A 56,960-nucleotide genomic window follows, 5' to 3' on the forward strand; every position below is an offset into this window, starting at 1 on the left:
AATAGTCGGTTACGAGAAATTTTGTCCGAACATTTCATGAGAACATAGCTATGACCATCCAAACAAAAAATGATCAGTCCGATCCAGGGTCAAATTTCAAGAAAGAAATGCAAACCCGCCACATTGTTATGTTGGCGTTGGGCGGTGTAATCGGTACGGGATTATTCCTTACCTCCGGCTACACCGTTAATCAGGCAGGGCCGCTCGGCGCAGTGATTGCCTACATCATCGGTGCGGTGATGGTGTATTTGGTAATGGTCTGTCTCGGTGAGTTGGCAGTACAGATGCCAGAAACCGGATCTTTCAGTACTTATGCAACTCGATACTTGGGCCCAGGTACGGGTTATACGGTTGCCTGGCTGTACTGGCTCACTTGGGCAGTAGCTATTGGATCTGAATTTACGGCTGCGGGCATCCTGATGGTTCGGTGGTTCCCTGATACACCGGTCTGGATTTGGAGCGCGTTTTTTGCCATTGCGGTCTTTTTAAGCAACGTTGTATCTGTTCGTCTGTTTGCGGAGACTGAATTCTGGCTTTCGCTCATTAAAGTTCTGACCGTTATCACTTTTATCGTAATTGGTGGTGGGGCTATTTGCGGTCTCTTCCAAGTACAGCATTTGCAGGGCGCTGGACTCTCCAACTTTACCCGTGAAGGGCTTTTCCCTACAGGTTTCTTACCCATTGCGATGACACTTCTAGCTGTCTCCTTCGCATTTTCTGGGACTGAGCTTATCGGGATTGCTGCAGGTGAAGCGCAGGATCCTCAGACAAGCGTTCCCAAGGCGATCCGCACGACGGTAGTACGTTTGGCGCTGTTCTTCGTGGGTACGATTTTTGTCCTTGCGACCTTGCTGCCCCGCGAGCAGGCCGGCGTCATCGAAAGTCCATTCGTGATGGTGTTCGAGCTGATTGGTATCCCGTACTCAGCTGACATCATGAACTTTGTCATTCTTACCGCGCTGGTTTCTGCGGCTAACTCAGGGTTGTATGCGGCTTCGCGCATGCTTTGGACATTGAGTGATCAAGGTCACATGCCTAAACGCTACGCAAGGCTTTCGCGCCGGGGCACACCGGTTAACGCGATCGTTTTGAGTATGGCGGGTGCGATAGCGTCGCTGCTCAGCAGTGTGTTTGCCCCTGATACAGTCTACTTGGCCCTAGTGTCGATTTCGGGTCTCGCGGTCGTGATCGTGTGGATGAGCATCGCTGCGAGCCAAATCGCATTCCGACGCCAATACGTCGCCAATGGCGGGCGAGTTGAGGATCTGCATTTCCGTGTGCGCGGCTACCCTTGGGTTCCTATTGGTGCTCTGTTGTGTTGCTTGCTCGCCTGCGTCGGCATTGCTTTTGATCCTGAACAGCGAGTGGCTCTTTATTTCGGTCTTCCATTTATCGCATGGTGCTACTTCGTTTATTGGATCACTCGCAAGAAGCGAGAAGAGCGGTTGGCATTGGCGGCGGCTGTACATCATTCCGCTGGCGCAGCGTGAATAGCTCAGGCGATGATTGAGCAGAGATAAGTCCCAATGAGGTTGCGCCGATGAGTCAAAAATCACTACCACCCTTGAATTGGCTGAGAGCATTCGAAGTGTCGGCGCGGTATTTGAATTTCACCCATGCAGCGGAGGAGTTGCACCTGACTCAAGGTGCAGTAAGTCAGCAGATCCGTCAGTTAGAGGGGCATCTCGGAGTGGCGCTGTTCAAGCGCCTACCCCGAGGGCTTGGCTTGACTGAAGAAGGGCAGTCGTACCTGCCGGTAGTACAAGACGCGATCAGCCGTCTTGCAGTGGGTACAAACGAGATTTTTGGCCAGCACAATCGAAGGCATGTGAAGGTGCGTGGCAGTCTTTCCTTCCTTCACTATTGGTTGGCCCCTCGGCTCGCAGATTTTTGTCGAGAGTTTCCCCAAATCGACATCCGATATATCAGCAACATTTGGGTGAAAGAACCGGATGGAGAGGATGACCTGGAGATTCGCTGGGGATGCGGGGAGTGGTCGGGATTGCACTCTCAACGATTAACTTGGGACATCCTCCAGCCCGTTTGCTCGCCAGAGCTAATGGCCAGCTCACCGATACGTGAGCCTCGCGATTTGATGAACCACTCTTTGCTGCATGTGTTGGGGTACGAGGAAGGTTGGGGTTACTGGTTGAAGCGGGTTGGAGCAGACGATGTCGACTATTCCCGTGGCCTTCAGTTCGACACGCTGATTTCCACAATCCGCATGGCAGAACTAGGTCAGGGCGTTGCCTTAGCGCGGTCTTCCGTAGTGGAAGATTTGCTCAAGAGTGGGCACCTGATTGCTCCATTCAGTCACCGAATCGAGGCCAGCGAGTCTTTTTATCTAGTACGTGAGCAGGCCGAAGAGCTCTCGCCTGATGCCGCAACTTTTTCTACTTGGTTGGTGGCTCAAGCCCACCGCCTTTTGTAATTCTGATCTGGAGTCATCATGCATTACGTAAGCACACGCGGCGGTGACGTGCGGGCGGACTTTCGCAGTGTGGTTCTGTCGGGGCTCGCTCAAGATGGTGGTCTCTATGTCCCAGCAAGTTTGCCTGTCTTCACTGAGAAGCAGATTACCAGCTGGTCGTGGCTACCATTCGATGAGTTGGTCTGGCGAGTGGTCTCACCCTACGTTGGCTCTTCCATGGACGAAAGCACTCTGCGTGCTTTGCTGAGCGACAGCTATCGAAACTTTAACCACCGCGCTATTACGCCGCTTGAGCAGATTGGCCATAACGAGTGGATACTCCAGCTGTTTCATGGCCCGACCCATTCTTCCAAAGATTTCGCTGCGCAACTGCAATCGCGCTTGGTGGAGCATTTCTTGGGTGAGGTCGGTGGAGAGGCGCTGATCGTCGGTGCGACCAATGGCGATACTGGGCTGGCTGCGCTTGAGGCGTTTGCTAACTGCCCGGGCACTCGGATGGCGATACTGTATCCGCGCAATGGGCTACCGGCTGAGCAACTCTCTGCCCTGCAGGCGGCAGACCCAGAGCGGGTTCAGCTTTTTCCAGTAGACGGTAATTTCGACGACTGCCAGACGTTGGTCTCTCAGCTCTTCCGGGACTGGCCGTTAGATGGGGTAATACCGATCTGTTTCAACTCCACCAACTGGGTCGGCGTCCTCGCACAGATCGTTTTTTATTTCCACGCTACGTTGCAACTGGGGGGCGGGACACGTCCTGTAGGCTTCAGCGTTCCAGCAGCCAGCTCTGCTGAGATCTACGCCGGCTACATTGCTCAGAAAATGGGATTACCCATCAATCAGGTGATCATTTCTACTAACAGTAATGATGCACTTCACCAGTTCATTCATCGCAATCGCTACTCGACCCGAGTGAGCAACCGAACGTTGTCTCCTGCGATGGATTTCTCCCTGTTCTCCAATTTGGAACGGTTCATTTGGGAACTGTATGGGCACGATGGGAGCTCAACGAAGGCGCTAATGGAGCATTTTGAGGACTGCGGCGAGTTAAGCATCGGCAACCAGCAGTGGCTCCGGGCCCGAGTTCTGTTCGATTCCTATGCAGTAGACGAATCACAGGTTCGCGACGAAGTCGTCAAGTTGTTCCGTGAGACTGGGTCTGCAATTGATCCACATACCGCTGTAGGTGTGCTGGCTGGCCGAATTCATCGACGCAGTCTGGGGGCTCCAATGGTGACCTTTGGGCAAATTGCTCCGGCCAAGTCTGCGGCCCTATTGTCCGAGTTAGGAGTCTGGCAGCGAGAGGTGCCAACAACTCCTGACATTTTTGCTCAGCCACCGTACTTGGCTAAAGGAGATCTGGACGGTCTATGCCAGGCCCTCTTGTTGGCGCAGCAGAGGCACGTATGAAGCGCATTCTGGATCCGCTGGATGAGCGCATACTTGCCGAACTCACAGCGAATGCTCGAATCGCCCATGTTGAGCTGGGCGCCAAGGTCAACTTGTCTCGCAATGCTGTGCGGCAGCGCATTGAGCGTCTTGAGCGAGACGGCGCCATCCAGGGTTATACGGTACGTCTCGGTGATTCCCGACGGCCTTCTTCGCTGATCAGTGCAGTGATCTTTGTCTACCGCTACGACCGCATGCGTGGAGAAGAGGTACTTGCCGCGCTGCGCTCGCTCCCCGAAGTGGTTCAGTGTGAAGTCTTGAGTGGTGAGTTTGATTTGATGCTTCGAGTTAATGCAGCCTCTCCCGAACGTGTCCACCTCGTTTGGAAGGAAATCTCTGCGATGCCTGGGGTGGAAAACACCGTCACCTCATTCGTCCTTTCTGCAGTGTTTTGAGCACAAAAAAACCAGGGGCGTTTCTGTCCCTGTACGCACCTCTTTAACCCGCCTTGCGCAGTCAGCTAGACGAAAAGCAACCAAGCCGTTGATGGGTTTTCCGGAGTCACCGGCTTGGAGTAGAGGCCGACGATTTGTAGCTAGGCACCTGATAGTTTCTGAAGCGGTGCCTCTGTATTCATGGAGGCCGGTTAGACCAGGGCTTACTACTCTCGGATTGCGATACTTGGTGACGCTCGGTTTTGTCTTCGCCGCGTGAATTTCTCTCATTCACCTCAATAGCTCAAAGCCACAACACAACTCTTCATTTGGGTTCTGTCCATCGAGCAGTCTTTCTGTATGGGCAAAACGGCCAACAAATACAGCACTCTGCCATATTCAACTGCCAGAGCTCGGCTCTTAGGATGTTCCTATCGAACAACACCAATAAAGGAACAGCTTTTATGACTGAGTACAAAATTGCCTTGGTAGGGTTTGGTGGCGTGAACCGTGGCTTCGCCCAATTGGTCGCCGATCGTAATGCCGAGTGGAAAGAGTCTTTGGGCTTCACTATCAAAATTGTCGGTGTCACCGATCTGTTCCTCGGCTCTATCGTTGCTAAAAACGGTCTGGATGCAAAGCAGTTGGTCGCGCTGCCCGTTGAAAAAGGTGCATTCGCTCAACTGCCTGGCGGCAATGCTGAGGCCTTCAACGAAACCGTAATCAAGCATTCTGGTGCTGACATGATTGCTGAAGCCACCTTCACCAACCCTGTCGATGGTGAGCCCGCTACTACGTTCTGCCGCTGGGCACTGGAAAGCGGCATCCATGTTGTGACCACCAACAAGGGGCCAATTGCGTTACACGGCGCTGAGCTTAAGGATTTGGCTCGTCGTAATGGTGCTGCCTTCGAGTACGAAGGTTCGGTTATGAGCGGTACGCCAGTGATTCGCCTGGCAAGACAGGCTATGGCTGGTGCAGAGGTTCAAGGCTTTGAAGGCATCCTGAACGGGACTTCCAATTACGTGCTGACCCGCATGAAGGACGGCCTGACTTTTAACGACGCAGTCGCTCAGGCCCAACAGCTCGGCTATGCAGAGGCCGACCCAACTGCCGATGTGGAGGGGTTTGACGTCCGTCTCAAGGTAGTGATCCTCGCCAACGAACTGCTCAATGCTCGATTGAGCGTCAGCGATGTGGCTTGCTCAGGGATTAGCAGCATCAGTCCTGAAGACATCGCTCAGGCAAGTGCCAACGGTGCAAGTTGGAAGCTGATCGGTTCTGCAAATCGCGAAGTTGATGGCTCGGTTCGAGCGAGTGTGGAAGCTCGACTGCTGCCGAATTCGCATCCTCTTGCAGGAATTTCCGGCGCCACGAACGCGGTGTCGTTCAACACTGCGCTGCTGGGTGCCGTCACTGTATCCGGCCCTGGAGCAGGACGTATCGAGACTGCCTTTGCTTTGCTGTCAGACATCATCGCCATCCATACCACCCACGGCAAGTAATAGGAGAGTAGTCATGAGCGTATCCAGCATGGCCAGCATCCAGCTTGTTGATGCCAAACAGATTGATGTGTTCAGTCCATTCGATGGTCGCCTGGTGGGAAGCGTACCTTGCCTCGATGCAACCGCTGTTCCTGGCTTGCTGGAGCGTGCGCGAATTGGCGTGCGTGAGAGTGCGGCAATGCCTCGTCACCTTCGTGCACGTATCCTTGAGGAAACAGCCCGGCGTGTAGAGCTCGAGGCTGAAGCGTTTGCCAAACTCATTGTTGCAGAGGCGGGAAAGACGCTGCGACAAGCAGAGAAGGAAGTGAAGCGTTGTGTGAACACGCTGAAGCTATCGGCGGAAGAGGCTCGTCGTAACGCCGGGGAAGTGATTCCATTCGAGGCATATGAAGGCTCCGAATCGCGCCAAGGCTGGTTCACTCGCGAACCGTTGGGGCTTATTGTCGCGATCACCCCATACAACGATCCGCTGAACTTGGTCGCCCATAAACTGGGCCCGGCTATCGCCGGTGGCAATGCTGTGATCCTGAAACCCTCAGAGCTAGCACCGTTGTCCGCTCTCAAGCTGGTTGAGTGCCTGGTGGAAGCGGGTCTGCCTCCGTGTGTGGTAACTCCGGCCACCGGGGGCGTCGATCTGGGTAAAGCATTGGTGGAGCTGCGAGAAGTGCGGATGATTTCCTTCACGGGTGGTTTTGCCACTGGAGAGTCCATTGCTCGAAGTGCAGGCTTGAAGAAGCTGGCCATGGATCTGGGGGGGAATGCACCGGTTCTAGTGCTTGATGACTGTGATCTTGAACCGACCGTAGAGTCTTGTGTATCTGGTGCCTTCTGGGCAGCAGGACAGAACTGCATCGGCACGCAGCGCATCCTCGTACATAGTTCGATCTACGAGGATTTCCGTGAGCGTTTTGTCAGCCAAGCGCGTGCATTGGTACTTGGCGATCCTGATCAGCGAGCAACGGATGTTGGCCCGATGATTACGGAGCAGGCGGCTCGTCGTACCGAACAATTGGTGAATGAAGCGCTGGCCGAGGGGGCTCTTCTCCTGTGCGGACACCATCGCCAAGTGGGAAGCTATTCGCCGACCGTGCTGGAGCGTGTAAGCCATAACAGTCGGATATGGCAGCAGGAAGTCTTCGCGCCGGTGGTCATCCTGGAGCCTTTTGACCACCTGGATGATGCTGTTGCTCTGGCCAACGCCCCAGAGTACAGCTTGCATGCGGGACTGTTCACACGTGATCTTTCCAAGGCCTTGAAATTGGCGCGGCAAATTGAAGCCGGTGGGGTGATGATCAATGACTCTTCCGATTATCGTTTTGATGCCATGCCTTTCGGTGGCTTCAAGTACGGAAGTCTGGGACGAGAAGGTGTTCGGTTTGCTTATGAGGACATGACGCAACCCAAAGTGGTCTGCATCAACGAAATGGGTTGAGCCTTCATAACTAATTACCGTCAACCTTTACATCGGGTGAAGTCGATCGTCTCGTGATACCCGATGCTTTTTTTCTCGACACTGACTGACCTGCTCGCTGTACCTGGTGAGCGTGGGCTGGTACGGAGTTCGACGAGGACGATCTTGCCTAGCTCACATGCCTGGCATGAGTCGATGATGGGGGCTCTTGCGTAGCCGGCCTGCATTCCTCGCAATACTCACAGTATTCCAAGGTGTCGCAGTCGTTGAAAAACGTGAGATGCCAGCCATCAATCTCGACAGGCATGAGGCCGTGATAGTTCTCATTCCATGACTGGATGCTGGCTCTGTTCATAGAGCGTGTGCCAGCGCGACGTCCTTCAGTAGATGGTAGACCTCGCGGGCAGAGTGAAGGGAGATTGTGTTCAGAATATTCCTTCCTAATGAGGCCCCAGCGCTTCAACAGTTGATCGCCTTAAGTGCTCATGTCTATCAATTCAACGATTCACTTCCGTCGCTATACGTGCGCGCCAGTTCCCCATTGGCAGACTGCGTAGAATTGGGCTTGTGCAATGGGAGTAGAATTCACCCTACTGAGTAATGGCGGATTGCCCTAGAATCAACTTGTTCTGTTGTCGCAAGCGAAGCCCGCAACGTTGAAAGCGTTATCACTCGAAAGGCTGAGATTTTAGACCGAGCGCAATAAATGGTTAGATCAGGCACGCAAGCCGCATGAAAGTACGACAAGGACGAGACGCGATGGGGAGTAAGGATTCGAGAGGGGCTGTCCAAGACACCGTGCACGCTCTACGTGTTGGTCAACCAGGATGATATTCACTAAAAGACGCAGTTCTTTAGTGGGGTTCATTATTCTGGCTGTCGCCCTGGTTGGTTTTTCGGCCATGTTGCTGTTGAAGTCTGAGACCCAACGGCGAGAAACGCGTTTCTCTGAATACGTGCAGAATATTTCCGGCATCGTGCGCAATCAGCTTGATACCAATGAAGCTGTGTTGTCGGGTTTCTCAGCATTTCTCCAGGCCGTCGATCAGAGCGATACGGAAGCTGCGGCCCGTTATGCGGCAGCCGTTTTATCCGCGTACCCTCATATTTACATGCTCGAGGCGGCGAGGGCAGTGCCCATCGCTGAGCAGGCTGCCTTTGAAGATCTGTTGCGCCGCACTTGGCGGCCAGACTTTGAACTCAAGGATTTCCCGAGCCTCACTCAGCAACCAGCCCAACATCAGGTCTATCTCAGCGAGACTTGGCCTGTGTTGTTCATGTACCCGTTACTCCCGGAATCCAGTGCGATCTATGGCGTCAGGCTAGAAACCGTCGCCTATCTCTCTTATGCATTGGCTCGTACCCACAATAATCAGAAGCCCGTTGTATCACCTGTTTTCTCAATGTATGAGGGCGGCAATGCTTACATTCTGATGCAGTCAGTCAGTAGGCCTGAACAGCTGCGAGAGAACACCCGCCCCAATTTTTTTGGTAGCACTATGGTGTCTTTGCTATTGATCAAAACGGGATCGTTACTGGACGCTGTAAATTATGCGAACGTAGATCATCTGGTTCATATCAGTGCTGTCCTGAAAACGGTAGCAGGGTCTGAAAGCAACGTATTTTCTACAGAGATCGAGCAAGCCGGTTTCCTGGATCGCCTTTTCCTGCCGCTTCTGGCTGATCGGGTCGAGATCAGGAGTGTTTCACAACCGATGACCTTGTTGTTTGAGCGTCAGTTGCGTTTAGGGGATGTTTTGACTGCGGAAACATTGATAATCCTTGCGGTTCTGGCAGGGGTACTTGTGCTGATGTCAGTGGTATTGATTCGGCATTTCAAGGCGATTGAAAGAGCAGAGGTCGAACACGAACGCTCGGCCTATCTCGCAACTCATGACGTGCTCACTCAACTGCCTAATCGCTACCTTTTCGCAGATCGTTTTGATCAGGCCTTCGACGATTGGAAAGTAAAAGGAGTGAAGTTTGCCGTGATGCTGATCGACTTGGATCACTTCAAGGAAATTAACGATAAGTACGGCCATGAGATCGGCGACGAAGTCCTGCGAACGGTCGCAAATCGCATGCTTCAGTCCACTCGCTTATGTGACACCGTTGCACGGTATGGCGGAGATGAATTCGTGATTCTAATTACCGATCTTGCTAACCCAGATAGCGCTGAACTGAAGGCGGCGAGGGTGCTCGAAACCATCGCGCAGACAGTCGTGACCAGCGCAGGAGAGCTTTCAATATCGTGCAGTATTGGAGTCTCGCTGTGTCCTATCCATGGCCAGAGTCTCGATACATTGCTTAAGGCGGCGGATCAGGCCATGTATGGCGTCAAGCAACTGGGGCGAAAGGGCGTCGCTTTGACTGAAATTCGTGCGGTCTGAGTTCTCTGGTTTCCTTGACACTTCCACGCAGCCGTCAGTGAACCGTTCACGTTCAGATAAGGTAGATTTCCTCGCTCCAATCTCAAGTCCACGCGTGCAAGTGCTCGTACCTCCAGCTGATTCCTCCGTGGAAGAGGTTAGCGTAGCAGCAGTAAAATTTTCAGGAATAGATGCTTTTCAAGCAAGTAGATGTGCCGGGGTAAGGCAGATCCCGAAACTTTTTACGATGCTTCCAATCGACTCATGTCGCTCGTGCTTTTCATCGGAAACTGACTGCGGTCGCTTGCGATGATGGCTCATAGCCGCTAATCGTGAGGAGGTGCTTGGAGAGGTCGTGAAGATGATGTCGAGATTTGTTGTTGTCCCTGCAATCCCAACGGAAACGGGATCAATGCGTAACGGATCGCGCTTCTACTGTCAGACTGCACCTATAGGCTTCAACCTCTATGACAATGAGGAGAAGCTGCGGCTGAAGACTACCTATCAGACCCGAGAAGAAGCCGAGGGAGAGTGTCAGCGGCTTAACCTTGAGCGGCTTCAAAGCGTCCTTTCGGAACGGGAATCCGTGACTGCGCTATAGGCATTCACTCCTGCATAGTCATCAGGCGCCCGGTTTTCGAAACGAGTGGACCAAGAGCTCGCGGAAGCACGACCTACACCACACTGACGTGGATGCTCGGCATTCAGGAGCGAGACAATTTATGACAGCGCATCGTGCCTCTCTTTTCCCCGACCGCTGACGGCTAGCTGCAATGAGGCGTTTTGCTAAATGGTCATCAACCCCGTCTCAGAGTCGTTTGTAAATCCTCATTCTGGTTGCGCCGATTCCATTGCTATGACGTTGTATCGCCAGGCCATCCCTCTAGCCCAGCCCTTCCGTCAATCGCCGTCGTAAAACTGAAACATTACGGTCATAGAATTGACACGACTTCTTACACCTTTTTTCAATCGGCCTTTGGCCTTTTTCATGGATGAGCAAGCCCCATGCGTCGTGTTGTATTCAATCAGAAAGGGGGCGTTGGAAAATCCAGCATTGCCTGCAATCTTGCCGCAGCGAGTGCTGCCGAAGGCTACCGAACGCTGCTGGTTGATCTCGATCCTCAGGCAAATTCGACACACTATCTCACGGGCCTGATCAACGAGAGCATCCCTTCGGGCATCGCCGATTTTTTCAAACAAACACTATCCGGCAGCTTCGAAGGTAGAAGGAATCGCGTGGTCATAACTGAGACCTCTTACGACAACCTTCACTTGGTGACTGCCAGCCCTGACCTGTCAGACCTCCAGTCAAAACTCGAGTCCAAATACAAGATCAATAAGCTGCGCAAGCTACTGGTTGAACTGTCCGAGGATTATGAGCGCATCTATATCGATACACCTCCGTCACTCAACTTCTACACATTCAGTGCCCTGGTGGCTGCGGACAGTTTGCTGATCCCATTCGATTGCGACAGCTTTTCTCGCCAGGCGCTGTATCGCGTGATCGCGCAGGTAGAGGAGCTACGTCTTGATCACAATGAATTACTGAGAGTGGAAGGGGTGGTGGTCAATCAGTTCACCGGGCGTACCGGCTTGCACCAAAATCTCGTTGATGAGCTGTTGGCAGAAGGTTTGCCTGTGCTACCGGTATACCTGAGCAGCTCCGTCAAGATGCGCGAATCTCACGAAGTTTCAGTACCCATCATCCATTTGGCCCCTCGGCATAAGCTTTCTCGGGAGTTTTTTGGTTTGCTGGATGCTCTGGAGCGAGCCGCTTAGCTTTATCAATGACGGGTTGCTACGAGCGTAATCGACCCCTCAGGTTGTCCCTCCAGCTAGCGTCAAATGAGCCGGAGCCGGTGATTCAAGCCAGTTCGTGCAGCTGAAATACTGATGAAACATTCTGGCCATATGATTCGCGTCACTGAAATCCAGGGAGTTGGAGATGAATCGACCATCAAGAAGCATGCGCAAACTGCTCGACTCCGTCGCCACTAACAATGAGGTAGCGGCGCTCGATATGATGCGCGCAGCAGAGCAACTCCAAGACGAAGTGCTACGCCAGCGGTTGCTCAATATGATTCACCGGCTCAATCAGGACGCTAATGACTTACGAGCGGCGCGTGACGATATCCAGGGCGGAGCCATAAAGCTCGCGTGATCGGTCTCGGTGACGTCTCTTAGTCTGTATGCCGCACTGGTCTCTTGGGTCAAGGGCGTGTTGACCCATCCCGAGCTATCCCGGTGGGTCAGCCGGGTATTTTCCATCCCAGTTGCACTCAGAAGTTATCAGGCTCGCTGGCCTTTTCTACGAGTGGTCGCAGTTTGAATCGACAGACATTGCCGCCGCGCACCATGCACTCCGTGTGATCGACCTCACCACCGCCTAACGCTCCGATCAAGGCCAGGTCCAGTTCGCAGACCACCGGGTGGGCCGCGGCCAGGCGGTGGAAGACGCAGTTATGCGCGACGATTTCCTTATCGTCGGACGAGCGAAAAAACACCTCTGCTTCGTATCCGGCCTGGTTCATGTGCTGCACGATCCTGGTTTCGTCAACCACCTGAGGTTCGCGGTCCAGGGCCAGTTTCCTGCCCATGCTGCGCATCAGCGAAGCCAGGGCATCGTGGCCGATGATGTCGGCCACTTCCTCGATCAGCACACTGGCCAGCATCTGATATTGGCGAGGGAACTGCTCGCGTGCATGGTCGGTGAGCCGATACAGCTGCTCCGGACGCCGGCCCGTCGGCCGGGTTTCACCGCGCAGCACCAAGGCGTCACGCTCCAGCGCCGCCAGATGCTGGCGAACGGCGGTGCGTGTCACCGAAAGATGGTCAGCCAACTCGTCAATGCTCATGCCGCCCGCATGGTGCAGCAGCGCATTGAGCAGGTCCTGCTGTGTTCGGCCCAGTCCTTCCAGCATGGTTTGCCCTCGCGCGGTATCAGAACTTGTCCGGGAATTGCTTGACCAGTGCGGCCGTCAGCGTGTCAGCCAGCGACACGATATGGGTGCGCATCATCTGCCAGGTGCGTGCTTCGCCTGCATAGTCGTGCGCGGCGAGTTCATCGACCTGGGCGACGTGGTGGCCGCCATGGGCTGACAACATCGCAACCAGCGTGTTTTCAGGCAGGTTGGGATTGGCTTTGGCCAGAAACGCCGCAATCGCCTTGGCATTGCTGGTCAAGTCCGTGACAGCTGCCTGCTTGCCTTTCGTGTCTTTGGCGACCGTGGCGTCGCTGTAGTGTTTCACCGCGCCCCAGTGACCGGCAAGCAGCTTGAGCAACTGATCGGCAGCGGGCTGACCGTAGAGCGGAGCGATGCTGTTGGCGATTTTGGTCGCGTTGTCGACGACCTGGTCAGCGGCGACTTTGGCTTGCTGTTTGTCCGCTGCCTGGTTGGCGATCGCGTAATTTCTGATCCAGAAAATATGCTCGACCCACAGGTCGCGCAAGGCCAGGCGTGTGGTCAGCGCGGCGCTGTCGGCGGAGGCTGGAGCGGCGGGGGGATTCTGACTCCAGGCCGGTTGAGCACAGAACGCCAACAGCATTAAAGCCAGGACTTTGATATTCATGACGGCACCCTCTGGTGATGGGATTGTTCGACAATATCAATTTAAGCATACGAATATGTTTTTATTGGGCCCAGGCCAAACTCGCGGATCAACGGTAGGTAAAGGGGAGAGTAGGGACACCGCAGCCTGGCTAACGGGTGCCCCCTTCGTTACGCAAAAATCAGAACTTGAACGCTTGTCGGCCTACCAGCAACCAGTGGCCTTTCTGTTTTTGCCAAATCTGGAAGTTCTCGATTTCGGTTGGTACCACTTCGGTCCCCTTCAGCGCTTGAGCCGAGAAGTGATGGCGGACCAACGCCACATCACCCGACACGGTGATGGTCTGGTTCTGCATCTCCAGGGTTTTAAATGCGCTTTTGCCGGTTTCGATATCGGCGATAAATTCCTTCTTGTCCTGAATCTTGCCACTGGAATGCCCATAGGTCAGGTTCTCGGCGGTCAGCGCTTTCAGTTCGGCAATGTTCTTGTTCAACATGGCTTGTGTCAGATGGTCGACGGCTTGCGCAACATCCTTGTCCGCGGAAGCAGGGGCGGCGGCTACATAGCCACTGAAGAGGCACAAGAATCCAATCAGCAGTTTCACTTTTTTCATGGGTGTTTCCTTGTTGTTGTGGGGGCGTCGGAGCGAGAGTGAAAATATCACTTATCGGTCATCGTACAACCTAGCATGTCGCCGAGAAAAAAACGAACGTGCGTTGAGGGCTTGTCCCCAGGTTTAAGCTCGGAACGGTGTTCCAGAAAATTCGATAACACCGCCAGCGGTTTTGCACATTGCTGGGTGTGGTCAGCGCGACTCGCCACTACAATGCGATCTGTAGTAACTCATCATTTATAGGGATATTGGCTAGTGGATGACAACAGAAGGCCCATCAAGACGCGCTCTGCGGGCTGGGCAAGACGCATCACCGACATTCTGGTGAAAAGAGACATTTCCCCCAATCAGATATCCGTCGCCAGCATCGCCTTCGCGTTTGCCGGCGTCGTGGCGCTCAATATTGATAGCGGTGTCATTGGATCGATCTGCTGCGCGATCGGCATTCAGTTGCGCCTGCTGTGCAACCTCTTCGATGGGATGGTGGCGATAGAGGGCGGCAAGAAGTCCGACATCGGCAGTCTCTACAACGAATTTCCCGACCGGATAGCCGACAGTCTGTTGATCGTAGGGTTGGGGTATGCCGTTGGGCAATCCGACCTCGGATGGTTTGCTGCCCTCGCGGCGGCACTGACTGCTTATGTCAGGGTGTTCGGCGGCTCGCTTGGTCTCAAGCAGACTTTCATGGGCCCTATGGCCAAGCAGCATCGAATGGCCGTAATGATCGCAGGACTGCTGCTGAATGCCGTCGAAACCAGCGTTTATGGCACTCACTACGTCCTGTTGATCGCGCTGGCTGTCATCGCCATTGGTTCAGTCGTAACCTGCGTCACACGAACGCTGGCGATCGCCAGGCAGCTGAAGGGGGCCGACCATGTGGATCAGTAATGCGCTGATTTCTGTTCTTCGACTGGTTATTGGCGTCACGGCCAGATGGGAGAGTCCACCGGATCTCTCGCGTCAGCGAATCTATTTCGCCAACCACACCAGTCACATGGACACCTTGGCCATCATTGCGGCCCTGCCGCCCGAGGCCAGGTTAAATGTGAAGCCGATCGCCGCTGCCGATTACTGGGGAAAGAACCGGTTTCTGTCGTACATCTCCCAGAAAGGCCTGAATGCCGTGTTGATTGACCGTAAACCGGCGCCCGGTAAAAACGCGCTGGAGCCCATTTTCGATGTGGTGCAGGCGGGTCATTCGATCATCTTTTTTCCGGAAGGCACTCGCTCATCCGAGGCACTGCCCGGGGAATTCAAATCAGGTCTTTACCGGTTGAGCGAAACTTTCCCCGATGTCGACCTGGTGCCGATCTACCTGGAAAACCTTCATCGCTCCATGCCCAAAGGCAAACACGTCCCTCTGCCGATCATCTGCACGATCCGTATCGGCAATCCGATGGAAAGGATTGCTGGCGAGGATAAACAGGTGTTTCTGGAACGCGCGCGTAACGCCATTGTGGGGCTGTCGAAATGAGTCTTGAAGCCAAGTTTTTGTGGTTCTTTTTTGGATTGGCCTGCTTGCTGGCGATTGCTTCGCTGGCCGGTCGATTGCTGGCCCGGCGGGCCAAAACGGAAGGTGCTGTCTCGACCATCGAAAACCTCAATCAGCGCGTGAATGCCTGGTGGGGGATGGTCATCATCTTCTTCGTGTCCTACCTGCTGGGCGGCAATGCAACGGTTGTCCTGTTCGGATTCATCTCACTGTTCGCGCTCAGGGAATTCATCACCCTGACACCGACCAGGCGAGGTGACCATAACGCCCTGTTTTCGGCGTTTTTCATCCTGATCCCGCTGCAATACATTCTGATCGGTACTCACTGGTATTCGATGTTTACGCTGCTGATTCCGGTGTATTCATTCCTGCTGCTACCGGCGATTGCGGTGCTGAGCCAGGACACTGACGGCTTCCTGGAAAGGACGGCAAAGATCCAGTGGGGCGTGATGATCTGCATTTATTGCATCAGCCATGCGCCCGCGCTTTTGCTCCTGGATCTGCAAGGATTCGCGGGCCAAAACGCGCTGCTGCTGTTCTATCTGGTGTTTGTCGTTCAGTTGAGTGACGTGTTGCAGTACGTGTTCGGCAAACTCTTCGGCAAGCACAAAGTTGCGCCGCTGGTGAGTCCATCAAAAACGGTGGAAGGACTGGTCGGTGGCGGCCTGTCTGCAACGCTGATTGGCGGCTGCATGTTCTGGATGACCCCCTTCAGCTTCTGGCAGTCACTGATGATGTCGTTCGTCATCGTGGTGATGGGCTTCCTCGGTGGGCTGGTCATGTCGGCGATCAAACGCAGTCTGAGCGCCAAGGACTGGGGCACCATGATCAAAGGTCACGGCGGCATGCTCGACCGGATGGACTCGATTTGCTTCGCAGCGCCGATTTTCTTCCACCTGACGCGCTACTTCTTCTCCGCTGCCTGATTCGGGCGCCATCAAAACCGAAAAAACATACCGCATGTCGTAAAGACATGCGCGTATGGGTACTTCGCTTCATTAACCACTCGTGCCGGTCGATAACCTTTTCAGCAAACCAATCCGCAGTTGGCTTTACGCCACTGACAAACGTGCTGAGAGAGGATCCACAGAGTGTCCATAAAATTACGTTTGATTCTGCTGATTGGCACCGGGCTGATTACCGCGTTGATCATGAGCCTGGTCAGTTACCTGGGAAACACCCAGATGGCTGCTGCGGTGAATGACAACGAGGTCAGTATGGCCGTGCTGCGCAATCACCTCGAAGCCGACATGATGCACGACGCGTTACGCGCCGACGTGCTGTCCGCGATGTTGGTCGGGTTGGGTAAAAGCACCAGCAGCAAAGCCGAGGTGCGCAGTTCCATCGAGGAACATGCGGCGCATTTTCGTGAAATGCTCGGTGAAAACCTTAAGCTGCCGGTCAACGACACCATTAAGGGGGCCCTGAACAAGATCAAGCCCAGCCTCGATACCTACATCAGCGCAGCCGAAGGCATCGTCGGGCTGGCGCTGGAAAATCCGGAGGCCGCGCAGCAACAACTGGGCAGTTTCAGTAGCGTATTCAGCCAGCTGGAAAATCAGTTGGCCGCCCTCAGCGAACTGATCGAGACCAACACCCAACAGACCCGTGCCGGTACTCAAAAAGTCATCAGCAACGCCAATTTCACCCTCGGTGGTGTCCTCATTGCCAGCCTGTTATTGCTGCTCGCCCAAGGGCGCTCGGTGATGCTGAGCATCATGGGGCCGTTGCAGACCGCCAGCCGCATCGCCGACAGCATCGCCCATGGCAACCTGAGCGAACCGATTGTCGAGCCCACCCACAACGACGAAGCCAGCGCACTGATTCGCAGCCTCGCGACCATGCAGCGCGACCTGCGCGGCATGATCGAAGTTGTGCGCAGCAACGCCCACGGCGTGAGTGGCATGAGTGAACAATTGAGCAGCGGCTGCCACGAAGTGGCCGGTAGCAGCCAGCAGCAAAGCGTAGCCGCCAGCACCATGGCGGCGGCTGCCAGCACCATGGCGGCGGCTGCCAGCGAAATGACCGCGAGCATCGAGGAGATCACCCGGCATGCCGAGCGCGCACTGAACATGGCCAACCAGGCCGAGGCACTGGCCAAGGATGGCGGTCGCGTGATCCATCAGGTGGTGAACGACATGGACGGCATTGCGCGTTCGGCGCAGCAATCGGCCCAGGTGATCCGCACGCTGGACAAGGAGTCCGAAGGGATTTTCAGCATCATTCAGGTGATCAAGGGCATCGCCGACCAAACCAACCTGCTGGCGCTCAACGCCGCGATCGAAGCCGCTCGTGCCGGTGAGCAAGGGCGTGGGTTTGCCGTGGTGGCCGACGAAGTGCGCAGCCTGGCGGGACGCACCAGCGCCTCCACCCAGGAAATTGCCACGATGGTCTCACGCATCCAGCAAAGCACCCGCGAGGCGGTGACCAGCATGGAGGCGGGCGTGGCGCAGGTCGACAAAGGCATGGCCGTGACCGCCGACGTCGAGCGCGCCATCCGCGAAATCCTCGAAGCCACGCTGAACACCACGCAACTGGTCAATGACATCACCCGCACCATCGGTGAGCAGAGCCTGGCCAGCAACGAAATCGCCCATCAGGTCGAAATGATTGCCGGTATGTCCGAAGGCAATAGCAAGGTCATTGGCCGAACCGCCTCGACCACCGATGAGTTGTCCACCCTGGCAGGCAAGCTGTCGCAATCGGTCGACCGGTTTCGGCTTTGAGGCGGGACTAAAAGATCGCAGCCTTCGGCAACTCCTACGGGATTTGCGTACATCCGGGACGTACGCAATCGATGTAGGAGCTGGCGCAGCCTGCGATCTTTTGATCTAGAGGTACTTATCCGTAACCGCGCCTTCCGAGGCACTGGACACGGTCTTCGCGTACTTGGCCAACACACCGCGTTTGTACTTGGATTCCGGGCGCACCCAGCGGGTCTTGCGCTCGGCCAGTTCGGCGTCGGAGACATCGACCGTAATCTGCCGTGTTTCGGCGTCGATGGTGATCTTGTCGCCGTCTTCAATCAGCGCGATCGGCCCGCCATCAAAGGCTTCGGGCGTGATATGGCCCACCACAAATCCATGTGAACCGCCGGAGAAGCGGCCATCGGTGATAAGCGCAACGTCCTTGCCCAACCCTTTGCCCATGACCGCCGAAGTCGGCGAGAGCATTTCGCGCATGCCCGGGCCGCCCTTGGGGCCTTCGTAGCGAATCACGATCACATCGCCGGCTTTGACTTCGCCATTGAGGATGCCGGCCAGCGCGCCTTCCTCGCCGTGATACACACGAGCCGTGCCTTCAAAGCGCAAGCCTTCCTTGCCGGTGATCTTGGCCACAGCGCCGGTGGGCGAAAGGTTGCCGCGCAGCACCACTAAATGGGAGTCCTTTTTGATCGGTTGGTCGAAAGGCAGGATCACGTCCTGGCCTTCGGGGTAGTCGGGCACGTTTTCCAGGTTTTCGGCCAGGGTTTTGCCGGTGACCGTCAGCGCATCGCCATGCAGCATGCCGGCGGCGAGCATGCGCTTCATCAGCGGCTGGATGCCGCCGATGGCCACCAGTTCGCTCATCATGTATTGGCCGCTGGGGCGCAGGTCGGCCACCACCGGGGACACCTTGCCCAACTCGACGAAATCATCCAGCGTCAGCTCGACATCCACGGCATGCGCCATGGCCAGAAGGTGCAGCACGGCATTGGTCGAGCCGGCGAGGGCGATCACCACCCGAATCGCATTTTCAAAGGCCTTGCGGGTCATGATGTCGCGCGGTTTGATGTCTCGTTTGAGCAGCTCCATGACCTGCTGGCCGGCGCGGAAACTGTCCGAAGCCTTGTCGCTGCCGACGGCCTCCTGAGAGCTGGAACCGGGCAGGCTCATGCCCAACGCCTCAATGGCGGAAGCCATGGTGTTGGCCGTGTACATGCCGCCGCAGGAGCCGGGGCCTGGAATCGCCACTTCCTCGATTTGCTTGACTTGAATCTCGCTGATGTCACCCCGTGCGTGCTGACCCACGGCCTCGAATACGGAGATGATATCGGTGTGGCCGGCGCCCGGCCGGATGGTGCCGCCATAGACGAAGATGGAAGGGCGATTCAGTCGCGCCATGCCGATCAGGCAGCCCGGCATGTTCTTGTCACAACCGCCCACAGTCACCAGACCGTCAAAGCCTTCGCAGCCGGCCACCACTTCAATCGAATCGGCGATCACTTCCCGTGATACCAGCGAATACTTCATGCCTTCGGTGCCGTTGGCGATGCCGTCGGAAATGGTGATCGTGTTGAAAATGACACCCTTGGCACCGGCGGCATTCGCGCCTTTTTCGGCTTCAATGGCCAGCTTGTCGATGTGCATGTTGCAGGGCGTGACCATCGCCCACGTGGAGGCGATACCGATCTGCGGTTTTTTGAAGTCTTCGTCCGTAAAACCCACGGCCCGCAGCATCGCGCGGCCGGGCGTGCGCTCCACGCCGTCGACCACTTGGGAGGAATATTTGCGCAAATCGTCTTTGTCGCTCATGACTGCTCCTCACAGGTTCATCTAGAAAATCACGATGAGTATAGTGGGCTCAGCACCCGTGCCCGGACTATCAAGTCGGGAACAGACGCGCGGGTTTGCCGTGTCGTGATATTCTTCGCCCCAACTTGCTTTGACCTATTCAGTTTGCGCGTTCTCGAGACGCGCCAACAGAATCACTGTCGCTCAAGTAGCTGAAGCCAATAAAGATAAAAAGTCAGTTCAGTAGGGACATATAAACTGAGGTCGATGGAGACACGTCGGCCTTGTGTGCCCACCCTCCAATCCTGATCAGTGCGCAACCCACAGCATGCTGCCTGCATGCCGTGAACCAGGGGGCCTCATGCATGAGGATGGAAGGGCGGATGGCGTTTTATCAAAGGTGCTACAGATGTTTAAGAAAATGAACACGGCCCTGCTGGGGCTGGCTTTGTCGATGGGGATCACGTCCGTTCACGCGGAAGAGGCAAAGAAAGTCGATGTGCTGCTCATTGGCGGCGGCATCATGAGCGCGACCCTCGGTGTTTGGCTCAATGAGCTGGAACCTGGCACTTCGATGGAAATGATCGAGCGCCTCGATGGCGTCGCCCTGGAAAGCTCCAATGGCTGGAACAACGCCGGTACCGGTCACTCCGCCCTGGCCGAGTTGAACTACACCCCGGAAGACGATAAAGGCAACGTTCAGATCCCGAAAGCCGTTGAAATCAACGAAGCCTTCCAGATCTCCCGTCAATTCTGGGCCTGGCAGGTTCAGCAAGGCGTGCTGAAGAACCCGCGTTCGTTCATCAACTCCACGCCGCACATGAGCTTTGTGTGGGGCGATGACAACATCAAGTTCCTGAAAAAGCGCTACGAAGCCCTGCAAGCGAGCCCGCTGTTCGCCGGCATGCAGTACTCCGAAGACCCGGCTGTGATCAAGAAGTGGGTTCCGCTGATGATGGAAGGGCGTGACCCGAACCAGAAAGTCGCGGCCACCTGGACCCCGATTGGCACCGACGTCAACTTTGGCGAGATCACCCGCCAGTTCGTCGCGCACCTGCAAACCACGCCGAAGTTCGACCTGAAACTGTCTAGCGAAGTGCAAGACATCACCAAGAACGAAGACGGCAGCTGGCGCGTCAGCTACAAAAACCTGAAAGACGGCACCAAAACCGAAACCGACGCCAAGTTTGTGTTCATCGGCGCGGGCGGCGGTGCACTGCACCTGCTGCAGAAGTCCGGCATTCCTGAAGCCAAGGAATACGCAGGCTTCCCGGTAGGCGGCTCGTTCCTCGTGACCGAAAACCCGACCATCGCCGAGCAACACCTGGCCAAGGCCTACGGCAAAGCCTCCGTTGGCGCACCGCCAATGTCGGTTCCGCACCTGGACACCCGCGTTCTGGACGGCAAGCGCGTCATCCTGTTTGGCCCATTCGCGACCTTCAGCACCAAGTTCCTGAAAGAAGGCTCGTACCTGGATCTGTTGACCACTACTACCACGCACAACGTGTGGCCAATGACCAAAGTCGGCATCAAGGAATACCCGCTGGTCGAGTACCTTGCTGGCCAACTGATGCTGTCTGACGAAGACCGCCTCAACGCCCTGAAAGAATACTTCCCGAACGCCAAAGCCGAAGACTGGCGCCTGTGGCAAGCCGGCCAACGCGTGCAAATCATCAAGCGTGATGAAGCCGCGGGTGGCGTGCTGAAGTTGGGTACCGAGATTGTTGCCTCGCAAGACGGCACCATCGCTGGTCTGCTGGGCGCATCGCCGGGCGCTTCGACGGCGGCACCGATCATGCTGACCGTGCTGCAGAAGGTGTTCAAGGACAAGGTTGCTTCCCCAGCCTGGCAGGAAAAGCTGCACCAGATCGTGCCGAGCTATGGCACTCAGTTGAATGGCAGCCCTGAGAAAGTGGCTGAAGAGTGGGCTTACACCGCCAAGGTGTTGCAGCTGACTCCGCCGCCGGCGATTGGTCAGGTGGTGGCTCCGGCTGCTGCTCCGGCTGCGCCGGCCAAGGCTCCGAAGGCTAATGCTGCGACTGATATGGCTCTGTAACTAGAGGCCAAATCAAAAGCCCACTGAACCGGTGACGGTCAGTGGGCTTTTTTGTGTCTGGGATTCAGTTCCTGCAGGTTACTCAACACTAAGGCGGAAGCGGGCGGACCGCTCACTCATTACTGCGTAGGTTTTTTCTCAACGTCCTTCGAACCGCTAGAGGTGGCCGCATCTTTGTCCGTCTCTTCCGACTCCGCACCAGAGTTTGAACCCGCAGCTTCCTCGCCTTTTTTGTCGGCCTTGTCCTCCTTGGATTCAGAGCTCTGAGCCTGATTGATTCCGGGAAGCGCGGCAGGTGGCACAGCAGATTCTCCAGTCGCCTTTTCGGCAGCCAGTGCGAAAAGCGAGCAGGCGAACAGGCCCGCGATCGTGAGAGCAGCAATTGTCCTGTTCATCATTTAGGCCTGCCATGTGAGGGGGTGTACAGCGTTGGAGAAACCGGGAAGGGGAAGGTGCCGGGAAGCTGACAAACGGCAGGGGAGCGAGGTTACGGCTGCTGATGAAATGTCTTTGTAAGTAAGCGTAATCGCAAAGCCCACTGAACCGGTGACGGTCCGTTGGCTTTTTTGTGTCTGGAATTCGATCTTGCAGATTACGAATTGCTAAGACTGACGAGTTTTTTGTGGCGAGGGGGCTTGCCCTAGAAAGGTGAACGATCATTCAATGTCGTACATCAATTCCAAGCTTTTTATCCATTCATTCGGCGCATTGTATCTTGCGTAATAAATCTCCCTTTCTGCTCCGCTTAAATCAGTAAAAAACGGCGAGAAGTAGCTGTCGTTATAGTAGCCCTGAGCGCCTTGCATATTTCCTCCCCACCACAAAGGGTTGTACCCCTCAAACGCTATCCAGGGTGGCGGAACGGCCAATTTCTCAAGCTGAATGATGTTTAGAAATTCGGCGCTGTTCGTAACCATCCGCATCGTTGTGGCGTTAAATTCTCCGTCGGATCTGAAATAGATCAGGTGGTTGTATTCTCGGATGTCTGAATAACGCTTTACGGGAAGGTCGTTGAATAGTTTTTCAGTCTTGAACCTGAAATTCGATTCGACAAGTGCCGAAAACTTATGAACGTCTTCATTGCCGATTAAGAAAGCAGAGTAATAGGCCGAGATACCGATATCGTCCAAAGATACCACTTGCGGATAGTCGGTCAGAGACCGAGGGAGACGTGATAGAGGCTCAGCAAAAACCGACTTCAACTCTGGTATGGAGTAGCCGGCAACTTGCTCCTCCTGGCCACGTCTTACGAAAGATTTTATCCGACTGAAAATACTCATTCCCTATCCTCGATCCATTTTCAAGCGTTGACAGATAGGCGTGCTGCTCGACTATCCAAGCATCCGGGTAGGGTTCCGAGTCCTCTGGACCGCCTCTGTTTATCACGATATAGCAGCTATAAAGCTTGCAATAAACTATCCGTGATCATTCCCGAAAAAGTCGTCTCTACCGGTCCAATGAGAAAGACCGGTCCCACGCCATCCCATTGAACCGTTACGGTTCCGCCATCACATTCAACCTCAACGGAGTTGTCTAACAAACCACGACGAATTCCGTTAACAGCGGCGCCACAAGAGCAGGAACCTGAACCGAGCGGAATACCACCCCAGCGCTCCCAGATGCGCAACCGAATGCGCTTTCGGTTAATGATCTGGACGAAATGCACGTTGGTCCTGAGGGGAAACAGGGAGTTGTTTTCAATTGTCGGTCCAATTGCCGCTATATCAATGGCTGTTAGATCATCCACAAAATAGGTGCAGTGCGGATTTCCCATGCTGCAAGCTGTTGGGTCTCCAGCAAGTGGCAAATCAGCAGTGTCCAGTTCCAGCGACAGAGGAATTTCCGACCAACCGAAAAGCGGCTCCCCCATGTTGACGGAAATTGCGCCGGTTGAAGTTCGTTCGCAAGTGAGTAGACCACGCTTGGTTCGGAGCGCTATCGAAGAAGTATTTGATTCGAGCATCAACATATCCGCGGCACCCCGCGTTGCACTGCCACACACATCCAGCGTGGAGCCATCTGCGTTCCAAAACATCAAACGCGCATCTGCATCATCGCAATCGAGCACTACCGCGAGTTGATTGAATCCGATTCCTCGGGTCCGATCACCCATTCGCCGAGCCAGGGTACTTGTCATTGGATTGACCGCGTTTCGCGAGTCCACAATAACGAAGTCATCGCCATTGGCGTGCATTTTATGAAAACTCAGCGGCATAAATAGACCCTGGCGGAATTGATATTTAAAGGCGATCCAGCCCCAATTTGGCATTCTGATCCGTATTTTTCTGCGCCATCTGCATCTGTAACGCACACAGCCGCCGGCTCACAATAACGGCACGCTCCGCAGTCGCGGAAACCGCTGCACCGCAAACTCATAATGTAGGAGGCCCAATGGGCAAGATGGCGATTTTCCTGGGTGGATTTCTGGTGTTGACCATTTTGATTGGTGCCCTGGCCACGATCTCTCCCACTTAATCCTTCCTGCGATCAGACATCCTCCCGCCATCGCCGCGCCTGAACGACCAACGCCGGCGCAAAGTGCAGCACGACCATTCGCACCAGGTGATGGGTCAGGATGAACACCACGTTCAGCCCGCCACTGAAGGCGACGAGGGCGATGGTTTCGATGGCGCCAGGCATGTACGCCAGCCACAACGACAAGGGGTCGCTGCCCAGAACCCGTCCGGCCACGCCGGCAAACGCCGCTGCGATCAGTAACATCAGGGCGACGGCCATCAGTCCGGCCCGTCCGTGGCGGATAAGGTCTGCGAGGCTGATGTCTTTGAACTTCGAGCCAATCAGCACGCCGAGGAGGACCACGGCGGTGTTGACAGTCCATGACGGCAGGTGGAAGGCCTGGAGATAGCCCAGCTTGAGGTAGACGCCGGTGACGACGATCGCGGTGAGCATGAACGGTGCTGGAACGCCGACACGCAACAGCAAGCGGCCGAGCAGCAGGCACAAGGCGATCAGCAACAGCAGGGTCAGCGCGGTACTCGTAAGCAGCGGGCTGCTCTCGGCAAGTGCCACGTCGGTCTGTCCGGGAATGCAAAAACTCACCAGCACGGTGATCGATAACAGTCGCACCAAGTGCACGACGATCACCTTGCTGGAAGCGCGCTCGGACTCGAGCAAATCGAACACGGCGGCGAGTGCGCCCGGATACACGGCTAACAGGGAGTCCTTCGGGTTCCATCCCGAGACTCTGAGCAGCCACAAACCGGCCACGGCGCTCTGGACCGTCAGGCCCAGCAGCATGAAGCCCAGGCTCGGCAACATGGCGGCCGCCGTTTGGCTATTCCACGACGTGAACATCAGACCGGTCGCGATCCCCAATACGATTTGCACGTAGCCAAGGCTGAAGGGCAGCGTGGGGGAAAAACGCAAGTTGCTGGCGATCAACGCGGTGGCGAGTATCGAGCCGAGCAACAGGCCATGGGGGATACCAGCGTATTGCAGCGCGGTGCCGACGCCGGTGGCGATCAGCAAACACAGTAGGGTTTTCATGGTTTGATGAGTCTTCCTTGATTCATGTTGAACCCAACGCTTGCATCCGGGCCACGCACGTTTTCCCATCTAACGGCGTGAAGCGTCAAGTGACAAAAAGCACAACGCCTCCACAGTGGGAGGCGTTGCAGTTTCAGCAATACCGCTCGTGTTACTTGAGATCGAAGCGATCCAGGTCCATCACTTTGGCCCAGGCGGCTACGAAGTCTTTAACGAACTTCTCCTGCGCATCAGCGGTTGCATAGACTTCAGCCAACGCTCGCAACTGCGCATTCGAGCCGAAGACGAGGTCGACACGGGTGCCGGTCCACTTCACTTCGCCGGTTTTGCGATCGCGCCCTTCAAACTCCTCATTAGCCTCCGACACCGGTTTCCATTCCACGCCCATATCCAGCAGGTTTTTGAAGAAGTCGTTAGTTAGCGCTTCCGGCTGCTTGGTGAATACACCGTGCTTGGTTTGCCCGACGTTGGTGTTCAGCACGCGCATGCCGCCAATGAGCGCGGTCATTTCTGGTGCGGTGAGTGTCAGCAGTTGCGCCTTGTCGATCAACAGCTGCTCGGCCGGGACGCGGTACCTGCCTTTGAGGTAGTTGCGGAAGCCATCAGCGAAGGGTTCGAGGAAGCCGAAAGACTCGACGTCCGTTTGCTCTTGGGAGGCGTCCATCCGTCCTGGCGAGAAAGGCACCGTCACAGTTTGACCGGCATTTTTCGCCGCCTGTTCGACGCCCGCGTTACCGGCCAGCACAATCAAGTCTGCCAGCGAGATCTTCTTGCCGCTGTTGTTGAACTCGCTCTGGATACCCTCGAGTTTCGCCAGCACGTTCGCCAGTTGGTCAGGCTGGTTGGCCTGCCAGAACTTCTGTGGGGCCAGACGCAAACGCCCACCGTTGGCACCGCCGCGTTTGTCGGAGCCTCGGAAGGTCGAAGCCGCCGCCCAAGCCGTTGATACAAGCTGCGAGACGGTCAGCCCCGAGGCCAGCAGTTTGCTCTTGAGTGCGGCGACATCGCTGTCGGTGACCAAAGGATGGTCGACCTCTGGAATCGGATCTTGCCAAATCAGCTCTTCGCTCGGCATTTCCGGGCCGAGGTAGCGGGAGAGGGGACCCATGTCGCGGTGGATCAGCTTGAACCAGGCCCGGGCGAACGCGTCGGCCAACTGGTCTGGATTGGCCAGGAAACGCCGCGAAATTGGCTCGTAGATCGGGTCGAATCGCAGCGACAGGTCGGTGGTCAGCATGGTCGGATTGCGACGTTTGGACGGGTCGTGAGCATCCGGAATGATGCCGGCGCCGGCGTTGTTCTTCGGTATCCACTGGTTCGCACCGGTCGGGCTTTTGCTCAGCTCCCACTCGAAGCCGAACAGGTTTTCCAGATAGTTGTTGCTCCATTTCGTGGGTGTGGTGGTCCAGGTGACTTCCAGGCCGCTGGTGATGGTGTCCGGTCCTTTGCCGGTGCCGAAGCTGTTCTTCCAGCCAAAGCCCTGTGCTTCGAGGCCAGCGGCTTCGGGCTCGGCGCCGACATTGTCGGCAGGTCCGGCGCCGTGGGTCTTGCCAAAGGCGTGGCCGCCGGCGATCAGTGCCACGGTTTCTTCGTCATTCATCGCCATGCGCGCGAAGGTTTCACGGATGTCCTTCCCGGCCGCGACCGGGTCGGGGTTGCCTTCCGGGCCTTCCGGGTTGACGTAGATCAGGCCCATTTGCACGGCGGCGAGCGGGTTCTCCAGGAAGCGCCCCTGGTCGGTGCGGCTCTCCTCATTTTCCCCCGGCTCAGCCACGAGTGGGCCTTCGCCGGGCTCTTGCATGGGCTCGTTTTTTTTGCCGTAGCGGGTGTCGCCGCCCAGCCACTTGTTTTCGGAGCCCCAGTAGACGTCCTCATCCGGTTCCCAAACGTCCGGACGACCGCCAGAAAAGCCAAAGGTCTTGAAGCCCATGGATTCCAGCGCGACGTTGCCGGTGAGGACGATCAGATCTGCCCAGGAAATGTTGCGGCCATATTTTTGCTTGATCGGCCAGAGCAGCCGGCGTGCCTTGTCGAGGCTGACGTTGTCCGGCCAACTGTTGAGCGGCGCGAAGCGTTGCTGACCGGAACCGGCGCCACCACGACCGTCACCGGTGCGGTACGTACCGGCGGAGTGCCAGGCCATGCGAATGAAGAGTGGCCCGTAGTGACCGAAGTCCGCCGGCCACCAGTCCTGGGAATCGGTCATCAACGCAGTCAGGTCTCTTTTGACCGCTTCAAAGTCCAGGCTTTTGAATGCTTCGGCGTAGTTGAAGCCCTCGTCCATGGGATCGGACAGGGACGAGTGCTGATGTAGGATCTTCAGATTCAGTTGGTTCGGCCACCAGTCGCGGTTTGTCGTGCCACCGCCAGCGGCGCTAAGGAACGGGCATTTCGATTCGTTTGCCATGTGTGAGCTACCTTTTGGTCGTATTCATCCGGCTATCCGGCCCAACGTGGGCGTTAAACAGCAACGGGCGAAACCAATGACACAGGCTGCAGGGCCAGCAGTTTGATCAACTGATTGTTTTGATCACAGGGGAATTCTGAACAGCGGCAATCGAGTTGCCTGCACGGTGGCCTACGGCAGGTTTAGTCAGGCTTCTGACCCATTCCTATCTCCTTATCAGCTCTTGACCGGCCGGCTTATGGTGCCGGCGCTCGGATAAGGTTAGACCCCAGTTGGGAAGTCAGCTAATAGGGGGAGTATTGGGTCGTGATAGGCAGAGTCTTTTACGGGTATCAGGGGAAGGCCCCGCGTCTATTTGAAGCATAGACGCGGGAAAGCCGTTACTTTCGAACGTTCTGGTACAGCATCAACCTTGAGGTTTCGTGCATGGCGCGGGTCAGTTGCGACAGGCGTTTGAACTCTTCAGGGTTTTGCTCGGCGACGTTGTCCAGCGGCGTCGGTGAGGCCAGGTCATGGAGACTTGGCGAGCTGCCGTCGTGCTCCATCTGCACCATGTAGTGTTGAGTCACGCCGGCAATCAGCGGGAATGTTCCCTCACGCAGTACCAGGGGGACCACGCGTTCACCCTCGGGCGCGGGCTGCTGAATGTCACGGCCCATGCCGCTGTTGCGAAACTCAAGGCCGGCCATGCCCGCCACGGTGGGCAGCAAGTCCACCAGGCCGACCGCTTCCTTGACCTTACGCGTCCCCAGCAAACCCGGCGCGTGGATGATCATCGGCACCGCGTTGCTTTCCAGACCCAGTTGCTCGTAGGCCGGTGCCAGGAACGGGATTTGCGCGATACGGGTGTTGTGGTCACCAAACAGCACGAAAATGGTGTTGTCGTACCAGCCGCCTGCCTTGGCGATTTCCATCAAGCGACCGATGTTGAAGTCCAGCAAACGCACGGCGTTGTACTGCTCGACGCTGCGCGACCCTGCGGCCTGTACTTCGGCCAGGGTAGGCTGCTTGACCTCGAATCCATCGTTGCTTTTGGGAATCGTGAAGGGACGATGGTTACCAGCCGTCTGCACATAGGCGAAGAACGGTTTGTCCTTGGGCAGGGTTTGCAGGATCTGGTCGGTTTCCTTGAACAGATCCAGGTCTGAAATCCCCCAGACATCCACCACCGGGGATTTCCAGTCCCGCTCTTCGAACAAGCGAACGCCGTCGATGCTTTGCCGGATCAAGGCATTCATGTTGGCCCAGCCGGAGTTGCCGCCGATGGTGTAGATCTTCTCGTAACCGGTGAAGGCGTTGATCAGTGTGTTTTGTTTGGTGATCAACGGATTACGCGTCGCGGTTTCCTGACGGGTGACGTCGGGCACGCCGCTAATGCTGGCCCAGACGGTTTTTGCGGTTCCCGTCACCGGCACATAGAAGTGCTCGAAGAACCAGCTCTGGGTGGCCAGGCGATCGATATTGGGCGTCGGATTGATCGGGTTGCCGTAGGCCCCGACGGCGCTGGTGCCCAGCGATTCCAGCATGACGAACACCACGTTCGGCGGCCGGGAGCCCGGTACTTTGTAGGGTTGTGGCGCCTGGTGACGGACGAAATCAAGGGTTTGCGGGTCGGGTTTGTCCACGCCCAGGTAGTTGGCCATCACCGCGTAGTGTTCGCGCACCTGCGCTTCGTCATAGCGCGACTGGCCGACTTTGACCGTGTCGTAGAGGAACAGCACCGGGTTTAGACCCAACGCAGCGATCTGGTTATTGCCCGAGAAGAACGCATCGCTCCAGCGCAACGGGACCGGGTTCTCAAGGTTCATGTTTTCGACACGACCTAAAATGCCCAGCAGCACCACCACGACCATCAACGCGCCACCCAATGTCGCGGAGAGCCGGCGAATGGCTTTGCGAGGGCGGTCCAGCGTCACGCGTTCCAGACGCACCAGGGCCAGTGTCACTAACGCGACCGTTGCCAGCCAACCCAGTGAAATCCAGATCACCGGGTAGGTCTGCCAGACCATGTCACGGGATATTTGCGCATCCTCGATGAAGCGCAGCACGGTGGCGTTGATCCTCACGCCCAGGTAGGCGTAATGACCAAAATCGATGATGTAAATCAGCAGCAGGACGCTCAGGGTCGCGACCAGATACACGCGGGCGATCCGGCGAAGCAGGCGACTGCCGATCAGGTTCCAGCGAGGAATCCAGGCCAGTAACGCCAACGGCAACATCGCCAGGATGGCCAGGCGCAGATCGAAACGAAAGCCGATCCCCAGGGTTTCCATGACGGCATGTTGGTCGATCAGCGCTCGGGCGTCGAAACCCGAATAGCCGAAAAAGAACAGCACCCGAAGCGCAGAAAACAGCGCGAATGTAATCGCTGTCGCGCCCAACCAGTAATGTAAACGTCTCGAGTGCAGCCAACCCATCCCTGTTCCCCTGTTAATAAAGTCGTTAAATCTCAAACGGAACTGGACACATCGCCCACTGCAACGCGGCGCTTGCTTGCCTGGCGATACGTCCAGCGCACGGCAAGCATCAGCAGGGCCATGCAGCAATACAGACCCAGCAGTGGATCGACCAGGTAATCCCAATAGTTTTGCGAAGGTTTGATCCCGGCAATGAAGGCCAGGGTTGCGCTGGCCAGCATCACGACGGCCAGGCCGTTGCGCAGGTAAAACAGGCCCAGTGTCAGCGCGGCGAGGGCAATCAGCATGGGGCGCGGGCTGTAGCCAAACCGATAGGGGTCCAGATCACTCATGCCCAGGGTTGCCGGGTACAGCACCAGGGCCATCGCGGCGAAGAGGATCAATACGCCGGTTTGACCCCGCGCAGGTGGCAGGATGTCCAGCCGACGCAAGCAGCCCCACGCCATGAACACCATGGAGGTGATCGCCAGGTCATCAATGTAGCTGCGCAAATAGGCGGCCAACGATAAGCCGTCCAGCGGTATGAAGCTGACTGCCAGCAATGCGGCCAACAGTGCGATCCGCCAGGTCCTGGGCAAGCCGAAAGAAGGCAGCGCCAGGAAGATGATCATTGCGAAGCTGGCATGGGCTTGCCACAGGCTGATCATTTGCGACGCTCGTTGAGCCAGGCATCGTTGAAGGTGACGTGCTTGATGAAGGTGTTGTTCCAGGAATAAACCAAGTGATACATACCGTCGGGGCTGCGGATGAAGTACGGGTATTCATATTCAAATTCACACCCTTGGCTTTTACAGACGCGGTTGTCGAGGTTGTCCAGGAACTGCGCCTCCAGCGGTTGACGAAGCGCGCCGCTGGAACCGCGAAACTCTTTACCGATGATTTCCTTGTAGGCCTCGGGAGAAAACGGAGCGCCTTCGGGATCAGGTGACTTGTCCAGGTCCCGCAACGAGCGCCAATCGTCCATTTTTGCGTCGGTCCCATACAGACTCAGCTTGAAGCGCCCCTCCTGCAGGTCGTTGAGCGCCACCAGCAACCCATGTTCGGGCGTCGCGACGGCGGCCAACGATGAGTTCGGGTTCGAGGGATCGAGCGGATAAGGTTCGCTCCAGGTTTGACCGGCGTCTTCGGTGCGGGTCGCCAGCACACGGTGGTGGGTATCGCCGGCATAGCGCAGCAAGGCGATGCCGCGCCGGCCGTCCAGCGGAACCACTGCAGGTTGCAATGAATTATTGCCGTGGCTGATGCGGTATTTGTCGATCACATCGCCGTCTGCGCTCAAGTAGAGGTACTCGGCAAACTTGCCCAGAAACTCGTGGTAGACCGGCAAGCCGATGGAGCCATCGGCATGAAACACCGGTGCCGACCGAACCAGCGTGCTGATGTTCAGAAAGGGTGAGGTGATCAGCTGGCGCGGGGCGGACCAGCTTTCACCGAAGTCATCTGACACCATCACATTGACCGCGCTGCCGGCCCAGCCGCCCATGGACACGGACACGTAGAACAGCCACACGCGATTATCCGGTGCGAGGGCAACCACCGGATTGCCCAGCTTGCGAATGTATTTTCGCGTGCCCTGTTGGGTCGAATCCCGCGTCGCCAATACCTGTTCAGCCCCCCATTCGCTGGTTTTCGGGTCGAAACGGGCGGAGCGCACCTGCACATCGGCTGCGCCTTCGCGGGAGCCGGCGAACCAGACCGTCATCAGGCTGCCGTCGGGCAAGGCGGTCACCGCCGAGGAATGCACGAAATCCACCAGCCCGGAGGAGGCGAAGCGGCTGGTATAAATGGGCTTGGCCACTTTGCCGGCCACTGCCATCACTGGACTTATCAGGGCAAAGGAAGAGTGCGTATTGGCAGGGTTGAAGAACCATGCGGCCGCAAACAGGCAAGAAAGTGCAAGGTATGCACCGAGGGCAGGAATGCTAGGAAGTTTGATGCGCATAATTAAGACTTTGGCATCTCATGGCCCGATCAGGCGCCCAAGCTAACACCCGCTAGTACAAGATCGGGTTTAATGAATTTCTACTTTGTAAGCAATTATTTGTAGCGTGCTGCACTGTCGATAAACAACACGCAACCGGCAGGCTGAAACTACCGCACCAGAAGGGTATCGATTCGAGCCAGCGGGGCTGAAAGGCCATCTGCACCGCTGGTCGAAAGAGCCGGACATGAACAGCGCGAAACACAAAACGAAGCTGATCAGGGGCGAGGCGATAACGGGATCAGAAGTAGTACCCGATATTGACGTTGGTCCGGTAATACCACTGATTGCTGCCAACTGAACGGGTATTGGTAAAGCCCGTACCGTTTTCCGCACCGCCATACGGGTTGGCGTTTTTCGCCCAGGTCAGGTCGACCCAGGCCATGATCGGCATGGCCAGGAACTGCGCGCCGACGGTGTACATCTGCGAGTCGTCCCAACCGCTCTTGTCTTTCATCATGCGACTGTAGTCGTTGTAGAGCTTGATCTTCTTCAACTGACCCAGTTTTGGCGTGGGGATGTCATAGCCGACGTTCAGCGAAGCAATGGTGGCCTTGGATGCGATCAGGTACGCCGGGGTCAGTCCGTTGCCGCCCATCAGCACCGAGTCGTTGCTGACACCTGCAGGGTTTTTGGGGTCGTACTCGTAGCGAATGCCTTGGGTAGAGACGGTCCACGCGCCGGCATTGATGATGGCGTGGATACCGCCGGCCCAGTAATCGCCGTCGTCTTTGGTGGTGGCGTTATACAACTGAGCGGCGGCCACCGACGCGCCGATCTCGGTTTTCCAGCCGTCATTAACAAAGGTCCGCGCGACCCGGGCGTTGATCTGGTTGTGTTTCTCGTTGTCCTGGCGCGACTGGGTGAAGGGGATCGCATTGTCCTTGAGGTCGGCGTAACGCCCGACTTCCGGCGAGTAGCGAATGTCGGAAGGCAACATGCGCGGGAAGTACCCGAGTTGCAGATCCCAATCCTGATCCTTGTAGCTGTACTTCAAGCCTGCGCCAGCGCTGACGCCATAGCCCATGAAGAAGGGCAGGTGATAGCTCCAGCCAAATTGCGGATAGGGTTCCAGGCCAAACGGTTTGAACGGCGCGCCCAGTTGCAGGTTTGAGTTGCTGTTCAGGCGGTAGCCGACGAAGCCGCGGTCGATGGAGTGTTTGCCGTCATCCTGAAACCAGTAGCCGACATCGCTATAGAGATTTTTGTAGGTCGCCTGTACGTCGATGCGGAAGGTGTCGAAGAGAAAACGCCCGTTGTTTTCGGTGGTGTCCCAATGCTCGTCGCGGTAGTTGGTTCGCAGGGCACCGCCGATGTCCAGGCTGCTTTCGCCATCGTCGCTGCGCCAGGCGATATGCGGAAACGGCTTTTTGCCGGTCGTCGATGTCACGGGCGCAGCAGGACCGGGTTCACCGGCGAAGCTCACGCAACTGCTCATCATCAGTCCCATACATATAACGTAATGCTTCATGTTGACTCCGCTGCTCAATTGAACGCTACAAAGTGACCGGCAACACTTGTCCGTTCGCCTTTAAAGTGGCGATGAGCGGATGACTTCGTGTGTTGCTTTTTTTAAGTGCGTTTCTGTTTTTGTTGTTTCGTGGGTAATACGGCGTATGGCCTATGAACTCATGATTACCTGAGCAGAAATTATGCCAACTGTCAGAAAGCTGTTTGGTGCTTAAAAACTCAATAAAAACAATTGTTTATATGGGAAACATATTTGTTTGTGTTGCCCATGAAACAGGCGCGTCGAGGGGTAACGAAACTGCACATTCACTGTGCGTTTTTTATTTCACGCGCATAAAAGCGGCCTACAAAAATGGCGCAATTGTTGTTCATTCAAGAAAGGTTTGGGGCGGGATGGGGCGTGCATCGCAAAAGCCAAAACGAGGCGGCCTACCGGCCGGCCTGGGCTCAAGCGCACGCGTTCCCCTGTAGGAGCTGTCGAGCGAAGCGAGGCTGCGATCTTTTGATCTTGCCGTTGCTGTTGCTTTGCTTCAGATCTGCCGCCCCTTTCCCAGAGGCCGGAGTGAGGGCATGCCGAGCCACAGCGAGGCACCGAATGGCGGGGCAAGAGCCCTTGGTTACTTGGGGCTCTTCCAAGTGACTCGCTGTAAGAGCGAAACCGCCAGCAGCCAAAACCAAAAAAACGGATATTCACCCAATCAAAGCCCCCGGTCAGCCCCCACCACCAATCTATGGGGGGCCACCTGAAACCCAGTATTAAAGGTCGAGTACCAACCGCCGACTCTTGCAACCCGACACACACACCATCATGGATTTATTCGCCGCACGCTCCGCTTTAGTCAACACGCCATCACGATGATCAACATCACCTTCCAGCACCCGTGTTTCGCACGAACCGCACACCCCTTCGCGACAGCTGTACTCAATATCGCAACCCGCCTCGAGCAACACGTCGAGCAAACTCAAACCGGGCTCGATCGACAGCGTCTTGCCAGATTTTTTCAGCTCTACGCTATAGCTGCTCTGCGCATCTTCCGACGGTGGCAATTCAGCCGCCGCAAAACGCTCGATATGCGCATGAGGGTAACCAAGGCCTTCGCAGGTGCTTTCGAAAGCATCAAGCATCGGCGTCGGACCGCAGCAATAGAAGTGCGTATCGCTGGGCTGATCGGCCAGGTAGGCGCTCAGGTCTGGCGGCATGCCCTTTTCATCGTTGAAGTGATACACGACTTTGGCACTCAAGCCGCTGAGTTCCTCAACCAGCGCGGCTTCCTGTCGCGAGCGGGCGCAGTAGATCAGCTCGGCGGATTTTCCCAGCGCCAGTAGTTGGCGGAACATGCAGTAAATCGGTGTGATACCGATACCGCCGGCCACCAGTACGCTGTGTTTGGCACTCAGGTCGAGCTGGAAATTATTGCGCGGCGACGAGATCGGCAGTTGCATGCCGACCCGCAGTTGCGCGTGCACAAATTCTGAGCCGCCGCGGCTGTTGCGATCACGCAGAATGCCGATCACGTAACGGCCTCGATCGCTCGGCGAGTTGAGCAATGAATAACTGCGCACCAGTCCATTGGGCAAATGCAGATCGATGTGCGAGCCGGCTTCAAACGGGGCGAACACCGTGTCGCCAAACGGCCGCAACTCGACGCTGATGATGCCTTCGGCTTCATAGCGCAGCGTGTGCACTCGAGCGGTGAGGGGGGAGGAATGGGACATCGGTCACCTCTTTTCGACAGTACGCAAATCGAGATCGAGACGCGCACTGGCCTCGATCTCCACCCGCAGTTCGGGAAACACCAGTGCGCTGACTTCGACCAGCGTGGAGGTCGGGAAAACGGCCTGACCTTCGAAGAAATCACGGCGCGCGCGACCCACTTCGTCCTTGTCGGCGATGTCGGTGACATACACCGTCAACCGGTAAATGTTGCCGACATGCCCACCCGCCGCTTCAACCAGCGCCCGGACTTTGTTCAACACGACCAGTGTCTGGGCGTAGGCATCGAGCGGCGCGTCAGCCACAACGGCCAGGCGTGTAGCGGGATGGCCGGTCATGCCGGACATCACCACTTCATTGCCGATCAGCAAGGCATTCGACCAGGTGGCGCTGGCCGGCTCGATCAACGAGCCGGCCTGAACACGTTGCACGGCTGCGTTCATGGCAACTGCTTCGCGTCGATCAGCTCCAGTTGGGCCTTGGCCGCGTTTTTCAGGTAGCGGCGCAGACGCACCACACCCAGGTCATGCTGGTAGAGGTTTTCCCGCTGGTTGGCGTCCGGCTCCATGAATTCGAGCAGCACCCGATCCTGCTCCAGCACCGCCCAATGCCGTGCTTCCAGGCGATTTTTGTAGAGGAAACGCCAAGTGTCGCGCTGCCAGCCGGTCAGTGGGCGGCAACGCCAGTGGAACACCGCCGACAAGGAGCGGCTGCTCGGTGTGTAGCTGCCGATGATGGTGAAGTTACCGCCCGGGCCGCCGGTTTTCGGATAGGGGATTTCCAGGCGCAGCCAGTGGCAGCCGTTATCCATGAACTCGGTCCAGTCGAAATTCACCCCGCGCTGGCCTTCTTTCTCGAAGAAGAAACCGTTGTCGGTGTCGCGGGTGACGAACTTGGCGGTGGCTTCGCCTTCGCTCATGGAGTGCGACATCTTGTGCAGGTAGGTGCCGTGCATCGGGTCCATGACGTTGTCGATGACGTAGCGATAATCGCCTTTCCATTCGGTGTAGCAGAGGAAGCTGCTCCACTCGGGGGAGGTCAGTTGCTCTGGCAGGACCAGCTCCGGCGGCGTGTCCATGTGCGGATCTGCAGCGTTGTACAGAAAGATCGCGCCAGCGGCTTCACGGGTGTGGAACATGCGTGTCGGGCGGCTGCCTTCGAGCTTGCAACCGGGGCTGCCGGGGACTTTGGTGACCGTGCCGTCGCAGCGCACTTCGACGCCGTGATAAGGGCATTGCAGACGGTCACCCAGCACCGGCCCCTGGGACAGCGGCGCGCCGCGATGAGGGCAGTGATCTTCCAGGGCATGGACGCTGCCGTCATTGTCGCGCCACAGGGCGATCTTGTAGCCCAGGCGGCGAATCGATACCGGTTTTTCACCCAATTGATCGGAGGGCAGGACCGGGAACCAAAGGTTTTTCAACCCGTTGGCCAAGAGGTTTTCAGCTGGATCGACGGTTGTATTCATGTTCATTTCTTATTGTCCTCCGGCGGGTCATTCGCCCAGCCGAGCCATCAGGGTTTTATAGGCGTCTGGTGTCCACTCTCCGGTGGTCAGCGGGCAGGGCGGCCCGGCCAGATTCAGGTGCGCGAGCAGGTCGGGCAACTCGGTCACCCCGTTGCCAAAGGCGCGCTCGATGGAGTCGCCGAGCAACTCTTCGAACTGGGTGTTAGGACGTTTGCGGGCCTGATGGGGCTCCAGGTAGGGTTCGGTATTGCTCATCTCATTGACCTCCATTACGTACCCGTTCGCGGATCATTTCGCGCACGGGAATAAAGTCATACGTCGGGAAAACTTCAGTGCTGAACACGCCCCAGGCCGAGCGTTCAAACTCGACGTTGAGGGTCGGCAGCAGGCTCGGCGGCAACCGCAGGGTGACGATCTGGCCCAGGCCCATGGCCACGGTCCAGGACACCACCTCGACGCCTTGAGGGGGAAACCGTTCCCACCAGTCCTGCTGCTTCATGTGCCGCTGAATCTCTTCCAGGTTCTTTGATTGGTCGTGCTTGAGCAGCACGGTCACCAGCAAGGTTTCGCTCATGGCTACGGTCCTGCTCACGCCACATTCGGCATCGGCACGGCCCAGGCGTCATAGCCATAAACCCAGTCGGCGTTGCCGCCGTCCTTGAGCCATTGGTTGCCGCGTGAGCCGATCTGGATCTGGCTGGTGCGTTGCAGTCGTGCCTGCTGATACGCCTGCAGGGCATCGGCGATCTGCGCAGTGCTGGTCAGGTCTTGCAGATAACGAGCGAGCACAACGGCGTCTTCGATCGCCTGGCCGGCGCCTTGCGCCATGAACGGCATCATCGGATGGCAGGCATCCCCCAGCAGGGTCATCGAACCCTTGGACCAGAACGGCAGTGGATCGCGTTCGTACAGCGCGGTCTTGAGTACCTCGTTGCACGCATCGAGCAGGGCGCGAGCATCCGGGTGGAAGTCCTGATAGTGGCTGCGCAACTCGTCGGCATCGCCGGCGCTGGTCCAGGACTCTTCATGCCAGCTGTCCTGAGCGGTGGTGGCGAAGATGAAAATGTCCCGGCCCTGATTCAACGGAAACGTCACGATCTGGCTTTCCGGGGTAGGGCCCCACCATTTAGTGAACGCCTGAATGTTCGGCACATGGGCCACGCGTTCGGCAGGTACGACGGCGCGGTAAGCGACCACTCCGGTAAAGCGCGGTTGCTCATCACCGAACAGTGCATTACGCACTACCGAATGGATGCCATCCGCACCGATCAACAGATCGGTGAGGTGACGGCTGCCATCCTTGAAGCACAACTCAATGCCGTCGGCGGTTTGCACGACGTGCTCGGCACGTTTGCCAAACTGCACCTGTTCTGGTGGAAAGACGTCCGCCAGCGCGGCCAGCAGATCGGCGCGGTGAATGGTCAGTTGCGGTGCACCGTATTTCTGTTCGGCGGCATCGGACATTTCCAGGCGCGAAGTTTCCTCGCCGCTGTCCCACAGGCGACTGATCCGGTGCGTTGGACGCGCGGCCGGAATGCGCACGGCAGGGCCCACCCCAAGACCATCCAGAGCGCGCACGGCATTAGGCGTCAGGTTGATATCGGCACCGACCCGCAAAAAGGCTTTCGACTGTTCGAATACGGTGACGTTATGGCCTGCGCGATGCAGGGCGATGGCGGCGGTCAGGCCGCCGATTCCGGCACCGGCGATAGCGATATTCAGCGAAGACATGGACGGCTCCTGCTCAGGGTTTCGGTTTGTCGGTGAGGAACTTGCCTTGCGGCGCCTCGACGTTTTGCTGGCGTCGGGTATTGCCATCGATGCCACCGGCGATGGCCCATTCGGCGAACATCGTCGGGCCCGGCTCGAAGTCCCGCGGCTGCCATTCGCCGGTCAGTTGATCTTCGTCGGCGTAGTACTCGACCAGCGCGCCGGCCGGGTTCTTGAAGTACCAGAAGAACGCCGACGACACCGGGTGCCGACCCGGGCCGATTTCCGTTGTCCAGCCGCGGCGGGAAATGTGCATACCGCCGCCGAACACTTCGTGGACATCGCGCACCGTGAAGGCGATGTGGTTCAGGCCGGCGCGAGGGGCGGGCAGTTGCAGCATGAACAGGTCGTGGTGGCCGCCTTCTTCGGCGGTGCGCAGGAACGCTCCGCGATCCGGATAGCGGTCGGAGGCCTGGAAGCCGAAACGCTCGTGATAGAAGGCTTCGCAGGCGTTGACGTCCTTGACGAAAAACACCACATGGCCGACTTCGATCGGTGTGGCGCGCTCGTAAATCGGCGCGGCCTTGTTGATTCGGCCTTTGGTCTGCCAGGTGTTATGGCCGCTGCACTCGATTTCCAGCTCACGCTTGCGGGTCACTTGCAGGCGGATCGCCAGGCCGTTGGGGTCGGTGCAACCGATGCGCCCATCCGCTTCGATGAAGCCCGGATCGTTGGCGATGCGCTCGCTATAAAGCTTCAAGTCAGCGTCGCTTTCGACGCCCCAGACCACTTCGCGCACGGTCGAACCGGGTTCGATGGCGGGCGGCAAACCCGTCTTGTTGATGTCGGCGAGCACCACGCGGCAGCCGTTAAGGGTTTCGAAGATCACTTCGTCAGGCTGCTCGCTGACTTTCGTCAGGCCCCAGTCGCTGAAAAAACGCACGCTGGTGTCGAGGTCCTCGACGCCGTAGGTGACTTCATCAATGCCTAAAACGCTCATAACCCAACCTCTCGTTGCACACCGGCCCAGGCCAGTGGCTGTTCATTCATGCCCCAATAAAGGCTTTTCTGTTCCATGTACTGCAGGATGCCGAGGCGACCTTTTTCACGGCCCAGACCGCTGTCGCGCCAGCCGCCGAACGGTGTGGAAATCGAGAACTGTTTGTAGGTGTTGATCCACACCGTACCGGCCTGAATTTTTCGACCCAGCGCCCAGGCGCGTTTGTAGTCGCGTGTCCAGATGCCGGCGGCGAGGGCGTACAGGCTGTCGTTGGCCTGCTCGAGCAATTGCGCTTCGTCATCGAAGGGAATCGCCACCAGAACCGGTCCGAAGATCTCTTCCTGACAGACCTGTTGGCTGTTGTTCAGGCCTTCGAGGATGGTCGGCGGGTAGTAATAACCCTGGTCGTATACGCCGCCGCTCGGACGCTTGCCACCCAGCAGCAGGCGTCCACCTTCGGCCAGCCCAAGAGCAACATAACGCTCCACGGATTCGCGGTGGCCGGCGCTGATCAACGGACCCATTTGGGTACGTTCATCGGCCGGATCACCGACGCGCAGTTCGGCCGCAGCGGCCACCAGGCGCGACATGAACGGTTCATACAACGCGCGGGCGACGAACAACCGCGAGCCGGCGATGCAGGCTTCGCCCGAAGAGCTGAAGATGCCGTACAGCACACCGGCCACCGCGTGGTCGAGGTCCGCGTCGTCAAGAACGATGGTCGGCGATTTACCGCCCAGTTCCAGCGACACCGGCATCATCTTGTCGGCGGCGATGTGGGCAATGTGCTTGCCGGTTTTGGTGCCGCCGGTGAACGACACGCGCTTGACCAGCGGGTGACGCGTCAACGCATCACCGAGCAGCGAACCTTTGCCCGGCAGCACACTGAGCAGGCCTTTAGGCAAGCCGGCGTCCTCGCAGATGCGTGCCAGTTGCAAAGCCATCAACGGCGTGATTTCTGCCGGTTTGATCACCACCGCGTTGCCCGCCGCCAGCGCCGGAGCGACCTTCTGCGCTTCGCTGGCAATCGGCGAGTTCCACGGGGTGATTGCGGCGATCACGCCCATCGGCTCGTACACACTCATGCTGACGAAATCACCACGGGACGGCGTGATGGTTTCTTCGAGGGTTTCACAGGCCGAAGCGAAGAACTGGAAGGTCCCGGCGGCGCTGGCCACCAGGGCACGGGTTTCGTTGATCGGTTTGCCATTGTCCTGGCGCTGCAATTGCGCCAGTTCTTCGCTGCGCTCACGGATCAGCTCGGCGATGCGGTACAGCACGCTGGCCCGTTCGTGAGGTTTGCGCTGCGCCCAGCCGCTGTGCAAAAACGCCTGATGGGCGCCTTGCACGGCGTCTTCAACGTCGTCGACACTGGCGGCATTCAGCCAGGCGACGGCTTCGCCCGTGGCGGGGTAGCACGTGGCATAACGCTCGCCGCGACCGAGACGCCATTCGCCGGCAATGCAGATCGGTAAAGTCTGTTCGAGAGTCATCGACTGTCCCCTAAATCGAAATCGCATGGGCGTGGTTGCCCAAGGCGCGGACAACGCTGTAAACGGTCAGCGCCGAAGTCTTCGGGTTGGCCAGCAGTGGTTTGCCACGCAAGCTCAGTTCGAAAGCACCAAAGGCACCGCGTGCTTCGAAGTGATGGACGTTCTCCTCGCTCAGCGGATCGGCGATCAGCGTCACGTGGGTGCGGTCCAGGCCGAGCCCGGCCAGCGACAAGGTCGCTGCGACGTTGGCGTTTTTTGGATAGAGCCGTGCCGCTTCCCGCGCGCTGCCCTGAAAAATCACCGTGGCTTCGGTAATGCTGTCCAGATCACAGGCCTGTTCAGCGGGGGTGTTTTTCCAGGCTTTAGCCGGTTTGCGGCCGGTGTAATTGACCGAATCGAGCCCACCGACTTTGGCCGCCGACAAGGCGTCGATGCCACCGATGGCGCCGGGCAGCAACTCGATGCGGGTCTGACCGCGCTCGGCTGCCGCTTCCAGGCGTTCAACCAGGCCGACTTCGGACAGCGCGCCGACCGAGACGATCAGGCAGGCAATGCCACGCTCCAGCGCCGGCAACACATGTTCTTCGATGGCGCGGTGGCCGGCGCACTCGACCAACAGGTCGGGACGGGCATCGGCCGGCAACGCGGTCAGCACCTGCGGCGGTTGCTTGAAACTGACCAGCCGCTGGCGGACCAGTTCTTCAGACCCGGCCGAAGCGATGACGTAATCAACGCACAGCTGCGGGTCCTTCTCCAACAGTTCGAGCACGCCGACGCCAATGGCGCCGCAGCCGATCATGGTGATATGCAACATGACGAAGTCCTCAGGCCGTGGCTTTTTGCGCTTTGGTTTCGCTGTTGGGCGGACCGGCGAACTGGGTGGCGAAGCTGCCGACGGCGAGCATGTCGACTTCCAGCAGGAACGGGCCGGGTTGAGCCAGTGCGCCGTCGACCACACGGCCGAAATCCTTCAGGTCGGTGACCAGGCCGTGGCGCAGGTTCAGGGATTCCGCCAGCTTGGAATAATCCGGGGTGTGCAGGTCGACGTAGCAGTGACGGCTGCCGTAGACCGCGTCCTGAATGTTGCGGATCACGCCGTAACGCTGGTCGTTCATCAGCAGAATCACCACGTTGGCCTTCTCTTGCACCAGCGTCGCCAGCTCGCCGAGGTTGAGGATGAAACCGCCGTCACCGGCCAAGGCGAAGACCTTGCGCTCAGGCGCCGTTTCAGCCGCGGCCACGGCAGCGCCGATGCCCATCGACAGGCCCTGACCAATGCCTCCGCCGAGGGCATGCACGCCGGCGCGCGGGTGGAACAGGGTCAGCAGGCGGTTACCCCAGATGCTGTTGGACAGCGTGACGTCGCGCACCCAAGAGAAATTGCGCCCGGTGATCGCTTGCAGCTGTTCGACCATGGCCGAGTACGGGCCGAGGTCGGCGATCAATTGGGTGCGGGATCTTTCGCGGACATCCTTGAGTTCGGCGAGGAATGTCGGGTCGATCTGCAGGCGACCTTCCAGACGATCCGCCAGGCCTTCAAGGGCCAGTGCCGAGTCGCCACAGATGAACAGCTCGCTGTTATAGCTGCGACCTTCGATGGCCGGGTTGGCGTCGATACGCAAGGTGTTGCGTGGCAATTTCAACGCGTACTTGAAGGTTTCGTTGCTGCGCAGACGGGAGCCGGCGATCAGCAAGGCATCGCAGCTTTGCAGGAACTGCTCGACCAATTTGTTTTGCGAGAACGCGCCGAGGCAGCGTTCGTCATCTTCGTTGACCACGCCGCGACCCTGGGTCGAGGTGATCACGCCGACGCCCATGTCCAGCAGGCGTTTGACTTGAGGCCCGGCATGCCGCGCGCCGCCGCCGAGCCACAGCAGTGGACGGGTGGCCGTGGCCAGACGCTCGGCCACCAGGTCCAGCGCTTCGGGCGCAGGGACGGCCACTGGAATCGGCAGCGGTGAAAGGTCGGTCGGCATCGTGATAAAGGTCGACTGGATGTCGATCGGAATTTCCACGCTGACTGGCCCGGTGGGGGCGGTCAGGGCGGTTTGCACGGCCAGTTTCAGGGTGCTGATCGCGGTTTCGACGCTGCGCACACGGAACGCAGCCTTCGACACCGCCTTGAGCATGGTCAGTTGGTCGCGGGCTTCGTGGATGTAAGCGAATTCCTGGTCCAGGTACGGTGTTTCGATCTGCCCGGTGATGTGCAGCAGCGGTGTGCCGGCGGTCAACGCTTCGACCATGGCGCCTGCGGCGTTGCCGGCTGCGGTGCCGGTGGACGTCAGGCAGACACCGAGGCCGCCGGTGGTGCGGGCATAGGCGTCGGCCATGTTGGTGGCGCCGGCTTCACCGCGAGCCATGACGAAGCGGATATTTCCGCGAACGGTGAAGGCATCGAGGATCGGCATGTTGTGGATCGAGATCACGCCGAACGCGGCCTTGACGTCGCATTGCTCGAGAAACGCGGTGATGGCAGCGCCAACGGTGACAGTATTTTCATTACGCATGGCGGGACAGGCCTCCAGAAACATCGATATGGCTGCCTGTGGTGTAAGCCGACAGAGGCGAGGCCAGAAACAGGATCGCGCGGGCCGCTTCAATCGGCAGGCCCAGGCGCCCTAAGGGAATGTGTTTTTGTTGCGCCAGCCGGGCGCTCCATTGGGTCCAGTCCAGATCCCGCTCTTCGCGGGCTTCGAAACGTCGGCGCCATTGCCCGGACTCAACCAGGCCAATGAGGATGCCGTTGACCCGAATGCCCTGACCGGCAAATTCGGTGGCCATCGAACGCACCAGGTTCATGACCCCGGCGCGGGCGGCCGAGGTGGCGACCATGTGCGGTTCCGGCTGGCTGGCCAGCAGCGAGTTGACGCAGACGATGGCCGCGTTCGGCTGGCGTTGCAGCTGTGCCATGAAGGCGTGGACCGGGTTGATCACCGAGAAGAATTTCAGGTTCAACTCTTCGGTCCAGGCGCTATCGGTGGTGTCGGCGAAGGTCGACACCCGACCTTGCCCGGCGTTGTTGATCAGCACGCTGGCCGGGCCCAATGCGGCCAGGCTAGCCGCGGCAAACGCCTTGACCGAATCCGCATCGAGTACGTTGCAAACATGGGCGAGCAGCCGTGCTTCGGGGAAGCGTTGACGCAATTCGGCTTCGGCGCTGCGCAGCCGGTTTTCGTCCCGACCGCAAAAGGCCACGGCCGCGCCGGCTTCGAGCAACAACTCGACGCAGGCCAGACCAATGCCCGAAGAGCCACCGGTGACAATCGCGGTGCTGTCTTGCAGTTGATAAAGGCTCATTTCAATCCCTCATCAACGCAGTGACGCGGTGCTGCCCGTCATGGGCAGCAGCACTGTTGTAGTTGAGCAGCCGCGACAGTTCGTCGGCGCTACGGCGCACTTGCAGGAGCAACTCGTTGAAGTTGACGTGAGCGATCTGTGCGGTCGGGATCGTGACGCCCAGCGCGGCGACGATCCTGCTCGTCTCATCGCGCACCGGGGCGGCGACGGTCGAAATCGTTGACTCGAAGAAGCCTTCGCTGCTGACGAAACCGCGCTGGCGGTCGGCCTGAACCAGGTCGAACAGTTCCATCACGGTTTTCGGCGTGCACGGCGAGAACTGCTCCAGGTGTTCTTCCGGGTACAGCTCACGCAACTCTGCCAGCGACAGGTCTTCGAGCAGAATTCGCCCGAGGACAGTGGCGTGGGCGGGCAGGCGAGTGCCGACGTTGACCGCACTGGAGAACACTGACGGCGGCGAGACCTTGGCCACGTAAACGATCGAACGACCATCGCGCACCACCAGGTTGCTCGGGTAGTTGAGGCGGTCGCACAAACGCGCCAGCAGCGGCTGGCCCAGTTCGGTCAGCTCCAGTGAAGCCAGGTATTCAAAGCCCAGGCGCAGCACCGACATGCCCAAGCGGTATTCATTGCCGCTGCGGGTGACGAAGCCCATGGTTTCCAGGGTCGTCAGCAGACGGAATATGGTCGAGCGTGGCAGCGCCAGACGCCGGGCCAGTTCCGGCGCGGTCAGCGTGCGATTGCGCCGGCTGAATTCGCAGAGCAGCAGCAGGCCGCGCTCCAGGCCCGGCACGATGTATTTGTCCTGAGCGTCCTTCAGCAGATCTGAATCGTTCATAGAGATGCACCTGTCAGGGATTCTTTAATGGCAAAGGCCAGACGGCCCGCCACGACATAAGGTTGTTCAATAGGGCTGGCATGCCCGGCATCGGCAATCAGGTTGAACGTGGCGCCCAACGCCTTGGCCAGGGTCAGGCAGCTTTCGGGCGCCGTGATGCCGTCGGCTTCGCCGCAATGCACTTCGCAAGGCATCGACAGCGGTGGGTGCCGCAGCAGGTCATCGCTGCACAGCAGTTCAATGGCCTGGCGATAGCCATCGGGATTGAGCCGCGCCATGTTCCACCGCACCCAGGCCAGTGCTTTCGGGCTGGCTGCGGGGGAAAGCATGTAAGGACTGCGTTGCTCGGCCATTTGCTGAATGCCCAGTTGTTCCAGGGCACGCAGGCGTTTGTTGCGCACTTCCTGACGTTGCAGCGCGCGTGATGGATGGCCATAGCCTTGGGCAGGGCTGATCAAGACCAGTCGGCTGATCCGTTGTTGCTGCACGCCGCTGGCGAACGCTGTGGCCGTAATTGCGCCCAGGGAATGACCCACCAGCACACAGCGCTGGATGCCCAGTGCGTCGAGCATCTGCAGCAGTCGTTCGGCGTAGTCCGAAGCGTCGGGCGCTAAGGATCTCAGTGGCGTGGAATCACCGTAGCCGGGAGCGTCCCAGGCAATCACCCGGGCGCTTTGGCCAAGTTCTTGCGCCACCTCTAACCACGACGCCGAGCCCGAGCCGATCCCGTGCAACAACACAATGGCCGGCCCGGCCCCGCATTCGCGAAAGGCCTGGCGACCGCCTGCGATCTCCAGCGTGCGCACTGGAAAGTTCAGGGCCAGTTGTGCCTGGAGGTCAGCCGTGAGCGGCGGGACGAGATTATCGATGGCGTACGACATGGGCTTATCCGCGCTTGATCGAGGCCAGAGGGTGTTCTGGCGGGTAGGTCGGGGTCAGCGGTTTTTTCGCGCCGAGCATCACGCACATCAGCGCGTCTTCATCGCCGATGTTGATTTCTTCGCGGTACACGCCGGGCGGCACGGAAATCACGTCGCGGTCGGTAAGGATGGTTTCGAAACGCTCACCGTCCTTCTCGATCACCACTTTGAGTTTGCCGCGCAGCACAAAGAACACTTCTTCAACGTCGGTGTGCAGGTGCGGCGGGCCTTCGTGGCCGGCCGGAATCACCATGGTGGAGAACGTGAAGTTCTCCGACGGGATGGTGTTCATGTCGGTGCTCACGCCGGTGCCACCGGTGCCGATGTAGCGCATTTGCGCACGACGGAATTTCGGGTCGTAGTCGGCCTGGAACTTCAGCGCGTTCCAGTCGTACTTGCGCGTGTCGTAGCGGGCGATGCGGGTTTGCATCCAGCTTTCCAGGTCGCTGCCGGCTGGCTGTTCCCAGCTTTTCGGGGTTGGTTGTTGTGCTGATAGATCGGTCATGGCTGTCTCCTGATCAAGGCATGACGAACCCGCCGTTGACCGGCAAGGTTTGTCCAGTGATGAAACGGGCGAGGTCGGACAGCGCGAACAGCACGGCGCCGCTGACGTCTTCGGGAAGTTGTGGGCGTTGAATGGCCCGGTGGTCGTTGTACAAACGGTGACGTGCTTCGGGCACGTAGGCGGTGGCTTCGACCAGCACCAGGCCCGGCGCGATGGCGTTGACCGTGATGTTATCGGTGCCCAGTTCACGGGCCAGGCTGCGGGTCATCGCAATGATTGCGCCCTTGCTGGCGACATAGGCCAGCAGGTTGGGCGCACCCCACAACGGCGTGTCGGACGCCAGGTTAACGATGGCGCCATGACCACTGGCGCGCAGGGCCGGCAGGCAAGCCTTGGTCATCAGCCAAGTGCCGCGCACGTTGACTTGCATGACCTGATCCCAGGTGTCGAGGCTCAGTTCTTCGCAAGTCTTGCCGCCGGAATTGGTGATTGAGGCGTTGTTCACCAGGCCGTCGAGGCCGCCGAGCAAGCGGGTGGCTTCAGCCACGCAGGCATCGATCGAATCGGGTTGCGCAAGATCAACCGTCACGCCATGTACGGTCAGGCCTTCGGCGGCGAGTTCAGTGGCCGATTGCTGGACGCGTTCGGCGAGAATGTCGGCGATCACCACGTGGGCACCGGCGCGGCCGATGGCCTGGGCAAAGGCATAACCCAATCCGCGGGCGCCCCCGGTGACCAGGATCCGACGGCCTTCGAGCAAACGATTGAGGGCTGTCATCATTGCGTACTCAGCATGGCTTTGGGCATGTAATGCAGAACGCGTTTCTCGGCCCAGACCACCGCGCCGTAGGAGAGCACGCCGATCAGCGTGAGCATGACAATCGCGACGAATACGCCCGCGGTGTTGCCCTGACCTTCTGCATCGACCAGCAGGAAGCCCAGGCCCTGGTTGCCGCCGACCAACTCACCGACGGTGACGCCGATCACGGCCAGGGTCGAGGCAATGCGCAAGCCCGAGAACAGCGCAGCCATGGCCGAGGGAAACTCTACCAGGCGGAAGATCTGCCAGCGGCTCGCGTTCATGGTCCGGACCAGGTTGATCATGTCCGGGTCAACGGTGCGGATGGCCGACAGCACGTTGATCATCACCGGGAAGAACACAATCAGGATCGCGATCAGGATCTTCGGGTAGATGGTGTAGCCCAGCCACATCACGAACAGCGGGGCGAAGGCGACTTTGGGGGCGATTTGCAGCGCCAGAATGTAAGGCGACAGCATGGCTTCAGCGGCGGGCGAGAGCCCGAGCGAAACACCGATCGCCACGCCGAGCAGAGCGCCCAGACCGAAGCCGACGATGATCTCGAATGCGGTGATCAAGGTATGTTGCAGCAGGCCGCCGGTTTGCCACATCACTACACTTTCCTGGGCCACGCGGCTCAGGTGCGGCATGACGAATTCGGGCATGCCGAGCAGTCCCGGGCCCCACTGCCAGAGCACCAGGAACAGGATCAGCAGGGCAACGCTGCCGAGCATGGAGTTATTGAGGTTTTTCATCGTGTCGTTACCTTGTTGTCACTCGACGTTATTGCGCAGCTGTTTGGGTGTCGATGAACTGGTTGGTGTACAGGTCGTCGAGCTTCGGTTCCTGGGTGACGATGCCTTCGCTGACATAGAACGTGCGGACCGCCTCCAGCCGCGTCGGATCGATGCGGCCCAGTACGGTTTGGTTGGCGTAGACGTGTTCGACGTAAAGCTTGAAGACCTTCTCCAGCGAATCTTCCTTGCCGGCGTAGGCGGGCACGGCTTTGGCGAAGGTGACCGCGGCGGCGCGCGGGTCCTGAATGATGTCGCGCATGCCTTGCAGGGTGGCCTGGACCACGCCGCGAACAATCTCCGGGTGCGTCTTGATGGCATCGTCCGAAGCGAGGATCGCCTGGGCCATGCTTTCGAAAATCTGCGATTGCGGGATCAGTTTGATCTTCACCCCGGCTTCTTCGGCGTTGACCACCCAGTCCGGTACGCCGGCCATCGCCTGGGCTTTGTCAGCCGAGAACAACTGCCAGACGCCCGACGGGCCGGCCGCCTGGATACTCACGTCGGTTTTGCTCAGGCCTGCTTTGCGAAGGGAGGCGAGCAAGGCGTAGTAGGTGGTGTCCGAGTAGGACATCACGGTCATGGTCTTGCCCTTGAGGTCCGTGATCGAGTTGATATTTTCGGCGGCGTTGGTAGCAATCATGGTCACACCGCCGGCGCCCAGCACGGCGACGGCGCGCACCGGAATACCGTTGGCCCGCACCACAATCGGTGTATCACCCAGGGCACCGCCGAGCATGGCGTTACCGGCACCGATCTGCTTCGCCACGTCCACACCGCCCTTGGCCGCGATGAAGGTCATGTTCAGGTTCTGAGCGGCGTAGTAGCCCTTTTCCTGGGCGATGATCCACGGGGCGAACGCCGGCGAATTCGGCGGCGCCGGCAACAAATAGGTCACGTCGGTGGGCTGCGCCTGCGCGGCGAAGGCCATGCCCAGGCCGAGCGCGATGCCGGTGGCCTGGCTGAAGCGTTGAAACAGAGACTTGAACATGCGTACTCCTGAATCGGTTGATGGCCGCAAGGGCGTTGATCAATGCAGTTCGGTGTCTTCGCCGACTTTCAGCAATTCCATCAGGCGACCGGCCAGCGGACCGATCTCCGGCAGCTTGCGGCGCTCCAGCGGGTTGTCGCGAAACGGCAGGTCGACGCTGATTTCTTCGATGATGGTGCCGGGGCGGGCACTCATGACCAGCAGCCGGTCGGACATGGCGATGGCTTCGATCAGGTCATGGGTAATGAACAGGGCGGTTTTCTTTTCGTCGAAGAGCATCCGCGCCATGTCCTGCTGCAGGATCATCTTGGTCTGCGCATCCAGGGCCGAGAACGGCTCGTCGAGGAACAGCACTTGCGGGTCGATGGCCAAGGTACGAGCCAGGGCTGCACGCTGACGCATGCCGCCCGACAGCTGGAACGGGTAGTGGTCGGCAAAGCCTTGCAGGTGGCAACGATCGAGCAGATCTTTGGCCACCGCCTGACGTTTGGCGGCCGGTACACCTTGAATTTCCAGACCCAGTTCGACATTGCGACGAATGCTGCGCCATGGCATCAGCAGGTCTTTTTGCAACATGAAAGCAACTTGGCGAACCGGACCTGTGACCGCTTCACCGCCGACGAACACCTCGCCTTCGGAAGGTCGATAGAGGCCGGAGCCCATATTCAGGATGGTGCTTTTGCCGCAACCGGAAGGGCCGATGATCGACACCACTTCACCGCGGCGAATCTTGAAATTGACTTCGCGAATGGCAAACGGCGCGTCGGATTTTCCTTTGGCCGGGAAACATTTGCCGACATTGCGAAATTCAATTTCGATGGGCTCCAGATCTTCCTTGGGAGCGGGTTTATTCCATTGAGGGGCGATGGCGTACATCTCGTTCACAGCCATTGGGAAGGGTCTCTGGTCTGTTTTATAGGTGATACGGTGTTTAGTGCATGAACAATGCCACCCCAATGCCAGGTTGATTTTTTGTTAAAAAATCTTTGTTTATTAATGACTTGTGAAGTTTTTGAGGTTTTTGGCGTGTTTTGTATACGAAACAAGGTTTCCTGTATGGCACGAAATTTCACATCGAATGTGCTTGCCATGGGAAACGGCGAGAAAGAAGGGGTTGTTGAGGTAACGCGACTCGGGGAGAAATAGAGGGTTTTGTTTTACATGTGAAACGAGGGGTTCGGCTTTTTGTATTTTGGGTCGGGATTATTGTTGTTCTTTCGGGCCTCATCGCGAGCAAGCTCGCTCCCACAAGGGTTATGTGTCGATCACTCATTATGTGAACAACACCGACCACCTGTGGGAGCGAGCTTGCTCGCGATGAGGCCCTCACAAATACAGAAGCTTTCAGATCTGTGTTCTATCGCCCGCTAAACACCGCCGGCCTGCGCTCGGTGAAGGCCGCCAGCCCTTCAGTGAAATCGGCACTTTCGCAGGCCTGTCGCCGCAGTTCCGCAATCTGCTCCATCGCCTGCACGGGCATCGGTTGCAGGTCTTCCAGAATGCGCAATTGCTCCTTCACCGCCGCAATGGCCAGCGGCGCTTTGGCGGCGATGCCTTGGGCCATGTCGAGCGCCGTCGATTCCAGCGCGTCGCTGTCGACCAGCCTGTTCACCAAACCAAACCTTTCAGCGCGTTCGGCATCAAGCTTTTGCGCCGTGAAGAACATTTCCTTCAGCACATGGATCGGCAAGTTGTTGAAGAACCGCAGCAACCCGCTGGTGGTGTAGGGCAAGCCGATGTTTGCAGGAGTCATTGCGAAGCTGGCGCTGTGGTCGGCAACGACCAGGTCGCAGCTCATGGCCAGGTCGACCGCTCCGCCCCATACCGAACCGGAAATCAGCGCGATCACCACGCCGGGGTAGGCGCGGATGCGGCGCAATACCTGTTCGAGGGGTTTGCCGTAGGCAATCGGGTCGCGGTCATGTTGCAGTTCGCGAATGTCGTGACCGGCGCTCCACACCGGCTGGCCCACTTCGCTGCCGAGTATCACCACGGGGACGCGTTGAGAGGCGAGGGCGGCGAGGCTTTCGTCGAGGGATGCCAGCAACTGCGCGCAGAGGGCGTTGCGGTGGGTGGAGTTGCTGAACACCACCCGCGCGATGCGTTCATCGACGATGTTGACGGTCACGGTGGCAGAGGAGGTTGGGTTCATGGGGCGGTTCCTGTTGAGTGTGCGGGCGAATCGTCGGTGTCCTGGAACACGACCTTGGCGGCGAGCAGTGCGTTGATCGATGCGGCATCGAAACCGGCTTCGCGCAGGACTTCGATGGTGTGTTCGCCCAGGAGCGGCGGCGGGCGGCTGGCGGCTCCGTCAGTGGCGCAGAACACCGGTGTCACTACCTGACGCAATGCGCCCAGTGTCGGGTGCGTGAGTGTCTCGGTCAGTTGGCTGTGCAGCACTTGCGGGTCGTCGAACACTTCGTCGAGCGTGTTGATCGGACCGGCGGGCAATCCTGCCTCGACGAACAGCGTGGTCCATTCGAGTTTGCTGCGGGTTTTCAAGCGGCTTTCCAGAATCTCCCGCAACTCGTCACGCCGTTCGACGCGTGCTTCGTTGGTGGCAAATCGCGGGTCATCCGGCAATTCGGGTAAATCGAGCAGCACGCACAAACGCCCCCACATGGCTGACGTGATCGGCGCCAGATTCAGCGGGCCGTCCAGCGTCTGGAACACACCATAAGGCGCAATCACCGAATGCGCATTGCCGGTACGACGCGGCACATCACCCAGGCTGAGATAGCGTTGACCGTGCACACTCAACAACCCGACCAGACTGGCCAGTAACGAGGTGCTGACGTGCTGGCCTTGCCCGGTCGTCGAGCGCTCCAGCAGCGCCGCCAACACCGCCGTCACCAGCCACATGCCCGAGGTCAAATCGCCAATAGCGGTGCCGGTACGCATGGGGTCGCCATCGACGAAACCGGTCAGGCTCATCAACCCCGAATAACCCTGGGCAATCTGGTCGAAACCCGGCCAGCTGCTCATCGGCCCGTCGGCGCCAAAGGCGTTGATGCTGCCCATGATCAGCCGCGGGTTGCGGGCGCTGAGCACGTCATAACCGAGCCCCATACTCTCCAGCGTGCCGGGTTTGAAGTTCTCGATGACGACGTCGGCGTCATCGATCAGCCGCTGGATCGTGGCCAATCCCTGGGGATTGCGGAAGTCGATGCACAGGCCGCGCTTGTTGCGGTTACACGACAGGTAGTAAGTGCTCACGCCCCGGTCAAACGGGCCCCAGGTGCGGCTCATGTCTCCGGTCGGGCCGGGCTCGACCTTGATCACATCGGCCCCGAGGTCCGCCAGCACCATGGTGCAGAACGGCCCCGACAGCGCGCGACTCAGATCAACAATCTTCACGCCTTGCAAAGCTTGCATAGGGTTCTCCAATGAATGGTCAGGTGCGTGTTATTGCGGCAAGGTTTGATCACGGGTTTCGACGGCAAACGGCAGGATCAGAATGCCGACCACGAAGGCCGCGGCCGTCCAGGCGATGGGCGCGCCGAGCGAGCCGTACCAGTGAATCGCCGCGGCCAGCAGGAAGTTGACGCCGGCGCCGATGAAGCGGCCGACCGAGGCATTGAAGGCGAAGGCCGTGGCGCGGATCCGGGTCGGATACTGCTCGGGCAGCCAGAGCGAGAAAATCGCGAAGTTGCCGCCGAAGAAACCGAGGAACACCAGCGACACCATGAACAGGTGAAGGCCATCGTCCATATAGAACACCCAGCCGAATGCGACGATGATCGATGCCGCCATGCCGGCGAAATAGATCCCCAGCGCCACCCGTCGACCCAGTCGTTCGGCCAGCCAGGGCGCCACCAGGCAACCCAGAATCGTGCTGAGCGACAGCACCGCCGCACCGATGGAGGCGAGGTGCACCGCGCCGACGTGATCAATGCCCGCCTGGGTGGCCAGCGTGACGACGGCCGTTGCTTCGTACACCGAGCCGGCCCACAAACCGACGATGGCGACCCCGACCAATAAAGAGCTGGTCAACGTGCGGCGCCGAAAGGCCGGGGCAAAGATTTCCCACCACGACGCGCGGGTTGCAGGCTTCAATTCCGGGGTTTTGATGTTGAGCGCAGCGTTGCGCACCTGGCCCGGCTCTTTCACTTTCAGCGCGGTATAGATCGCAATGAACGCCGGGAACAGACCGCAGAGAAACATCACACGCCAGCCATAGGTGGCGCCGACGGTGTAGTTCAACAGCGCGGCAATGAAGAAGCCAAAGTAGTAGCCGGTTTGCAGATAACCCGCGCCCATCTTGCGCCGGTCTTCCGGCCAGCTCTCGGCGACATAGGTGCCGGCGAGTGCCCACTCGCCGCCGACGCCAATCCCGGCGATCAGCCGGAACGCCGCCAGTTGCCAGATGTTCTCCGAGAACGCCGCCGCGCCGGTAAACAGCGAGTAGACAAGAATGCTGGCGGCGAGCATTTTCACTCGGCCAAAACGGTCGGCGAGCGGCCCCCAGATGAACGACATCCCCCAGCCGATCAGAAACAACCCGAACGTGATCGACCCGTACATGGCGATGTTGGTGGCGGTCGGCTCAATGCCCGAGGCGGGCAGCAGCTCGGTCAGGGCTGGAATCAACACCAGGGCGAAGATCACTGAATCCACGCCATCCAGAACCCATCCCACGTAAACCGTCCAGAAGCCGCGAATCTGCTCGCGGGTCAGGGGCGTCTTGATGGGCTTCACGCTCGTTGCTGATGCTGTTAACACTCTAGACATTGAGATCTCCCATTGACCTTGATCAGGCCTATAGAAGCGCTGCTTGCCGTTGGCGGCCGTTGGCGCTTCGTTTGTTGTGAGACGAGTCTAGGCGTCGTATCTCATAAGCTTCAAATATGATATTCCTCTACTTCCATCGGAAAGTTATATGGCTTTGGAGGGATGCATGGACCTGCGCCAGTTGCGGTATTTCATCAAAGTGGTCGAGTGCGGCAACATCACCCGCGCCAGCGAAGTGCTGCACATCGCGCAGCCCGCGATCAGCCAGCAGATGCGTAATCTGGAACTGGACATGGACATGCAACTGCTCGAGCGCAGCGTGCATGGCGTCGTGCCCACGGCGGCCGGGCAGACGCTGTATCGGCATGCCATCGAACTGTTGCGCCAGGCCGACGGCACCCAGGAACTGCTGCGTCAGGACGCCGAATTCCCGCAGGGCAAAGTGTCGGTCGGCATGCCGTCGAGTACCGCACGCATGCTGGCCATTCCGCTCGCACGCACGATTCGCAGTCGCTACCCAGGCATCAAGCTGGAGTTGATTGATGCACCGAGTGCTGACCTGGGGCGCCTCATCACAGTGGGGCGGGTGGCATTGGCGGTGAATGTCGATGCGGTCGAAACCCGTGGCATGGCCATGCAGCGGCTGTTCACCGAAACGCTGTACCTGGTGGCGTGGCCCGAGTTTTCATTACCGGATGGGCCGGTGTCGATCGAGGCGTTGGCGAAGATGCCGCTGGTGCTGCCCTGTGCGCCGAACACGATTCGCAGCCGGGTCGAGTCGGCCTTCCAGGAGGCGGGCCTGCACTGTGAGGTTGAGTTCGAGGCCAACTCCACGGACCTGTTGTTCTCGGCCGTCCTGGCCAAACTGGGCGTGACTATCCTGCCGTGGGCGGCCGCGCATGTTGAACTTGAACAACACAGGCTCAAACTGGCCAGGATCGATCATCGATTGTTCACCCGTGATCTTTCGCTGTGCTGGCATGACACGGTCGTCGAGAGCAACGCGGTGCAAAAGGTCAAAGCGACCATTTTTGAACTGTTCAAAGACTTCGGGCGGCAGCCGGGGTGGGCGGCTGGGCGATGACGTTGTGAGGGCTGCCTTTTGTCGGTGTGCCTGAACCGGACTCGCAATCGGTTGATCCATGTAGAAGGACTCAGGAGCCGTCGTCATTCTCCGATTGAGGAACTCAAACCATGCAACCCAAGGCACACCAGCGATACGACCTGACGCTGCTGATGCTGTTTGTGTTGATCGTCGTGGTGTCGGGTTATTCACCCCGCAGCCGAGTGGATTGGGCACTGGAAAATCTACTGGTGTTGTTACTGGTGGGCGCGCTGGTGGCTGTCTCTGGCCGGTTTCGCCTGTCGGCTGTTTCCATCAGCCTGGTATTCGTTTTCCTGTGCATTCACGAACTGGGTTCTCACTACACCTACGCCAAGGTGCCATATGACCAATGGTGTTCAGCCTTGACCGGGGTCAGCTTCGATAAAGCGCTGGGTTTTCATCGCAATCATTTTGATCGGCTGGTCCATCTGAGTTACGGGCTGTTGATGGTCTATCCCATTCGAGAAGTGCTGGTGCGACTGACGCCGTTACGGGGTTTCTGGCTGGTGTTTATGGCGTTGAACATCATTCTCTCGACATCGGCCATTTACGAACTGGTGGAATGGATTGGTGGCGCCTACCTGGGCGACGACACCTCGCGTGCCTTCGTCGGCGCGCAGAACGATCCCTGGGATTCACAGAAAGACATGGCGTTGGCGGTGGCCGGAGCCTTCGTCAGCGAGTGTGTGGTTTTGCTGTGCCAGCAAAAGCGCGCCGTTCCTCAGGCCGAGCAACCGTTTTAAATCACCCGATAAGAAAAACCGATACCCGCTTAAGGATTTCCCAGAGGCGGGGCAGGCACCTGCGGCTTTAGAGTCACGCCCAACATTCGAATGTCGGGTGGCCTCCTTCGTGATCGGTCGTCGTGAGATAGACTCAACAGCGAACATCCGACGGTGGGAGTGACAACGGTGGCGGGATTGCGATGGACTCGCTGATCACGGCTGCAGCGCAGGCGCTGGCTGCGGGTGATCCGCTCGGCGTGCTGAACCGGGTCGCGTTGCGCGACGATGCGCCGGCGCTGGCGTTGCGCGGGATTGCGATGGCGCAACTCGGCGACTTGGTGCGGGCCAAGGCACTGGTACAGAAGGCGGCGCGGGCCTTCGGGCCGAAGGAGGCCCTGGCTCGGGCACGGTGCGTGGTCGCCGAGGCCGAGATCGCGCTGGCTTCCCGGGAGTTGGGCTGGCCGGTGAAGGCACTCGAGGCGGCGCGGGTGACGCTTGAGACGCACGGCGATCGAGTGAACGCCGCTCATGCGCGGTATCTGCAGATTCGGCGTTTGCTGCTGATCGGGCATCTCGAAGAGGCCGACGTGCTGCTCGCCGAGCTTGACCCCGCGACCTTGCCACCGGCCTTGCGCGCCGCCCACGAACTGGTCGTGGCGGGGATCGCGATGCGCCGACTCGAGACGAACAAGGCGCGGTCTGCACTCACTAGAGCCGAGCACGCTGCGCGCGACGCCGATATTCCTGCGCTGACGGCCGAGGTGGAAAACGCTGCCCATGTCCTGAACACGCCCGTCGCGCGTTTGATTGCCCGTGGCGAAGAACGGCCTCTGTTGCTGGATGAGGTTGAAGCGTTGCTCGCGTCCACGTCGTTGGTCGTGGACGCGTGTCGCTACGTGGTGCGTGGCGCTGGCATGTCGGTTTCCCTCGCCACACGCCCGGTCTTGTTCGCCCTCGCACGGGCACTGGCCGAAGCGTGGCCGGCCGACGTGTCGAGGGAAACGCTGATTACCCAGGCCTTTCGTTTGAAGCACGCCGATGAGTCCCTTCGCGCCCGATTGAGAGTCGAAGTCGGGCGACTGCGTGCGGCGCTGAAACCCTTGGCCGGCGTGACGGCTACCCAGCGCGGGTTTGCGCTGGTGTCGCTGGTTGCCTCTGACGTTGTGGTGCTGGCGCAACACGTCGAAGAGAAGCACGGGTCGGTGTTCGCTTTCCTCGTCGACGGTGAATCGTGGTCGAGCTCGGCCCTGGCACTGGCCCTCGGCGCCAGCCAGCGGACGGTGCAACGGGCGCTCGATGAACTGGCACGCGCGGGCAAGGTGCAGTCGTTCGGTCGCGGTCGGGCACGT

52 protein-coding genes and 1 pseudogene (1 of these 53 running past the window's edge) are annotated in these 56,960 nt (G+C 58.4%); 18 read left to right on the top strand and 35 right to left on the bottom strand.

The window, feature by feature from the left end:
- The first annotated feature begins 50 nt into the window (after positions 1-50).
- From EAH74_RS22865 to EAH74_RS22890, 6 genes are all read left to right on the top strand, one after another.
- Complete coding sequence (locus EAH74_RS22865) at positions 51-1,490, top strand: amino acid permease (RefSeq protein WP_140681252.1); 1,440 nt, start codon at positions 51-53, stop codon at positions 1,488-1,490.
- Between the two features lie 50 nt (positions 1,491-1,540).
- Positions 1,541-2,431: a LysR substrate-binding domain-containing protein gene (locus tag EAH74_RS22870; protein WP_140681253.1), complete on the top strand. Its 891-nt coding sequence runs from the start codon at positions 1,541-1,543 to the stop codon at positions 2,429-2,431.
- A gap of 18 nt (positions 2,432-2,449) precedes the next feature.
- On the top strand, positions 2,450-3,838 hold the full coding sequence (gene thrC / locus EAH74_RS22875; protein ID WP_140681255.1) for a threonine synthase: 1,389 nt from the start codon (positions 2,450-2,452) through the stop codon (positions 3,836-3,838).
- A complete protein-coding gene (locus EAH74_RS22880; protein WP_008154112.1) occupies positions 3,835-4,272 on the top strand; it encodes an Lrp/AsnC family transcriptional regulator in 438 nt (145 codons plus the stop codon). Before thrC ends, EAH74_RS22880 begins: the two co-directional genes overlap by 4 nt.
- A gap of 443 nt (positions 4,273-4,715) precedes the next feature.
- Positions 4,716-5,756 carry a homoserine dehydrogenase gene (locus EAH74_RS22885; protein WP_140681256.1) on the top strand — a complete coding sequence of 347 codons (1,041 nt, stop codon included), beginning with the start codon at positions 4,716-4,718 and terminating at the stop codon, positions 5,754-5,756.
- Between the two features lie 13 nt (positions 5,757-5,769).
- Positions 5,770-7,188, top strand: coding sequence for an aldehyde dehydrogenase family protein (locus EAH74_RS22890; protein WP_140681257.1), 1,419 nt, complete (start codon positions 5,770-5,772; stop codon positions 7,186-7,188).
- Positions 7,189-7,336: 148 nt separating this feature from the next.
- On the opposite strand, the gene EAH74_RS33945 is transcribed toward EAH74_RS22890, so the two are convergent.
- Entirely contained in the window at positions 7,337-7,522 is a 186-nt protein-coding gene (locus EAH74_RS33945; RefSeq protein WP_430539796.1) for a DUF7693 family protein, read from the bottom strand.
- A gap of 472 nt (positions 7,523-7,994) precedes the next feature.
- On the opposite strand from EAH74_RS33945, the gene EAH74_RS22900 reads away from it, so the two are divergent.
- The 3 genes from EAH74_RS22900 (at position 7,995) to EAH74_RS22915 (ending at position 11,697) form a co-directional block, all read left to right on the top strand.
- Entirely contained in the window at positions 7,995-9,557 is a 1,563-nt protein-coding gene (locus tag EAH74_RS22900; RefSeq protein WP_140681258.1) for a sensor domain-containing diguanylate cyclase, read from the top strand.
- A 984-nt stretch (positions 9,558-10,541) separates the two neighbouring features.
- Positions 10,542-11,315, top strand: coding sequence for a ParA family protein (locus EAH74_RS22910; RefSeq protein WP_140681259.1), 774 nt, complete (start codon positions 10,542-10,544; stop codon positions 11,313-11,315).
- 166 nt (positions 11,316-11,481) lie between these two features.
- On the top strand, positions 11,482-11,697 hold the full coding sequence (locus EAH74_RS22915) for a hypothetical protein (protein WP_140681260.1): 216 nt from the start codon (positions 11,482-11,484) through the stop codon (positions 11,695-11,697).
- Positions 11,698-11,815: 118 nt separating this feature from the next.
- On the opposite strand, the gene EAH74_RS22925 is transcribed toward EAH74_RS22915, so the two are convergent.
- The 3 genes from EAH74_RS22925 to EAH74_RS22935 all read right to left on the bottom strand — a co-directional run bounded on the left by EAH74_RS22925 (position 11,816) and on the right by EAH74_RS22935 (position 13,698).
- Complete coding sequence (locus EAH74_RS22925) at positions 11,816-12,457, bottom strand: helix-turn-helix transcriptional regulator (protein ID WP_140681261.1); 642 nt, start codon at positions 12,455-12,457, stop codon at positions 11,816-11,818.
- Positions 12,458-12,476: 19 nt separating this feature from the next.
- Positions 12,477-13,106 carry a hypothetical protein gene (locus tag EAH74_RS22930; protein ID WP_140681263.1) on the bottom strand — a complete coding sequence of 210 codons (630 nt, stop codon included), beginning with the start codon at positions 13,104-13,106 and terminating at the stop codon, positions 12,477-12,479.
- Positions 13,107-13,266: 160 nt separating this feature from the next.
- On the bottom strand, positions 13,267-13,698 hold the full coding sequence (locus EAH74_RS22935) for a nuclear transport factor 2 family protein (RefSeq protein WP_140681264.1): 432 nt from the start codon (positions 13,696-13,698) through the stop codon (positions 13,267-13,269).
- A 255-nt stretch (positions 13,699-13,953) separates the two neighbouring features.
- Here EAH74_RS22935 and EAH74_RS22940 point away from each other — a divergent pair, with 255 nt between their 5' ends.
- From EAH74_RS22940 to EAH74_RS33955, 5 genes and pseudogenes are all read left to right on the top strand, one after another.
- On the top strand, positions 13,954-14,586 hold the full coding sequence (locus tag EAH74_RS22940) for a CDP-alcohol phosphatidyltransferase family protein (RefSeq protein WP_140681265.1): 633 nt from the start codon (positions 13,954-13,956) through the stop codon (positions 14,584-14,586).
- On the top strand, positions 14,573-15,172 hold the full coding sequence (locus tag EAH74_RS22945) for a lysophospholipid acyltransferase family protein (protein WP_140681266.1): 600 nt from the start codon (positions 14,573-14,575) through the stop codon (positions 15,170-15,172). The genes EAH74_RS22940 and EAH74_RS22945 overlap by 14 nt, the downstream gene beginning before the upstream one ends.
- Positions 15,169-16,116 (top strand): phosphatidate cytidylyltransferase, encoded by a 948-nt coding sequence (locus tag EAH74_RS22950; RefSeq protein ID WP_140681267.1) that lies wholly within the window; start codon positions 15,169-15,171, stop codon positions 16,114-16,116. The genes EAH74_RS22945 and EAH74_RS22950 overlap by 4 nt, the downstream gene beginning before the upstream one ends.
- A 165-nt stretch (positions 16,117-16,281) precedes the next feature.
- Positions 16,282-17,037 (top strand): annotated as a pseudogene (locus EAH74_RS33950) (MCP four helix bundle domain-containing protein); the annotation flags it as partial.
- Positions 17,038-17,190: 153 nt separating this feature from the next.
- The gene (locus EAH74_RS33955) at positions 17,191-17,916 is read left to right on the top strand and encodes a methyl-accepting chemotaxis protein (RefSeq protein ID WP_430539797.1); all 726 of its coding nucleotides are present in this window, start codon (positions 17,191-17,193) and stop codon (positions 17,914-17,916) included.
- A 105-nt stretch (positions 17,917-18,021) separates the two neighbouring features.
- On the opposite strand, the gene ilvD is transcribed toward EAH74_RS33955, so the two are convergent.
- A complete protein-coding gene (gene ilvD, locus EAH74_RS22960; protein WP_140681270.1) occupies positions 18,022-19,704 on the bottom strand; it encodes a dihydroxy-acid dehydratase in 1,683 nt (560 codons plus the stop codon).
- A 388-nt stretch (positions 19,705-20,092) separates the two neighbouring features.
- Between ilvD and mqo the strand changes: the two genes are divergently transcribed.
- On the top strand, positions 20,093-21,739 hold the full coding sequence (mqo, locus tag EAH74_RS22965) for a malate dehydrogenase (quinone) (protein ID WP_140681271.1): 1,647 nt from the start codon (positions 20,093-20,095) through the stop codon (positions 21,737-21,739).
- Positions 21,740-21,858: 119 nt separating this feature from the next.
- Here mqo and EAH74_RS22970 read toward each other — a convergent pair whose 3' ends face one another.
- From EAH74_RS22970 to EAH74_RS23120, 30 genes are all read right to left on the bottom strand, one after another.
- Positions 21,859-22,134 (bottom strand): hypothetical protein, encoded by a 276-nt coding sequence (locus EAH74_RS22970; protein WP_140681272.1) that lies wholly within the window; start codon positions 22,132-22,134, stop codon positions 21,859-21,861.
- A gap of 261 nt (positions 22,135-22,395) precedes the next feature.
- Positions 22,396-23,019 (bottom strand): hypothetical protein, encoded by a 624-nt coding sequence (locus tag EAH74_RS22975; protein ID WP_140681273.1) that lies wholly within the window; start codon positions 23,017-23,019, stop codon positions 22,396-22,398.
- Positions 23,020-23,135: 116 nt separating this feature from the next.
- Entirely contained in the window at positions 23,136-23,954 is an 819-nt protein-coding gene (gene dapF, locus EAH74_RS22985) for a diaminopimelate epimerase (RefSeq protein WP_140681464.1), read from the bottom strand.
- A gap of 272 nt (positions 23,955-24,226) precedes the next feature.
- A complete protein-coding gene (locus EAH74_RS22990; RefSeq protein WP_140681275.1) occupies positions 24,227-25,246 on the bottom strand; it encodes an AbrB family transcriptional regulator in 1,020 nt (339 codons plus the stop codon).
- 151 nt (positions 25,247-25,397) lie between these two features.
- On the bottom strand, positions 25,398-27,653 hold the full coding sequence (gene katG / locus EAH74_RS22995; protein WP_140681277.1) for a catalase/peroxidase HPI: 2,256 nt from the start codon (positions 27,651-27,653) through the stop codon (positions 25,398-25,400).
- Positions 27,654-28,033: 380 nt separating this feature from the next.
- Complete coding sequence (locus tag EAH74_RS23000; protein ID WP_140681278.1) at positions 28,034-30,070, bottom strand: LTA synthase family protein; 2,037 nt, start codon at positions 30,068-30,070, stop codon at positions 28,034-28,036.
- Between the two features lie 32 nt (positions 30,071-30,102).
- On the bottom strand, positions 30,103-30,717 hold the full coding sequence (locus EAH74_RS23005) for a hypothetical protein (RefSeq protein WP_140681279.1): 615 nt from the start codon (positions 30,715-30,717) through the stop codon (positions 30,103-30,105).
- A complete protein-coding gene (locus tag EAH74_RS23010; protein ID WP_140681280.1) occupies positions 30,714-32,012 on the bottom strand; it encodes a sialidase family protein in 1,299 nt (432 codons plus the stop codon). Before EAH74_RS23010 ends, EAH74_RS23005 begins: the two co-directional genes overlap by 4 nt.
- Before the next feature lie 280 nt (positions 32,013-32,292).
- Positions 32,293-33,522: a hypothetical protein gene (locus EAH74_RS23015; RefSeq protein ID WP_140681281.1), complete on the bottom strand. Its 1,230-nt coding sequence runs from the start codon at positions 33,520-33,522 to the stop codon at positions 32,293-32,295.
- Positions 33,523-34,277: 755 nt separating this feature from the next.
- Complete coding sequence (locus tag EAH74_RS23020) at positions 34,278-35,237, bottom strand: PDR/VanB family oxidoreductase (RefSeq protein ID WP_140681282.1); 960 nt, start codon at positions 35,235-35,237, stop codon at positions 34,278-34,280.
- Positions 35,238-35,240: 3 nt separating this feature from the next.
- Positions 35,241-35,678 (bottom strand): Rid family hydrolase, encoded by a 438-nt coding sequence (locus EAH74_RS23025; protein WP_140681284.1) that lies wholly within the window; start codon positions 35,676-35,678, stop codon positions 35,241-35,243.
- A complete protein-coding gene (locus EAH74_RS23030) occupies positions 35,675-36,709 on the bottom strand; it encodes an aromatic ring-hydroxylating oxygenase subunit alpha (protein ID WP_140681285.1) in 1,035 nt (344 codons plus the stop codon). The genes EAH74_RS23025 and EAH74_RS23030 overlap by 4 nt, the downstream gene beginning before the upstream one ends.
- A gap of 21 nt (positions 36,710-36,730) precedes the next feature.
- Entirely contained in the window at positions 36,731-36,958 is a 228-nt protein-coding gene (locus EAH74_RS23035; RefSeq protein WP_140681286.1) for a recombinase-like helix-turn-helix domain-containing protein, read from the bottom strand.
- Between the two features lies 1 nt (position 36,959).
- Positions 36,960-37,277, bottom strand: a complete 318-nt coding sequence (locus EAH74_RS23040) for a hypothetical protein (RefSeq protein WP_140681287.1) — start codon at positions 37,275-37,277, stop codon at positions 36,960-36,962.
- A gap of 14 nt (positions 37,278-37,291) precedes the next feature.
- Positions 37,292-38,434 (bottom strand): FAD-dependent monooxygenase, encoded by a 1,143-nt coding sequence (locus tag EAH74_RS23045; protein ID WP_140681288.1) that lies wholly within the window; start codon positions 38,432-38,434, stop codon positions 37,292-37,294.
- A 13-nt stretch (positions 38,435-38,447) separates the two neighbouring features.
- Positions 38,448-39,413 carry a VOC family protein gene (locus EAH74_RS23050; protein WP_140681289.1) on the bottom strand — a complete coding sequence of 322 codons (966 nt, stop codon included), beginning with the start codon at positions 39,411-39,413 and terminating at the stop codon, positions 38,448-38,450.
- A complete protein-coding gene (locus EAH74_RS23055) occupies positions 39,410-40,906 on the bottom strand; it encodes an aldehyde dehydrogenase (protein ID WP_140681291.1) in 1,497 nt (498 codons plus the stop codon). The genes EAH74_RS23050 and EAH74_RS23055 overlap by 4 nt, the downstream gene beginning before the upstream one ends.
- 10 nt (positions 40,907-40,916) lie before the next feature.
- The gene (locus EAH74_RS23060; RefSeq protein ID WP_140681292.1) at positions 40,917-41,720 is read right to left on the bottom strand and encodes an aspartate dehydrogenase; all 804 of its coding nucleotides are present in this window, start codon (positions 41,718-41,720) and stop codon (positions 40,917-40,919) included.
- 10 nt (positions 41,721-41,730) lie between these two features.
- Positions 41,731-43,413: a thiamine pyrophosphate-binding protein gene (locus tag EAH74_RS23065; RefSeq protein WP_140681293.1), complete on the bottom strand. Its 1,683-nt coding sequence runs from the start codon at positions 43,411-43,413 to the stop codon at positions 41,731-41,733.
- A complete protein-coding gene (locus tag EAH74_RS23070; RefSeq protein ID WP_140681294.1) occupies positions 43,406-44,203 on the bottom strand; it encodes an SDR family oxidoreductase in 798 nt (265 codons plus the stop codon). Before EAH74_RS23070 ends, EAH74_RS23065 begins: the two co-directional genes overlap by 8 nt.
- A 1-nt stretch (position 44,204) precedes the next feature.
- A complete protein-coding gene (locus tag EAH74_RS23075; protein ID WP_082555898.1) occupies positions 44,205-45,041 on the bottom strand; it encodes an IclR family transcriptional regulator in 837 nt (278 codons plus the stop codon).
- On the bottom strand, positions 45,038-45,922 hold the full coding sequence (locus EAH74_RS23080; protein ID WP_140681295.1) for an alpha/beta fold hydrolase: 885 nt from the start codon (positions 45,920-45,922) through the stop codon (positions 45,038-45,040). Before EAH74_RS23080 ends, EAH74_RS23075 begins: the two co-directional genes overlap by 4 nt.
- Positions 45,923-45,926: 4 nt before the next feature.
- The gene (locus EAH74_RS23085) at positions 45,927-46,466 is read right to left on the bottom strand and encodes a cupin domain-containing protein (RefSeq protein ID WP_140681296.1); all 540 of its coding nucleotides are present in this window, start codon (positions 46,464-46,466) and stop codon (positions 45,927-45,929) included.
- A gap of 13 nt (positions 46,467-46,479) precedes the next feature.
- Positions 46,480-47,247 (bottom strand): SDR family oxidoreductase, encoded by a 768-nt coding sequence (locus EAH74_RS23090; protein WP_193560145.1) that lies wholly within the window; start codon positions 47,245-47,247, stop codon positions 46,480-46,482.
- Entirely contained in the window at positions 47,244-48,020 is a 777-nt protein-coding gene (locus EAH74_RS23095) for an ABC transporter permease (protein ID WP_027923579.1), read from the bottom strand. The genes EAH74_RS23090 and EAH74_RS23095 overlap by 4 nt, the downstream gene beginning before the upstream one ends.
- Positions 48,021-48,048: 28 nt before the next feature.
- Entirely contained in the window at positions 48,049-49,050 is a 1,002-nt protein-coding gene (locus EAH74_RS23100) for an ABC transporter substrate-binding protein (protein ID WP_140681297.1), read from the bottom strand.
- 39 nt (positions 49,051-49,089) lie between these two features.
- Positions 49,090-49,926: an ABC transporter ATP-binding protein gene (locus tag EAH74_RS23105; protein ID WP_240050549.1), complete on the bottom strand. Its 837-nt coding sequence runs from the start codon at positions 49,924-49,926 to the stop codon at positions 49,090-49,092.
- Between the two features lie 481 nt (positions 49,927-50,407).
- Positions 50,408-51,202 carry a methylmalonyl-CoA decarboxylase gene (gene scpB, locus EAH74_RS23110; protein ID WP_140681300.1) on the bottom strand — a complete coding sequence of 265 codons (795 nt, stop codon included), beginning with the start codon at positions 51,200-51,202 and terminating at the stop codon, positions 50,408-50,410.
- Positions 51,199-52,425 (bottom strand): CaiB/BaiF CoA transferase family protein, encoded by a 1,227-nt coding sequence (locus EAH74_RS23115; protein ID WP_140681301.1) that lies wholly within the window; start codon positions 52,423-52,425, stop codon positions 51,199-51,201. The genes scpB and EAH74_RS23115 overlap by 4 nt, the downstream gene beginning before the upstream one ends.
- Positions 52,426-52,455: 30 nt before the next feature.
- Entirely contained in the window at positions 52,456-53,748 is a 1,293-nt protein-coding gene (locus tag EAH74_RS23120) for an MFS transporter (protein WP_240050545.1), read from the bottom strand.
- 199 nt (positions 53,749-53,947) lie between these two features.
- Here EAH74_RS23120 and EAH74_RS23125 point away from each other — a divergent pair, with 199 nt between their 5' ends.
- From EAH74_RS23125 to EAH74_RS23135, 3 genes are all read left to right on the top strand, one after another.
- On the top strand, positions 53,948-54,865 hold the full coding sequence (locus EAH74_RS23125; RefSeq protein ID WP_140681302.1) for a LysR substrate-binding domain-containing protein: 918 nt from the start codon (positions 53,948-53,950) through the stop codon (positions 54,863-54,865).
- 110 nt (positions 54,866-54,975) lie between these two features.
- The gene (locus EAH74_RS23130; RefSeq protein WP_140681303.1) at positions 54,976-55,629 is read left to right on the top strand and encodes a DUF2238 domain-containing protein; all 654 of its coding nucleotides are present in this window, start codon (positions 54,976-54,978) and stop codon (positions 55,627-55,629) included.
- A gap of 182 nt (positions 55,630-55,811) precedes the next feature.
- Positions 55,812-56,960 carry the 5' portion of a helix-turn-helix domain-containing protein gene (locus EAH74_RS23135; protein ID WP_140681304.1) on the top strand. The gene runs 72 nt beyond the window's last position, so 1,149 of the gene's 1,221 nt are visible here — the first part of the coding sequence; the start codon lies at positions 55,812-55,814; its stop codon lies off the right edge, out of view.

Source organism: Pseudomonas mandelii (genome assembly GCF_006438925.1).
Taxonomy (GTDB): domain Bacteria; phylum Pseudomonadota; class Gammaproteobacteria; order Pseudomonadales; family Pseudomonadaceae; genus Aquipseudomonas; species Aquipseudomonas mandelii_C.

What these genes read in the sequence shown, in the direction of transcription:
- EAH74_RS23025 (WP_140681284.1), bottom strand. Translation starts at nt 35,678, where the DNA reads ATGAACGCAGCCGTGCAACGTGTTCAGGCCGGCTCGTTGATCGAGCCG.
- thrC (WP_140681255.1), top strand. Translation starts at nt 2,450, where the DNA reads ATGCATTACGTAAGCACACGCGGCGGTGACGTGCGGGCGGACTTTCGC.
- EAH74_RS23105 (WP_240050549.1), bottom strand. Translation starts at nt 49,926, where the DNA reads ATGTACGCCATCGCCCCTCAATGGAATAAACCCGCTCCCAAGGAAGAT.
- EAH74_RS23000 (WP_140681278.1), bottom strand. Translation starts at nt 30,070, where the DNA reads ATGGGTTGGCTGCACTCGAGACGTTTACATTACTGGTTGGGCGCGACA.
- EAH74_RS23085 (WP_140681296.1), bottom strand. Translation starts at nt 46,466, where the DNA reads ATGACCGATCTATCAGCACAACAACCAACCCCGAAAAGCTGGGAACAG.
- EAH74_RS22910 (WP_140681259.1), top strand. Translation starts at nt 10,542, where the DNA reads ATGCGTCGTGTTGTATTCAATCAGAAAGGGGGCGTTGGAAAATCCAGC.
- scpB (WP_140681300.1), bottom strand. Translation starts at nt 51,202, where the DNA reads ATGAACCCAACCTCCTCTGCCACCGTGACCGTCAACATCGTCGATGAA.
- EAH74_RS23065 (WP_140681293.1), bottom strand. Translation starts at nt 43,413, where the DNA reads ATGCGTAATGAAAATACTGTCACCGTTGGCGCTGCCATCACCGCGTTT.
- EAH74_RS22935 (WP_140681264.1), bottom strand. Translation starts at nt 13,698, where the DNA reads ATGAAAAAAGTGAAACTGCTGATTGGATTCTTGTGCCTCTTCAGTGGC.
- mqo (WP_140681271.1), top strand. Translation starts at nt 20,093, where the DNA reads ATGTTTAAGAAAATGAACACGGCCCTGCTGGGGCTGGCTTTGTCGATG.
- EAH74_RS23125 (WP_140681302.1), top strand. Translation starts at nt 53,948, where the DNA reads ATGGACCTGCGCCAGTTGCGGTATTTCATCAAAGTGGTCGAGTGCGGC.
- katG (WP_140681277.1), bottom strand. Translation starts at nt 27,653, where the DNA reads ATGGCAAACGAATCGAAATGCCCGTTCCTTAGCGCCGCTGGCGGTGGC.
- EAH74_RS22925 (WP_140681261.1), bottom strand. Translation starts at nt 12,457, where the DNA reads ATGCTGGAAGGACTGGGCCGAACACAGCAGGACCTGCTCAATGCGCTG.
- EAH74_RS22990 (WP_140681275.1), bottom strand. Translation starts at nt 25,246, where the DNA reads ATGAAAACCCTACTGTGTTTGCTGATCGCCACCGGCGTCGGCACCGCG.
- EAH74_RS22970 (WP_140681272.1), bottom strand. Translation starts at nt 22,134, where the DNA reads ATGAACAGGACAATTGCTGCTCTCACGATCGCGGGCCTGTTCGCCTGC.
- EAH74_RS23130 (WP_140681303.1), top strand. Translation starts at nt 54,976, where the DNA reads ATGCAACCCAAGGCACACCAGCGATACGACCTGACGCTGCTGATGCTG.
- EAH74_RS22885 (WP_140681256.1), top strand. Translation starts at nt 4,716, where the DNA reads ATGACTGAGTACAAAATTGCCTTGGTAGGGTTTGGTGGCGTGAACCGT.
- EAH74_RS33945 (WP_430539796.1), bottom strand. Translation starts at nt 7,522, where the DNA reads ATGAACAGAGCCAGCATCCAGTCATGGAATGAGAACTATCACGGCCTC.
- EAH74_RS23050 (WP_140681289.1), bottom strand. Translation starts at nt 39,413, where the DNA reads ATGAGCGTTTTAGGCATTGATGAAGTCACCTACGGCGTCGAGGACCTC.
- EAH74_RS22890 (WP_140681257.1), top strand. Translation starts at nt 5,770, where the DNA reads ATGAGCGTATCCAGCATGGCCAGCATCCAGCTTGTTGATGCCAAACAG.
- EAH74_RS22865 (WP_140681252.1), top strand. Translation starts at nt 51, where the DNA reads ATGACCATCCAAACAAAAAATGATCAGTCCGATCCAGGGTCAAATTTC.
- EAH74_RS23095 (WP_027923579.1), bottom strand. Translation starts at nt 48,020, where the DNA reads ATGAAAAACCTCAATAACTCCATGCTCGGCAGCGTTGCCCTGCTGATC.
- EAH74_RS22900 (WP_140681258.1), top strand. Translation starts at nt 7,995, where the DNA reads ATGATATTCACTAAAAGACGCAGTTCTTTAGTGGGGTTCATTATTCTG.
- EAH74_RS23020 (WP_140681282.1), bottom strand. Translation starts at nt 35,237, where the DNA reads ATGTCCCATTCCTCCCCCCTCACCGCTCGAGTGCACACGCTGCGCTAT.
- EAH74_RS23030 (WP_140681285.1), bottom strand. Translation starts at nt 36,709, where the DNA reads ATGAACATGAATACAACCGTCGATCCAGCTGAAAACCTCTTGGCCAAC.
- EAH74_RS22915 (WP_140681260.1), top strand. Translation starts at nt 11,482, where the DNA reads ATGAATCGACCATCAAGAAGCATGCGCAAACTGCTCGACTCCGTCGCC.
- EAH74_RS22945 (WP_140681266.1), top strand. Translation starts at nt 14,573, where the DNA reads ATGTGGATCAGTAATGCGCTGATTTCTGTTCTTCGACTGGTTATTGGC.
- EAH74_RS22950 (WP_140681267.1), top strand. Translation starts at nt 15,169, where the DNA reads ATGAGTCTTGAAGCCAAGTTTTTGTGGTTCTTTTTTGGATTGGCCTGC.
- EAH74_RS23035 (WP_140681286.1), bottom strand. Translation starts at nt 36,958, where the DNA reads ATGAGCAATACCGAACCCTACCTGGAGCCCCATCAGGCCCGCAAACGT.
- EAH74_RS23015 (WP_140681281.1), bottom strand. Translation starts at nt 33,522, where the DNA reads ATGAAGCATTACGTTATATGTATGGGACTGATGATGAGCAGTTGCGTG.
- EAH74_RS23075 (WP_082555898.1), bottom strand. Translation starts at nt 45,041, where the DNA reads ATGAACGATTCAGATCTGCTGAAGGACGCTCAGGACAAATACATCGTG.
- EAH74_RS23090 (WP_193560145.1), bottom strand. Translation starts at nt 47,247, where the DNA reads ATGATGACAGCCCTCAATCGTTTGCTCGAAGGCCGTCGGATCCTGGTC.
- EAH74_RS33955 (WP_430539797.1), top strand. Translation starts at nt 17,191, where the DNA reads ATGGCGGCGGCTGCCAGCGAAATGACCGCGAGCATCGAGGAGATCACC.
- EAH74_RS23070 (WP_140681294.1), bottom strand. Translation starts at nt 44,203, where the DNA reads ATGAGCCTTTATCAACTGCAAGACAGCACCGCGATTGTCACCGGTGGC.
- EAH74_RS23100 (WP_140681297.1), bottom strand. Translation starts at nt 49,050, where the DNA reads ATGTTCAAGTCTCTGTTTCAACGCTTCAGCCAGGCCACCGGCATCGCG.
- EAH74_RS22880 (WP_008154112.1), top strand. Translation starts at nt 3,835, where the DNA reads ATGAAGCGCATTCTGGATCCGCTGGATGAGCGCATACTTGCCGAACTC.
- EAH74_RS22930 (WP_140681263.1), bottom strand. Translation starts at nt 13,106, where the DNA reads ATGAATATCAAAGTCCTGGCTTTAATGCTGTTGGCGTTCTGTGCTCAA.
- EAH74_RS23040 (WP_140681287.1), bottom strand. Translation starts at nt 37,277, where the DNA reads ATGAGCGAAACCTTGCTGGTGACCGTGCTGCTCAAGCACGACCAATCA.
- EAH74_RS23010 (WP_140681280.1), bottom strand. Translation starts at nt 32,012, where the DNA reads ATGCGCATCAAACTTCCTAGCATTCCTGCCCTCGGTGCATACCTTGCA.
- EAH74_RS22975 (WP_140681273.1), bottom strand. Translation starts at nt 23,019, where the DNA reads ATGAGTATTTTCAGTCGGATAAAATCTTTCGTAAGACGTGGCCAGGAG.
- ilvD (WP_140681270.1), bottom strand. Translation starts at nt 19,704, where the DNA reads ATGAGCGACAAAGACGATTTGCGCAAATATTCCTCCCAAGTGGTCGAC.
- EAH74_RS23055 (WP_140681291.1), bottom strand. Translation starts at nt 40,906, where the DNA reads ATGACTCTCGAACAGACTTTACCGATCTGCATTGCCGGCGAATGGCGT.
- dapF (WP_140681464.1), bottom strand. Translation starts at nt 23,954, where the DNA reads ATGCCGCTGAGTTTTCATAAAATGCACGCCAATGGCGATGACTTCGTT.
- EAH74_RS23115 (WP_140681301.1), bottom strand. Translation starts at nt 52,425, where the DNA reads ATGCAAGCTTTGCAAGGCGTGAAGATTGTTGATCTGAGTCGCGCGCTG.
- EAH74_RS23045 (WP_140681288.1), bottom strand. Translation starts at nt 38,434, where the DNA reads ATGTCTTCGCTGAATATCGCTATCGCCGGTGCCGGAATCGGCGGCCTG.
- EAH74_RS23005 (WP_140681279.1), bottom strand. Translation starts at nt 30,717, where the DNA reads ATGATCAGCCTGTGGCAAGCCCATGCCAGCTTCGCAATGATCATCTTC.
- EAH74_RS23060 (WP_140681292.1), bottom strand. Translation starts at nt 41,720, where the DNA reads ATGTTGCATATCACCATGATCGGCTGCGGCGCCATTGGCGTCGGCGTG.
- EAH74_RS23080 (WP_140681295.1), bottom strand. Translation starts at nt 45,922, where the DNA reads ATGTCGTACGCCATCGATAATCTCGTCCCGCCGCTCACGGCTGACCTC.
- EAH74_RS22870 (WP_140681253.1), top strand. Translation starts at nt 1,541, where the DNA reads ATGAGTCAAAAATCACTACCACCCTTGAATTGGCTGAGAGCATTCGAA.